Source organism: Streptomyces sp. NPDC127197, assembly GCF_042672405.1.
GTDB classification, from domain to species: Bacteria; Actinomycetota; Actinomycetes; order Streptomycetales; family Streptomycetaceae; genus Streptomyces; species Streptomyces flavusporus.
Map to the genome: position 1 here is coordinate 1 of NZ_JBHXVG010000041.1, position 55,474 is coordinate 55,474.

Here is a 55,474-nt window from a genome sequence, read left to right on the forward strand (position 1 = left end):
ATCAAGTATGCGACCGCGATCCGTACGCGGACCGCGTCGACCGAGGCGATCCTGCGCCGCTTCACCCGCAACGCCTCCCACCCCACCTACGCGGCCATGCTGGAGATCGAGGAGGGCCTGAACATGATGGAGTCCTCCAGCGGCGCCAACTCCGTGATCGTGTACGGCAAGGGCGGGGAGTCGCCTCGAACCGGCGCGACGAGCAGGAGATGTTCGTCCTGTGCCTGCGGATTCTGCAGTCCGCCCTGGTCTTCGTGAACACCCTGATGCTCCAGGACATCCTCCGCAAGCCGGAGTGGGCCGACCTCCTCACGCCCGCCGACCGGCGTGCCCTGACCCCGCTGTTCTGGTTCCACGTGCGTTCGTACGAGGAGGTCAACCTTGACATGGGCGCCCGCTTGAAGCTCGCCGCGGTCACCGTACCCAGCCCCCGCGCGTCAGCAGACGCCGAGGACGGCACGGCATCCCGAACGTGAGCAGGGCGAAGCTGAGAAGGCATGACAACGTACGGCTGGTCACTGCGTACGCTTCCTGGCATGGGCGACGTGGGCGGGCTGCGTGAGCGCAAGAAGCGGCAGATGTATCAGCGGTTGTCGGATACGGCCATCGGGCTCTTCCTGGAGAAGGGCTATGAGCAGGTGACCGTCGCTGATGTCGCGGCAGCTGTCGACATCTCCAAGCCGACGCTCTTCCGGTACTTCCCGGCCAAGGAGGACCTGGTTCTGCATCGGCTGGCCGACCACGAGCGGGAGGCCGGCAGGGTGGTCGCACGGCGCCCGGCCGGGTGCTCTCCGCTGGAGGCGCTGCGGTGCCACTTCCTGGACGGGCTCGCCCGGCGCGATCCGGTGACCGGCCTGAACGATGACGCCGAGGTGCTCGCCTTCCACCGGCTGCTGTACGGGACGCCGTCACTGATGGCGCGCCTGCACTCTCATGTGGAACGGGACGAAGCTGCTCTTGCCGACGTCCTTGGCAGCGAAACCGACGGTGGCGTCCAGGCGCGTCTGGCCGCCGGGCAGATTGTTGCCGTCCAGCGCGTCCTCGCGCAGGAGAACTGGCGCCAAATCACCGCAGGCCGCAGCGCGGACGCGCTCTATCCCGAGGCCGTGGCAGTAGCCCGGTCAGCATTCGCGCAACTCGAGGCTGGACTGCCTCACCTTGCCTGACCTCACGCCGCAACCAGGTAAAAAACGTTACTCGGTTGCATTATCGTGGGGGGATGCCACGCTTCGACTCCGTACTCAGTGATGCCCTGACCCGGGAACGCGCCTACCACGACTCATGCCGAGCGGCGCTGAAGGCCATGATCGACGGCGCGCAAGAGCAGGTAGTCGTCGGTGAGGACGCCTCCGCATCCGGCGCCGACGCCGAAGTACTCGGCTACCAGTTGCGCAGCCAGGCCAAGGAACTTCGGGAACTGCCCGAGGGCCCGCTGTTCCTCGGGGACCTCGCCCAAGGCACCACCCCCTGGGCCGCACGCGACTGGCCCCAGTTCCTCACCCACCTGGGGAAGCCAGACGCCATCGTCACCCCACTCACCACAGGATTCCGCGTCCCTGGCGCCGTCGCCGAACTCGCCAACCGCCTTCTGAACCACCTCGACGCGGACGTACCACCCGCCCGATCCTTGCGCCGCGACGGAGAGGCGAGCATCGAGGCGACCCACGACACGACCGCCGCGACAGTCGCGGCCGTGAACACAGCGCTGGAGCACGCGGGCTCCATCGGTGTCATCGCAGCCGACACCGAAGCACAAGAGCTCCACCGCGCTCTCATCACGGCCGGGATCCCGGCATCCGGACCAGACATTCTTGGAGCCCGCGTCACCGTGGTGCCGGCCTCCACCGCCAAGGGACTGGAGTACGACCACGTCGTGGTGGTCGAGCCCTCAGCCATCGTCCAAGCCGAGCCCCGCGGCATGAACCGCTTGTACGTGGCGCTCACCCGAGCGGTCTCCCGCCTCCACGTCGTGCACTCTCTATCTCTGCCGCTCGCGATCCGGCCCTTGGAGTCACAGCACATCGAACCCCCGACGTCCTGAACACCCAGCACGCCCAAGACTTCCGGCGTTCATCTATCGACCGATTCCTGAACAAGACCAGCAAGCGGCGGTCCGTAGCCGGATCGGCGCCGGATCATGCGCGAGAAACAGTGTCAAAAAGTCGGCTTGCTCAAGAACTTGGACCCCACCGTTTTCTGTACGATCACGCGGGTGCAGCCACCGCAGGACGACACCGCCGATCTCCTCGCCCCCGTCCCCCGTCATGCGGGGCGTGCTCGTCGGGTACGCCCGCGTATCGACGAAGGGCCAGTTGCTCGACCGGCAGATCCACGCCCTCACCGAAGCGGGCTGCGTCCGGATCTTCGCGGACAAGAAGTCCGGCAAGAACGCCGAGCGCGAGGAACTCTGGAAGGCCCTCGACTACCTCCGCGAAGGCGACACCTTCGTCGTCCCCTCACTTGACCGGCTCGGCCGCTCCATCCAGGACCTCATCGCGATCGTTTCCGGCCTGCGCAAGCGCGGCATCGGCTGCACCTCGCTGCACGAGGCGCTCGACACCACCACGCCCGGCGGGCGCCTGGTCTTCCACGTCTTCGCCGCGCTCGCGGAGTTCATCCGCGAGCTCATCGTGCAGGGCACCAACGAGGGTCTGGACGCCGCCCGCGCCCGCGGTGCCCGCCTCGGCCGCCCGCCGCCATGACCGAGGAACAGGTGCGTCACGCCCAGGACCTGCTCACCCGCCCGGAGAACACCGGCACGTCCATCGCGAAGCTTCTCGGCGTCAGTAGGAACACGATCTACAAGTCCGTGCCCGAGCTGAAGGGTGGTCGGATCGCGCTCGCCAAGAGAGAACACGGCGGAATCGGCCGTTGCCTCGTATGTCATGTCCCCAGCACACTGACCCCCATGGAGAACCAGGGGGAGACGTCGCCGTACGAGGCGCAGGACGCTGTCGGCTTCATCACATCGATGCGGCAGCTCAAGGAGCGTTCTGGGCTGACCTATCGCGAACTGGAGGAGCGGGCAGCCCGGAACGGCGACGTGCTCGCGCGCAGCACGCTCTCCGACGTCCTGCGACGGACGAACCTGCCACGGCCGGAGATGCTGGCCGCGTTCGTGCGCGCCTGCGGGGAGGGACAGCGGGTCGATCTCTGGCTGGACGCCAGGGACCAGATTGCCGCACGCACCCCCGACGTGCCCGCAACGGCACCCGCGGGCAGCACGAGTGGTCAGTCGGACGAGGACCGGCCGCCGCACCTCGAGCGCCGGCCTCAACCGCAGAACGCAGAAGTCGCGGGTATTCAGCCACGCCGGTTCAAGGGCCGCACAGTCGCGCTCGCGTCCACACTCATCGTCCCACTGCTCGCCGTACTGGCCTGGGGGTTGATCCCCGACAACTCCGACACCCAGGGATCTCCCGCCGGCGGCTGGGTCACCATCCGCCCCGCCCGTACGCCCGACCTCTGCCTGACCGACGGACGCGACCGCGACGGCGCCTACGACCACGCCGTCGCGGTCCAGCTTCCCTGCGCCCAGATCACCGTGCCGCGCACCTACCTAGAACCGGCCGGCGAGAGTCTGTACCGAATCCAGTGGCACCACCCTCAGGAGGGCAAGGGGTGCCTGACGGTCATGAGCACTGGTCAAGTCAAGGGAATGCTCGAGCCTCGGAACGACTGTGCCCACGCCACCCTGTTCCGCCTGGAACCCGTCAGCGCTGATAAGACCGAGGGATTCCGGATCCGCCCGGCCAACAGCAGCCGCTGCCTCGGCCTGGTCGACGACGACACCGTCGAGGGGGCCGAGGCGATCGAGGAGCCCTGTACGGGCGCGGACGATCAGCGCTTCCTGGTCCGGACGGGCTGACCACCCTCACTGCAGCGGAAGGGAGCGCTCCAGGCCTGACGTGGTGGCGCCCCTGAGCTTGACGTTCAACGTCTGCTTCCTTCGTCGTTCAACGAACATGCCGGGATATCCGTTCGCCGTGGCACGCGACCACTGGCTAGCGTCTCGGCGTGGACATCACGGATCCCAAAGACGTTGTCCGCGCGGGTACGACGCCGTGTCCCTGCGCTACGACGAGGCGTACGGTGCCGAGACGGAGTACCAGTCACTGCTTGATGACCTGTGCCGGCGGATCCCGGCCGGTGGCACGGTGCTGGACCTGGGCTGCGGAAGCGGGGTGCCGGTCGCACGTACTTTGGCTGCCGCCGGATACCGGGTCACCGGCATCGACATCAGCGAGGTGCAGATCCGCCGGGCCCGGGAACAAGTTCCTCAGGCGGAGTTCATCCACGCCGATGCCACGGCGGCAGTCTTCGATGCCGCGTCCTTCGACGCGGTCGTCTCTTTCTTCGCCCTGATACACATTCCGCTGTCCGAGCAGCCGCCTCTGTTGCGGAGGATCGCCGGGTGGCTGCGCCCGGGAGGCTGGTTCGTGGCCACCACGGGACACGGCGCGTGGACCGGAACCGAGGAGAACTGGCTCGGCGGCGGCGCCCCGATGTGGTGGAGTCACGCGGACGCCGCCACCAACCGTCAGTGGATCGACGAGGCCGGCCTGACAGTCGAGCGTGAGGAGTTCATCCCGGAGGGCGACGGCGGGCATGCCCTGTTCTGGGCACGCCGACCCTGACGCTCCACGTGGACACGATGCGCCGTCCGGACTCGCATCTCACCCTGCCATGAGCTCCCCGCAGCATCCCGGCCGGACAGGCGCGGGCTTGCGGGTCAGCGCCGATAGAGCTGCCACATGGCAAGTTCGCCATCGTGCGCGCGAAGGCGTTCGACGGCCTCCATGGGGGTGCGCTGCTCGGTGAGTTCGTAGAAGAAGAACAACGGGGCGAATACGCTCGCATAGCCGAACGGGGCGCCACGCGGGGCGATATACATGTCGGCGCCGGCGTCGAGGAAGGCGTCGGCGAGTGCCGGCTCCCCGGTGTCGCAACCGGTGACGAGGGTGACGCTGCCCGGCAGGTGGAAATGTTCGCGTACTCGGTCCGGGCCGACGGCACCGTTGAACGGCTGGAATCTGGCCAGTTCCTCGGCGACATCGTCCATCAGGATGCGTCCCTCGTCGCCGTGGCAGGACACGATCACATACGGTGCGATCGGTCGGCTGCCGTCCAGTGCCGCCACCAGATGGCGGGGCTGGCCGACCCGGAGATAGTTCACCTGGACGCCGAAGACTTCCAGCCCGTCACGCAACGGATGCGCGAACCCGCCCTCGATGTCGATGAGGTCGACCTCGGTCCAGGCGAGGCGACCTGCCTGGACCTCACGCACGCGCGACGGACGCTGAGTCGCCAGCCACTCCTGTTCGTCTCTGCGCATCACTCGCCCAAGATGCCACGGCCACAGCCGTCGACCCCGCTGATTGCTCAATTCCAGTGCGGGCAGCGAAACGTGGCCGGCCGGCCCACCGGTACGGTCATGCCGGGGGAGGCCGCTGCGAGCAGGCCGTGGTCTCGGTGCACAGTGTGAGGGAGGGCCCGGGTGAAGGTAGTTCTGGCGGGGGGAACCGGTCAGGTGGGCGGCATCCTGAACCGTGCCCTGACCACCGAGGGTCACGAGGTCGTGGTTCTGACCAGACGGCCGGTGCAGGACCGTGACGTCCGGTGGGACGGCAGAACGCTCGGCCCCTGGACGGAGACGATCGACGGCAGTGACGTCGTGATCAATCTGGCCGGCCGCAGCGTGAGCTGTCGCTACACCGAGGAGAACCTCCGCGAGATGATGGACTCGCGCGTGGATTCCGCGCGTGTTGTGGGCGAGGCGATCGCGGCTGCCCGGCGGCCTCCCCGGGTCTGGCTGCAGATGAGCACCGCCACCATCTACGCCCACCGCTTCAACGAGCCCCACGACGAGGCGACCGGGGTGATCGGTGGCACCGAACCCGGAGTTCCCGGCTACTGGGCCTTCAGCGTCGAGATCGCGAAGAAATGGGAGCAGGAGCAGGCCAGGACGCCGCATACCCGCAGGGTGGCCCTGCGCTCGGCGATGGTCATGAGCCCCGATCGTGGTGGCGTCTTCGACTACCTGCTGTGGCTGGCGCGCCTCGGCCTCGGCGGGGCGGTCGCGGGCGGCGCGCAGTACGTGTCCTGGATTCACGATCGGGACTTCGTCCGTGCGGTGGAGTTTCTGATCGACCGGGAGGATGTCGCTGGACCGGTCAATCTCGCGGCTCCCAGCCCCCTGCCGCAGCGGGAGTTCATGGGCGCGCTGCGCAGGGCCTGGGGTATCCCTGTGGGCCTGCCGGCGGCGAAGTGGATGGCCGAGATCGGCGCCTTCGTGCTGCGCTCCGACACCGAGCTCCTGCTCAAGAGCCGGCGGGTGGTGCCGGGTCGGCTGCTCGAAGCGGGATTCGCGTTCGACCACCCCGAGTGGCCGCAGGCCGCGGCCGACCTCGTGCGGCGGGTGCGTCAGGAGCGATCCCGCACCTGAGCGGTCCGGGGAGTCGGCCGGCACCGGCACACGCAGCCAGGAGCCCGTCCGCGCCCGGCGCTACGGCGACAGCGTTCCGGCGCCAAGCCGCAGACCAGCTCCCAACCGCCGGGACAGCGCGACGACGGCACCCGGCTCCTCGCGGAACTGTTCTCAAACCCTCCGTAATCAGACAGCCGGCCTCCGGAGCTCTCCTGGGAAGGCGGCAGGCTGACGGCCACCTCGCAGCCTGTGGAGCAGGGCAACCCCCTGAAGCCGGTGGTGGTTTTGCCGAGTTGTCCTGAAAGTGCTGGGGCTGACGCCGAGGTGATCGGCGGAGAGTGCGGAGCGGGCTGACAGCCCGAGCCTGCACGGGGGTGGTGGCCGGGCCGTTGATGCTGGTCCGCAGGCCGCAGGGGATCGCGTCCGCGATATCGGCGCTCGCTGCTAGCAGGGCTCTACTTCACTGCCGCGGAATCAGGTGATGCAGTCCGTTCTCCAGCAGCGTGAACGCGTGCTTGGCGTCTTCCACGGCACCCGCATAGCGCTCGTCGGCGGGTTCCCCGTACGCCAGGCGTTCGGCGTTGTCCTGTGCCAGCGCCCACTGCACCGCGACGATTTGGACGGCAGCAAGCCGCGCGGTGAGTTCCGGAGTGTCTGCCGTTTCCTGCAATGCATGGGCGAGTGCGCGTTCGGCGCCGGTCTTGAACCCTTCCATCCGGGCCACCAGCGAGGGCGCGTCGAGGATCATCCGGTGGACCCTGCGCACCTGGGGATGGTCGTTGAGCCCGGTGATCGGGTCCCGCTCGCGCAACCCGGTGAGGAAGTGCTCGCGCAGTGCGGTCAGCGGGGCGGTGCCAGGCAGGCGGGCCCGCACCACCCGGGCGGCCTCGGTCTCGTGGTCGGCGAGGCGATGCACCACGAGGTCTTCCTTGGTCGGGAAGTACGCGAAGAGTGTGCGTTTGGATACTTCTGCAGCCTCGGCCACCTGGGCCACCGAGACCTGGTTGAAGCCGTGTTCGAGGAACAGCGTGATCGCCGCCTCGGAGATCGCTGCGCGGGTCCGCTGCTTCTTGAGTTCCCGTAGTCCTGGCTTGCCGTCCACGATACCCACGGTAGCAAGAAGTTACCCCGAGGTTATTTCTGCACCTGGTATATATTTACTCCCAGGTGAGAAATGAGACGGAGCGAAGGTGTTGACGGAGATCGAGGCCGAGGTCGTCGTCGTGGGCGCCGGCCCGGCCGGGCTGATGCTGGCGTGCGAACTGGCTCTGGCCGGGGTCGAGACCTTGGTGGTGGAGAAGCTGCCCCAGCGCATCGAGCAGGTGAAGGGCGGCGCGATCCAGCCCCGCACCGCCGAACTGCTTCAGATGCGCGGGCTGTTGGAGCCGTTGCTGCAGCGGGCCGTGCCGACTGAACCGGTAGGCGGGCACTTCGCGGCCCTGCCGGTGCCCTTGGACTGCACCCCGTGGCAGACCAGGCACCCTTTTCCGATCGCGATTGCCCAGTGGGGGATCGAGGAGGTACTCGAGGAGCGGGCGACCGCCGACGGCGCGCGGGTTCTGCGCGGCACTGCGGTCTCAGCAGTCGAGTCGGACAACGACGGTGTGACCGTGACAGCGGACGGCCTGCGGGTGCGGGCGCGCTATCTGGCGGCGTGCGACGGCGGCCACAGTACGGTGCGCAAACTGCTCGGGCTCCCGTTCCCCGGCAGGCCCGGGACCCATCAGGCGGTGCTGGCGGACGTCCGTCTGTCCGCCGTTTCGTCGCTGGTGCCGCAGCAGCTGGGGCACATGAGCACCCTGACCCGTCAGGGTGGCGGCTACTGGGCCATGCTGGCCCCGCTCGGCGGTGACCGGTACCGGTTCACTTTCGGGCGCGCGGACCGAGCGGACACCGACCGCGACACCCCCGTCACCCACGAGGAGATCACCGCCGCGCTGCAGGCGGTGTACGGCGAGGAGACCACCCTGGGCGCGGTGGACAACTCTTCGCGGTTCTCCGACGCCACGCGACAACTGGAGCACTACCGCACGGGCCGCGTCCTGTTCGCCGGGGACGCCGCACACATCCACCCGCCGCTGGGCGGCCAGGGCCTGAACCTCGGCATCCAGGACGCGTTCAACCTCGGCTGGAAACTGGCGGCGGCCGTCCAGGACCGGGCGCCGAGCGGCCTCCTGGACAGCTACCACACGGAACGGCATCCGGTCGGCGCCCAGGTGCTGCAGCACACATCGGCACAGCGGGTCCTGGCCGACCCGCACCCGAGCGAGGACGTGGCCGCCCTGCGCGACATCTTCATCGACCTGATGCGCCTGCCCGACACCAACCGTCACCTCGCAGGACTGCTGTCCGGCCTGTCGCTGCGCTACGAGCTGCCAGGCGAGCATCCGCTCACCGGACAGCGGATCCCAGGCATCGACCTGGTCACCCCAGCCGGTCCCACCCGGCTGTCGGCGCTGTTCGGCTCGGGGCACGCCGTACTGCTCGATCCGGCCGGAGTCGTCCCGGCCGATCTCCGACTCCCGGAACGAGTCGACCTCGTCCGTGCCACCTGCACCGACGGTGTGGGCGCTGCCGCCCTGCTCTTCCGTCCCGACGGCTACGTCTGCTGGGCTGCGGACGACTCCGCCGCCTGCAGCAAAACCCTGCTCTCGGCGATCGCCGGCAACCTGACGGAAGCGCGCTGAGCTCCCTGGCCACTATGGCCTGACTGCACTCACGCGATCGGTGGCCGATCCGCACGTCCTGGCCTGCGGCGGCAACCCGAACCCCCGACGAGGCCACCACCCGGTTCGCTGCAGAGGCTGATGGTCGCCCGAACGGACACGGTGGGACACCATCCTGGAAAAGCCGACCAACCGGGTTGGCACAGGCAGACGTCACCCTTGCCCGTGGGGGAGTTCACGAGTTCCCCCACGGGGATCTGGGCTGTGGCTTTCAGTAGCCGATGGTGAAGCGACGCTGGACGAAACGAGGCAGCTCCGCTTCGTCGATCAGGGCCACAGCCGCATCCTCCACCGAGATGCGGCTGCGGCCATCAGCGTCCAGAACGGGCTGGTCACCGCCGACCCTGAAACGCCCAGTGCGCTCGCCGGGGGCGATCTCCTCCGCAGGGCTGAAGTAGGTCCACAGCCGGTTCGAGGTCCGCAAGACGTCGAGGGCGTCCCGGTGGCCGCGCACCGCTGCGGCGTATTCGCGGGGCAGTCCGAGCTGGTCGAGGGCGGCGTGCAGCAGCTCGTCGGAGTCGGCGCGCACCACTCCCGGTTCGATCTCCAGACTGCCGGCGCCGCCGATCACGATGAGCCGGGTCCGCGGGTGGCTCTCCAAAGCCTTCAGCAGGGCCCGCGCCGCCGTCGCGTAGCCGGTCGGGTCGGCGATCGAGCGCCGCACGGTGTCCGCGAAGTCCTTGGCGGCATTGCCCGGCTGGAACCCACTGATCAGGACGTCGAGGCCGGGCAGGACGCCGGCGATGCTCTTAGGGTCCAGAACATCGACGCTCGCCCACGTGATGTTGTCCCGACGCTCCTCGCGCTGCGCCTGAGCGGCGTCACGGCTGAACGCCCTGACTTGGTGGCCGCGGTCGAGGGCCTCGATGACGATCCGGCTGCCGATGGTTCCCGTGGCTCCGATGACTCCGATGTGCATGGTTCTCCCCTGTGCATGCAGACGTGGGACGCCACGGAGGTGACGCCGTGTAGAAACTATACGCCGTGAACTTTCAGTACAGGGCTAACTAGACGCTGTAGAGTGTCTGTTGTGACAGTCACGGGCAGCAGGGGAAGGCGCGAGCGGCTTCGGGCCGAGACCACGGCCGAGATCAAGAACGTGGCACTGGCCTTGATGGCATCGGGCGGGCCGGACGCCATCACGCTGCGGGCCATCGCCCGCGAGATGGGCATGACCGCCAACGCCATCTACGGTTACTTCCCGACCCGGGACGACCTGGTCACCACGCTCATCAACGACGTGTACACCGCCTTGGCCGACACCGTGGACACTGCCTGGGAAACCACCCCCGCCACGGATCCCGCCGCCCGGATCGAGGCATGGGCCAACGCCTTCCGGACCTGGGCCCTGGTGAACCCCCAGGGCTTCCGGCTCATCTACGGCGACCCCGTCCCCGGCTACCAGGCTCCCGAAGGAGGCCCCGCCCCGGATGCCGCACGCCGGGTCTGCACCGGACTCACCGCACTCGCGGCAGCCGCATGGCCCCACGCCCAGCACCTCTACCAGGACAGCGCCTTCGACTGGTCCGACTTCGACCCCGGGCTCCTCGACAAGGTGCGCCCCGCCTTCCCCGACTTGCCGCCCGCAGCCGTCGCCCTCGCCCTGCGGGTCTGGGGGCACCTGCACGGCCTCGTCTCACTGGAGGTCTACGGCCACATGCACACCCAGACCACCAGCCCGGAGAAGCTCTTCCAGGAGGAACTCGCCCAGCTCATAAGGACGTTGGCCATCCCGCGCCGGCGCTGAACGCCCGAAGCGCCGACAGGCTCCCCGAAGTCCGGCGCGTGCTCCGCACCGGCGGACGGCTCGTCAGGGGCGAACAGGACTGGAACACCCTGACTGTCGCGCGCGCCCGCCCGGCCGCCCCTGACCTCCGACGCCTACGCCGAGTGGCTCGATGACGTGCTGGACAGGCTCGGCATCACGCAGGCCGCGCTGGTCGGGGCATCGCTGGGCGCGTGGATGGCGCTCGACTATGCCCTGCGCCGACTGCAGCGGGTCACGCGGCTCGCCTTGCTCGTACCCGGTGGCATAGGGCGCCAGAAATACGGCGCGCTCATAGCGTCGCTGTTTCTCATGCCCTTCGGCAGGCGGGCCGGCGTGCGGCTGTCCGGTTCGTGCTCGGACCCGGCCGCCCACCGGCGTCCGGCCCGCAGGCGGCCACCCGGCGCGCCTTCGATGACTACCTGCTGCTCATCCACAGGAGCTACACACCGCGGCGTGACCGGCTGCCGGTCTTCACCGACGATCAACTGCGCCGTCTCGATGTGCCGTTACTGGTCGTCGCGGGAGCGCGGGACCGGATGCTGGACTCCCACGACACCACCCGCCGAGTGCACCACCTGGTCCCTGACGCGGTGGTCACCCTGCTGCCCGACACCGGCCACATCCCCACCGGATACCTCGAGCCGGTCCAGCGGTTCCTGTCCGACGCACGGCCGGGAATGAACAGCAGTCCCGAGGCCCAGCCGACCGAAGACGCCCGGGTTCTGCGCTCGATGCTTCGTACGGATCTCGTCGCCGCGATGAAGGCACGCCGGCCCGATGCCGTCGCCGCGCTGCGCACCGCCCTCGCCGTCATCGACAACGCCGAAGCTGTAGCGGCACCCGACCGAGCAGCACACGCCGCGAGCGAACACGTCGCCGGTGCCCGGAGCGGGGCCGGCTCCACAGAAGCAGAACGCCGCGTCCTGTCCGTCGGTGAGGTTCGCGCTCTCCTGCAGGCGCAGATCGGAGACCGCGCCAACGAAGCCGATCGATACGACACATACGGCCGGCACGACGCTGCACGTCAACTCCGACGCGAGGCTGATGTGCTCAGGAAGTACCTGGCAACCTAGCCGACCGTGCAGACCGCAGATCCGGATCGCGCGTGCGCGGGAGTTCCGTTTCCTTGGGCAATTCGTCCCGCGTGGTTCGCGTCCGTCCAGCGGAGGGGACCGGGCCGTCCGGTCCGAGCTGGTCGGTCCGGCCCCGGCCGTAGAGCCACCAGCCCGGCCGGTTGGGCCTTCCCGCTTACTGACCCGACGGCGCCCGGTGTTCCTCCGGGCGCCGCAGGCAGGCGAGTGGGCGACCTGCTGGGTGAGTGGTTACGGGATTGCGATCAGGCGGTGGTGCGGAACGGCCCGGTGACCTCGTAGGTGATGCCACCGGACGAGCTGCCGGACGTACCGCGCTGGCTGGAGAAGTACAGCCGCCTGCCGTCGGGGGAGAAGGCCGGGCCGCAGATCTCCGAGCTGGACTGGCCGGTGATCCGCAGGAAGGGGGCGACGATGTCGTCGGGGGTGATGATGCAGATCTCCATGTTGCCGCCGTCCTCGGCGACGAACAGGTCGCCCGAGGAGCTGCCGGTGACGTTGTCGACGCCGGTCAGCGGTGCGGTGCCGTTGGTGACCAGGTTGTCGTCGTAGGCCAGTTCGTAGGTGCTGTTGAGCAGGTTGAGCTGCCAGACGCGGTTGTCGCCCTTGGTGGTGAACCAGACGGTGTCGCTCGCATAGTGGCAGCCCTCGCCACCGTTGAAGATCTTGGCACCGGCGACCTGGTCCCGGGTGTAGGTGGGGGAGCCGTCCGGGTCGGGCACGTTCGTCCAGGTGAAGGAGCCGGAGGTGCCGGTGCCGGCCTTCAGTACCTGGAGTGTGCCGGAGGACAGGTCGCCCCAGGTGGTGGGGATGAACCGGTAGAGGCAGCCGTCCGACTCGTCCTCGGTCAGGTAGATCACCTTGCGCACCGGGTCGGCGGCGGCCGCCTCGTGCTTGAAGCGGCCCATCGCGTCGCGCCGGACAGCGGCCTTCACGCCCCACGGGTCGGTCTCGTAGACGTAGCCGCGGCTCACTTCCTCGCAGGAGAGCCAGGTGTTCCACGGGGTGGCGCCGCCCGCGCAGTTGTTCCGGGTGTTGGACAGGATGCGGTAGGCGCCCGTGATGGTGCCCGAGGAGTTGAACTTGACGGCGCCCGCGCCGCCACCGGTGCCGAGCTCGGAGTTGGAGACGTAGATCCAGCCCGTGCCGTCGGCGAAGCATGCGCCGCCGTCGGGGGCGCCGTGCCAGGTGTAGGAGGTGCCGGGGACGGTCTGGCTGGAGCGGGCGATGACTCTGCTGGTGAAGCCGCTGGGCAGCATGATCCCGTTGGCGTCGGCGGCCAGCAGGCCACCGTACGGGCTGGGGCCGTTCTGGGCCGGGGCCGCGTAGGCGGCACCGTGCATGAGGGTGCCGCCGAAGACGGCGGCCGAGGTGCCGATCACTGCACCGCGCAGAAAGTTGCGACGTTCCACAGGTACTCCTTCGTCAAAGAAGGGCGAACGATGTCTGGTTGAGCGCCGCCGACTGGTCACCGGGACCCTAGGGCCCCTGGCAGGGGACGGTAAGGATCCCTCGGGCCAACTCCTCTCGGCCAACCGGTGAGTAGATTTGGCGCAGAAACGATCAGCCCGTCATCAAATGAACCATCAGGGAATTCCTCCGGACCAGCTGGTGCAGATTCCTTGATGGGAAGCAGGCCAAGAAGCCCGGGTCGTTGGCGATTCCCGCTCATCGATGCTGTGGGGCGTCGTTACTGGCGCCCCGGCCTCCGGAAGCGCTCCGGGCGTGCCCGGCGCTCGAGGGACGGCGATCGCCTGCCGGTGCCTGCCTCGCGTACAGACCGCCACGATCTGGCTGCCGGGCAGCAGGTCCACCTTCTTCACATATGCGGGCGAGCGCGAGAACACCCTGGGGGCGACCGCAGAGGACGGGAAACCTCGGAGCGGTTTGCCCGGAACGGCCATGGCCCTGCGGGCCGCGTCGCTGTCGACGAGACGGCAGGCGTCGCTGGCGGCGTCCCCGCAGTGCGCGGGCGGGCCGACGTGGACGCTCGCCCCCAGCGGAATGGCAGGACGGACGCTGATCTGCTGACCGAGTTGGACGGCGTCGTGCCGCCGTGGCGCGCGGCGTCGCCGCCCCGGAGAAACCGAAGCGGCTATGTGGACCACCAGCCCACGCGGCAAGAGTCGGGAGCAGCAACAGGCCGACCAGCAGCGGTTCGCTGAGCAGGTCGAGTCCGCCCACGCGGGACTGGAACATGTCAGGCGTCGCTCGCTCGCCTGAACGAACTGGAACGCCGCACGTTCGGCCGGTCGTCATGACCAAGCCCCGGCCGGAGCCACGACGGTGGGGGCGGGAGATGCCCGCCGGCCACGCTGGCCGGTGCCCGGCCGCGGACAGACACACGGGGGACATGTCCCGCTGCGGACCGGACACTGCTGCGAGTTGTCCGGTGCTGTCCCGTCCGCTGTCCGGGGTGGCTGTCTGGCCCGTAGTCCCGAGGCTGGACAAGTGGTCCCGCCAGTCCGGCGCGGCTGTCAGCCCGGAGCGCTGCCTCCTTTCAGCCGGTGTCAGCCCGTTGTCAGTGTGGCGGGTGGGGTGTGTCAGAGGATGTCAGTCAGCGGCTGACGCGGCCTCTGGCCTCAGGGCCTGTCTCCTGGATCTTGTCGGCTGGAAAACCGCTCTATCAGCGCCGCGCAGATGCGAAGGTGTGAGGGTTCGTATTTGCTCAAGGGAAGAGATCCTCTGGCATGGCCGTCATCCACCACACCGTCCTCAAGCCGACCAAGCTGGAACTGCTCACCTCCTGGCTGCCCTCCCGCCCGTGGTACCGCGGTGGCGCGGGCGAACCGAAGTTGGCGAAGGCCGGCGGCTTCCGGCTGGACGACCCGCAAGGCGAGGTCGGCATCGAGTTCATCGTGGTCACCGACGCCTCCGGCCCTCACCCGATCACCTACCTGGTGCCGCTCACCTATCGCGGCGCCCCGCTCGACGGGGCGGAACACGCCCTCGTCGGCACCATGGAACACGGCGTGCTGGGGCAGCGCTGGGCCTACGACGGCTGCCACGACCCCGTGCTGGTCGCCCAGTTGCTGGCCCTGATCGAGGGGCGGGCGCAGGCCCAGGACCAGAACATCAGCGACGTCCCCGACCGGGAGGTCATCGTCTCCTACACCGGTGAAGGCTCCACCTCCACGGACGTCACCGCCACCGACGATCAAGAAGGCACCGGACTGACTACGCCGCACGGCACGACCCTCCGCGTGCACCGGGTCCTGCAGCCCGCCCCGGACGGCCTGTTTGCTCCTCCACGGGGAGCGACCGGCCACGTCAGCGGCTCCTGGCAGATGCCGGATGGCTCCCGCGCCCGGGGGGTGTTCGCCGTCTTGCACACCGGCACCCGGGCGTAGCCGCGACATCTTCGCTCACGACCGGAGCCAGATGAGGAGCGCGGCGGCGGTCACTGTGCCGAGGTGGATGTATCCGCGTCTGAGTCCGTGGAGGAGCCGGCCGGTGGTGCGATGCCGTCGGCCGCGTCGGACGAGCAGCTCGTCGTGATGCGGGTTGACCGAGCCCGGAGCGAGGGCCTGCACCTGACCGGCGGAGAAGCGGTCAGTGCACGCGTTCCCCGCACTCTGCCGGAAACAGGGTGGCGCCGGGCGGCAGTTCGCCCGGATGCCGTCCGATCACCCGCAGGCTTGCCTCGTGGGAGCCCTCTGCGGGCGGATATTCGAGGGCAACCTCGTCCAGCACGGTGATCTCATCCGGGAGGTGCAGTTCCGCCGCATGCTCGCCCGGCGCGGCCAGCTCGCACACATCCAGAGCCTGGAAGCCGGGATCGAGACGATCGAGCACCGCCTGTCCCTGCCCGTGGGCGCGAAGGGCACCAAGCAGGTGCCGGGCGGCTACCGCAGCAGGCAGGAGTGGTTCGCCAAGTCCCGCCGCCTGCGCCTGCTCGAAGACCGGCACCGGGCGGCGCGGGCGGACCGTGAGGCCGGCGTCGTGCGCGTGGTGCGCGGCGGCAAACGGCTGCTGAACACCCGCCACCACCTGCAGGCTGCCCGGCTCACCGAGGCCGAGTGGCACGCCCGGTGGGCGGCCGGGCGCCGGTTCCTTGCCGCGGACGGCGAGTCCGGCAAGCGGTACGGCAACGAGACCCTCCGCGTCACCGACGGCGGCGAAGCCTCCCTCAAGCTCCCGGCCCCGCTGGCGCACCTGGCAAACGCGCCGCACGGCCGTTACGTGCTCAACGCCCGCGCGAGTTTTCCGCACCGGGGCGAGCAGTGGCGCGACCGGATCACCGCCAACCGGGCCGTTGCCTACCGCATCCACGAAGACGTGGAGCGGGGCCGCTGGTACCTGACCGCGTCGTGGACGCTCCCGCCGGTCAGGACCGTGTCGGTGGACGCGGCCCGCGCGAACGGCCTGATCGGCGTGGACACCAATGCGGACCACCTCGCTGCCTGGCGCCTGGACGAACACGGCAACCCCACTGGCGAACCACTCCGGTTCGGCTACGACCTGTCCGGCACCGCCGACCACCGCGATGCGCAAGTCCGCCATGCCCTGATCCGCCTGCTGCACTGGGCCAAGCGCCACGGCCTCGCGATCGCGATCGAAGACCTCGACTTCCAAGCGGAGAAGACCCGCGAGAGGCACGGCCGCCGCAAACGCTTCCGCAAGCTCATCTCCGGCATGCCCACCTCCCGGCTGCGGGCCCGGCTCGCGTCCATGGCGGCCGAACTCGGCATCACCATCGTCGCCGTCGACCCGGCCTACACCTCAAAGCGGGGCGCCCGGCACTGGCAGAAGCCGCTCACCACCAAGACCAGGAAGACCAGGAAGACCACTCGCCACGACGCTGCCGCCGTGGCGATCGGCAGGCGCGCCCTGGGGCACCCGATCCGGCTGGGGGTACCTCCCAGGCCCTTAAGGCACTGGGGGAGGACGGCACCGCCCCGCACCCACCGGAGCGATCGTGCGGGCATCGGACCGCCCAGGCCCGACCGGGCACCCCGGGGCGTGAGGGAAACCGCCCCCGCCTCCCCGGACCACGGACACGATCCGTCGGCGCCGGACGCGGCGCGAACGCGGTCGACCAGAACGCCCAACACCGTTCGGGACGTTCGGCTGAGCATGGGTCCTGGCAACAGGACTCACTCCCGCTCAGTTTTCAGGAACGGTGCGTTGAGCACGTTGGACACCGTCTGGCGGGAGACCCCGGCCGCCTGAGCGACATCCGAGATCGTGGCGGAGCCTCCCGCGGCAGGGCGCCCGCGCCCGGAGTCGAGTGCCACGCTCACTCCCTGGATGGTCTCGGCCGAACGGTGAACCGTGCACGGGGGACGGACGGTCAGCCGCGTCCTCGGGCCCCCGGTGCCCCAAGTCGGTCGACTTTATCGTTCAAGCCGCCGTTGTCGATCCCCTCCTCGGTGCGGCATCCGTGCGGCGGCGACGGGTACCGGGGGAGGGCCCGAACGGGGTCACCGGCTCCTTCGGCCCGCCCGCCGCCTCCGACCGCGGACAGGCACTCGGCTGCGCCCTGTATGCCCGGCCGCGGTGGTGAGCGCTACGCGGCGATGACCGCGGCGCCCGTGCGGCCGCCGTCGACGTCCACCACGGTTCCGTGTACGAAGGCGGACTCGTCACTGGCCAGCCAGACGGCCGCGTGTGCGACGGCGTCCGGGGTGCCGACGCCGCCGGCCGGGGTCCCGTTCATCATGACCTGGCCCGGATGGGGTTCGCTTCCCTCCGGCGCCGCGGGCAGGATCACACCCGGCGAGATGGCGTTCACTCGCACGCCCATGGGCCCGAACTCGGCGGCCCATGCCCGGGTGAGCGTCTCCACGGCTCCCTTGGTGGAGCTGTAGAGCGCGCCGACCGGGACGCCGAGGCGTGCGATCCAGGAGCCGAGGTTGATGATCACCCCGCCACCGGACTCGGTCATGGCGGGGACGACGGCAGCGGTCAGGAAGAAGGGTGCCTTCACGTTCACCGCGTAGACCTGGTCGAACGTCTCCTCGTCGGTCGTGGTGGTCACGGCGGCCGGGTAGATGCCGGCGTTGTTCACCAGGATGTCGATCCGTCCGCTCAAGGTCTCGCGGGCCCGTTCGGCGAGGTTCTGGGAGGCTTGCGCGCTGCCGTCGAGGTCCGCCACCAGGAAGTCGGCCCGCCCACCGGACGCCCGGATGCCCTCGACCACCTTCGCGCCTCGTTCCCGGTTGCGCCCGGACACGATGACGTGCGCCCCCTCGGCGGCGAACGCCTCGGCGATCGCCTGCCCGATATTGCTGGTCGACCCCGTGACCAGCGCCGACTTGTTCCGCAGTCTTTCACCCATGTGTGATCCCTTGTCTGGCACTGCGCGGTCGGGCCAGCCGACCGGCTTCGGACGGCGGCCCGTGCCCGAGCCGCGGGACCCACTGTGCGTCGCCAAAAATGGACCAGCAAGTCCCGAAATGCGCGAGTCGGTCGGGTCTCGGTCTGTAAAGTGGACTCGCCAGTCCACTGACGTAGGGGGCATGACGCCGGACGCGCCGACCGCCAAGGGCCGGGCCACTCGGGCCCGCATCGTCGAGGGCGCGGCCGAGGTGCTGCGAGAGCAAGGCGTCGTCTTCGCGGCGCTCGACGACATCCGCGGCCGTACCGGCACGAGCAAGAGTCAGCTCTTCCACTACTTCCCCGACGGCAAGGACGAACTGCTGCTGGCGGTGGCCCAGTTCGAGGCGGATCGCGTCCTGGCGGATCAGCAGCCGCACCTGGGGAGTCTCGACTCGTGGGAGTCCTGGTACCGGTGGCGTGACGCCGTGGTGCAACGCTATGAACGGCAGGGGGATCAATGCCCCCTGGGGCCCTGTTCCTGCAGGTCGGGCGGTCCCGCCCTGGTTCGCGGGCCATCGTGACGGAGCTGATGCGCCAGTGGCAGGAGCAACTCGCCCGCGGTATGCGTGCCCTTCAGGCGGGCGGCCAGGTGTCGCCGGCCTTCGATGTGGATCGGGCGGCCGCGGCGTTGCTGGCCGGAATCCAGGGAGGCGTGGCGATCATGATGTCCACGGGTGACACGACCCACCTCGAGGCGGCGCTGGACAACGCCATCGAGAACCTACGGACATCGGCGACCGGGCACACCGGCAAGTGACGGCATCAGCTGTCGCCGCGCAGGACCGGCGCCACCACATCACCGAAATCGACCTCGGCTTCCATGTCCGGCTGGTGGCTCTGCTGGTGACGTGGAGTGCATGGTGGGTGCGGCTCCGTGCATGGAGCCTCGGCTGCCGGAGGAGTGCGACACGCACGGGGCCGCAGTGACGTCGGTGTGCCTGTGCCGTGCCTGCCAGGCCGTGGCTCCGGCGTCCTGACGGCGCTGGAGGCGCAACCGGTCCCAGCCCTCGGTTGCCGCCCGGCGCGAAGAGCGGTTGCGGCTCGTGGGCCGTCGCCTGGGCGCGTTGGGGACAGTTCAAGGCGGCTGACCGCCGCGCATGAGGCCTGTTGTATCACAGCCGATGCGCATTTCATCCCGATAAGATGCATTTTGTGATCAGGTCGGGACGGCTTCGGCGCCGCCACCCACCCCGCGGTGGCCAGGGGAAAGCAGTACTGATGTCACCGGTGATTGTTACCGTCGTCATCAGCGGCCTGGCCGTCTCCACCCCGAGGGAGATCGCCTTCAGTCGTCTGCTGCCCGCGGCACCCGCCCTCGCCGCCGCGATGTGGCCCGTACTCCCGACGGTCCTGCTGGGGGCGTTCTGCCTACTGGTCATGATCGGGCTCAGCTTTGTCTACTCCGATCTGGGGACGCCGTACACGGCTGCTGCGATCGTTGCCGTCACCTTGGCGGCCGCGTATGCAAGCCATCTCCGACTCCAACGAGAGGAGACACTCTTCCAACTCCGGCTCGTCGCGGACGCAGCCCAGAAAGTGCTGCTGCGCCCGCTGCAGCGCCGGATCCACGACGTCGAAATCGAGTCACTGTATCTGGCAGCCCAGGAGCAGGCCCGGATCGGAGGCGACTTCTATGAGGCGGTCGACACACCGTACGGGGTTCGGCTGCTCATCGGCGACGTGCGCGGCAAAGGCCTGTCGGCGGTCGGGGCGGCCTCGGTGGTGATCAACTGCTTCAGGGAGAACGCGTACGACCAGCCCGAACTGAAGGGCATCATCCGTCGCCTGGAGGCCAGCATCGCCCGCTACAGCATGGCGACCCCCGCCCACGATCAGCCGGAGCACTTCGCCACCGCTCTGATCGCCGAGATCCCGTACGGCGGCGGGCACATCAGAGTTCTCAACTGCGGGCACCCGCCACCGCTGCTGGTGCAGCGCGGGGAGGTGCACGTCCTCGAGCCGACCGTCTCCTCGGCCCCCCTCAATCTCGCAGCGCTCGTCGGAGACGACTACTGCGTCGACACCATCGCCTTCGTCCCGGGTGACCAAATGCTGCTCTACACCGACGGGGTCTCGGAGACCAGGGACCGCACCGGCGAGTTCTTCCCACTGTCGGACTGGATGCGGCAGCACAGCTCGGCGCCGCCCCGTGAGCTGCTGGACCGGCTTCACCGGGACCTGCTCCACTACAGCGGCGGAAGACTCGACGACGACATCGCCGCGCTCGCCGTCCGGTGCCGGCCCACAGGGGCTCCGGAGCGCTCCACGTAGGTGGCTGGAAGCCGTGCGGGGACTCGCCGCCGAGCCTGGGCATCCCCCGGCGGTCCTACTCCTGATCGTCGGGAGATCTGGGCCCGGTGCCCAGTGGCACGGGCGCGGTTCTGCTCCGGCATGTCCGGCAGGGCCAAGGCCCGCAAACGGTGTCGGTTGCGTCGGTCCCGGCCCGCACGGCGGTGATATGAAAGGTATATGCGGGCATCGATCAGGCGATACCTGACTCCGCCGCGTCATCCGCCCACCGGACGTTCGCACGACCGTCGCGCTTCTCTGCTGAACCCGCACAGCGCAGCCGGGCAGGTGTTCCTTCTCCAGGTCGCGATCGTGGTGCTGTTGGTCGTGACTGCGGTGGCCGCCCTGCTGCTGCAGGCGGCAAACGACGCTCTGCAGCAGGGGCGCAGGGAGTCGGTCGTCGCGGCCCAGGCGTTCGCGAGTGCCCCCGATGTTGTCCAGGCGTTCCGCAGCCGGGACCCGACCGCGGTGCTGCAGCCGCGAGCCGAAGCGGCACGGAAGCGAGCGGGCGTGGATTTCATCGTTGCCGTGAGCACAGAGGGAATTCGTTATACGTACCCCTACCCGGAGGAGATCGGGAAGAAGTTCGTCGGCACCTTCGAACCGGCGCTGGAAGGGCGCACCGTCATCGAGCAGGCCGGCGGCCCGCCGCTACCCGCAGGCAAGGGCACGGCCGTGCAGGCTGTGGTGCCGGTGACCGACTCCCGCGGCACGGTCGTCGGCTTGGTCTCCGCAGGGATCACGGTCAAGAACGTGGCGAGACTGTGGATGCCACAGCTGCCGATCATTCTCGGTGCCGGCGCGGCGGCGCTCGTGCTGGCCACGACCGGTACGACCCTTGTGTCCCGGCGGCTGCGGCGGCAGACGCACGGTCTGGCGCCGGCGGAACTGGCGCAGATGTACGAACACCACGACGCCGTCCTGCACGCTGTGCGGGAAGGGGTGCTGATCACTGACGCCGACGGTCGACTGGTGCTGGCCAACGACGAGGCGCAACGACTGCTGGGCCTTCCGGCGGCGGCGCAGGGGCGCCATGTGCGGGAGCTGGGGCTGCCGGAGCACCTCGGGCGCCTGATCATGTCGCCCGAGGTGGTGACCGATGAGGTGCATCTCGCGGAGGACCGCTTGCTGGCGGTGAACAAGCGGCTCACGTTCCCGCACGCTGTCCAGGACGGCAGCGTGGTGACGTTGCGGGACACAACCGAGCTGGCTGCAGTCTCGGGGCGGGCCGAGGTGGCGCGGGAGCGACTGAAGCTGCTGTACGGGGCCGGGGTGCGGATCGGGACGACGCTGGATGTAACGCGTACGGCCCAGGAGCTGGCCGAAGTGGCCGCGCCGCAGTTCGCAGATGTCGTCACGGTGGATCTGCTGGATTCGGTGTTGCAGGGATCAGAGCCGACGGCCGAGGGATGGCGGCATCTTCGGCGGGTGGCGACCAGCGGCGAGCACCGGATGATGCCGGTGTTTCGTGTCGGCGAAGTGATCACGTACCTGCCGGGGACCCCACAGATGCGGACGCTGCCGGAGGGGCGGGGCGTACTGGAGGCGGATCTGCGGCAGGCTCACGGTTGGCAGGCGCAGGATCCGGATCGCGCCCGAGAGGCTCTGGAGCGCGGGTTGCACGCGCTGGTCACCGTGCCGCTGCGGGCGCGGGGAGTGCCGTTGGGCGTGGCGAACTTCTACCGGGCGGGTGACTCCCCGCCGTTCGAGCCGGAGGACGTGTCCTTCGCGGAGGAGCTGGCCGCGCGAGCCGCGGTGGCCCTCGACAACGCCCGGAGGTTCACCCGGGAACACGCGATGGCGGTAACGCTGCAGCGCAGTCTGCTGCCACGGGGGCAGCCGGACCAGGACGCGCTGGAGGTGGCCTGGCGATATCTGCCGGCGGAGGCGGGGGTGGGTGGTGACTGGTTCGACGTCATCCCGCTGCCGGGCGCACGAGTGGCGCTGGTGATGGGCGACGTCGTCGGTCACGGGCTGCACGCCGCGGCGACGATGGGACGACTGCGCACCGCGGTGCACAACTTCTCCACGCTCGACCTCCCCGTGGAGGAGGTGCTCGGGCACCTGGACGACCTCGTCGTACGCATGGACAACGAGGAGAGCACCGGCAATGCCACGGAGGGACACGACGGTGAGGGCGTGACGGGTGCGACATGTCTGTACGCGATCTACGACCCGACAGCGGGGGAATGCACGATGGCCCGTGCAGGACACCCCGACCCGGTGGTGGTGAGTCCGGACGGGACCGTCACCTTTTCCGACGCGCCGGCATCGGTCCCGCTCGGGCTGGGAGGCCACCCCTTCGAAACCGCCGAGTTGTACCTGCCCGAGGGTTCACAACTGGTCCTGTACACCAACGGCTTGGTGGAGGACCGCACCCGCGACCCGGACGTCGGGCTGGATACGCTGCGTCGGGCGTTGGACGGGGCCGCGGGGCGTACTGCGGAGGAGACGTGTCAGGCGGTGATCGATGCGTTGAAGCCGGCGCATTCCTCCGACGACATCGCGCTGCTCGTGGCACGTACCCGGCTGTTCCCGCCCTCGTGCGTGGCCCAGTGGGACGTGCCGTCGGACCCTGCGGTGGTGCCCTCGGTGCGGGCACACTGCACGGAGAAGTTGCGGGAGTGGGGTCTGGAGGACATCGGATTCACCACGGAGCTGATCGTCAGCGAGTTGCTCACGAACGCGATCCGGTACGGATCGCCGCCCGTCAGGGTGCGGCTTCTGTACGGGCACTGTCTGATCTGCGAAGTGTCGGACGGCAGCAGCACCTCGCCGCGCCTGCGGCGGGCGACGACCATGGACGAAGGCGGGCGGGGGCTGTTCCTCGTGGCGCAGTTCGCACAGCACTGGGGAACGCGGTACACACCCCGGGGCAAGGTCATCTGGGCGGAACAGAGCGCTCACGACGGCGCATCCGCCATCACGGGCCACACACCTGTCGACGTTCTGCTCGAGCAGTTCGGGGATCCTGCCCTGTGACTTGGACAGCCCTCTCGCCGGGGTGCGCGCACTGCCGCTCGCACCAGTTCTTTCCGCCGAGCCGGTCAAGCCTGCAGCAGCCGAAGAGAGGCGGGGAGGCGGGCCGAGCGCAAGTGTTGACCTGCTCCCTGGACCTCAGGCCAGGGAGCACGGCAAAGAAGCTCCCGCACCGGCCGTGCTGACACGCCTGAGCGGGCCCTCGTGTCACTTTCGCCAGAACAGGTGGTGCGTCACGCCGCTCGGGCTGGGCACGACATCCAGGTGGAACCGGTCGAGCAGCTCATCGGGTGACTCCCAGAGCCGTAGTCCGGAGCCGAGCTTCACCGGCGAGACCGCCACATGCATGGTGTCGACGAGGTCGGCGGCCAGGAACTGCCGGATCGTGGTCACCCCGCCGCCGAGTCTGACGTCCTTGCCCTGCGCCGCCTCCCGCGCCTGCTCGAGGACCGTGGCCGGGTCGCCGTCGACGAAGTGGAACGTGGTGTCGGAGAGCGTGAACGAAGGACGCTTGTGGTGGGTCATGACGAAGACCGGAGTGCGGAACGGGGGCTCGTCACCCCACCAGCCGCGCCACTCATGGTCGTGCCAGGGCCCGCGCTGGGGCCCGAACTTGTTGCGGCCCATGATCTCGGCGCCGATGTTGCGTGCGTAATCCCGCGTGAAGTAGTCGTCGAGGCCCCGGCTCCCCCCGGGGTCGGTGCGCATGGGCCAGCTCGCCGTGGCGCCGGCCCAGGCGAACAGCCTCTCGGGGGCGGCGTGGCCGAACGGACTCTCGAAGCTCTGGTCCTCGCCGGCACCGATCCCGTCACTCGAGACGTTGAAGTTCTGGACTCTCAGTAGCTGAGCCACGTGTTCCTCCTGTGTTGCCGATAACGGGGGTGAGACCCTCCGGGCCGGGAAAACTCATCGCCGCGCTCGTGACCGGCGAGAAATTGGGCTGCCCAAAGCTGTCCCGTGAGCGATCTCTGGTCCAGTCGGCAACGGGTGGCGGCCACGTCGCCCGTCGCCCATCCGGCGAGCATGAGGTTGTGCATCCGGGCGATTCCGCTCATCGCGTGATGGACACCGTCGTCGCGTAGCGGCGACCATCTGCGGGAAGTGACCTGCGACGACGCCCTCGCCTACATCAAGACACTGCACGGCCGCCAGCGACATGACCAACTCGCCGCCCTGCGCTCGCTGTTCGCCCTCGCGGCGGTCCACGCCGCCCGGGTCGCCCAGCTCGCCGTCCCGCTGATCAACAACCAGACCGCCAACACGACCGGCAGGGCCGGCAACCACTGGATCAGCGCCGCGATGCGCTGCGCGGACTCCGCACGGGCCCTGCTGGAGCGGCCCCTCAAGATCTCCTCGACAGCCTCCGCTTTCGCGAACTCTCGGAGGGGAGGGGATTCAGCGGGTGAGTGGGACGAACTCGGGCTGGTCGAGCAGGCGGAGCCAGCTTCCTTCAGGCCGGCGCCGGACGACCTGCGCCCGGCGCCGACCCGTCCTTCGGCGGGGTCGAGGTGAGGGCGATGTCGCCGCTGATCAGCGTCGGCAGCGGTTGTTCCGGCTCGAAGCGGGGACGGCTGGCCCGCGCCGGTTCTGCTACAGCCGGGGTCCGTCCGCAACAGTGAATGCTTCCACTGTGGTCAGGGCGTTGAACGCGGTACTGCCCGCGCCGCCGAGGGCATGGACGCAGGTTCTCGTCAGCCCGCGTGTGTTCTTGGGGCAGGGCGCGGTCGCCGATGCCAGGCCGTTGGCAGGGGTCGACAGCCGGGGCGGTGCCAGCCAGACACCCTGGGCGTTTGCGAGTGTGGTCGTCAGGGCAAGCAGGGGTGCCAACAACACGACGAGCAGCCAGCGCGAGATCTTCACGTGCCCGTTTGAGGCAGCAGCGCGACCTCACGGCGATGCGGGCGACCCGCTCGGAGGATCCCGCCACCCGCACGGGGTGACGGACTCAGCCACGCAGATGCCTGAGCGCCAGTCCGGGATCCGAGACCGCCGACCGGCGCCATGGGCCGGTGCACGACGGCATCGGCCACCTCCGGCCGACGAGCCGCGCGGACTTGCCCAGGCCATCACCTCTGCCGGGTGGGATCAACGGCCTTGAGCCGCTCGATCACCTGAGCCAGGGAGACGGTGAAGTCATCGAGCTGCCCCGGAGGCATGTCCGCGAACAGTACGGCGGCCAGGTCGTCGCGTCCCCCGCGGAGCCCGGTGGTGACCTCGCGCCCCCTGTCCGTGAGGGAGACGAGGGTCGCGCGCCGGTCGGTCGGGTGGGCCTCACGGACCACCAGTCCGTCCTCCTGCAGCGCGTCCAGAAGCCCGGTGACGTTGCGGGGCGTGACCCCCCGCCGACCGGCCAGCTTCCGCTGAGTCATCGGCCCCTCGTGGAACAGGGCCCACAGCACACCGGCGCGTGCCGTGGTCAGGCCGTGCTCGGCCACCCCGCGCTGCATCATGGCGCCCAGCACCTCGGCCAGCTCGAAGAGCCGGTCCAGTGAGACTCTGGCGGAAGAAGGTCGTATCGGCATATCGTGAAGTGACTTCACTATGTAGCACCTCCGCATATGAGAGTAGCCCCAGCGACGTCGCAGGATGCTGCCGCAGAGGGAGACGGTCACCATGACCCAGCGCATCAAGCACCCGGCCTTCGCCCGCTTCTACGCCAAGCCGGCCGGCCTGTCCGGCGAGGTCATCGAGGTCGGCGCAGGCAACGGACTGAACTTCCCCCACTACCCGCCCGAGGTGAAAGGGTCGTCGCCGTCGAACCGGAACCCCGTCTGCGCACTCTGGCCGAACAACAGGCCCCACCGCCCCCGTCCCGGTGGAGACACACGACGGCCGAGCCGAGCAACTGCCCTTCTCTGACGCCTCCTTCGACGCGGCGGTCGTCAGCATGACCTTCTGCTCCGTGGCCGATCCGCACACCACTCTCGCCGAACTCCACCGGGTTCTGCGGCCGGGCGGCCGGCTGCGGTTCTTCGAACACGTCCAGGCCGAATCGCCCGCAATGCGGTGCGTCCAGCGCGGGCTCGACGCCGCCGTCCGGCCCCGGCTGATGGGCGGCTGCCACACCGGCCGTGACACCCAGACGGCCATCACCGCCGCCGGCTTCACCGTTACCGCTGTCGACCGGTTCCCCTTTCCTGCCACCCGGAAGCCCTCACCGGCCGGCACCCACCTCCTCGGCACCGCCGAACGCCCCTACCCGGAAGGCACTCGATGACCACCTCGGACGACACGGCACAGTCCGTCCCGCTGGCGGACATGACCGCAGCCCACGCCTCGGTCACCCTCCTGGAACGCCTGGCCGACAAGCTCGGCGGCCGGGCCTCGGTGACAGCCGTCTACGGCGAGCCCGTGCTCAGCGAAGGCATCACCGTCATCCCGGTCGCCGAGGTCGGCTTCGGCTTCGGCGGCGGCGCGGGACGCGAAGTCGGCAAGGACAAGACCGGCGAGGGCGGAGGAGGCGGCGGTGGAGCGGGGGCCTGGCCCATCGGGTTCATCGAAATCAGGGACGGCACCGCGACGTACAAGCCTCTCCGGGATCCATGGGCGGATGTCGTCCTCCCACTCGCCGCCCTCCTGGTAGGCACAGCCCTCCCGCGTCTCGCCCGCCGCCTCGCCAAGCGCCGCATTCGCTGAGCTCGTCCTGCCTTTCGAGCGTGGGTCCGAGACGGTCATTCGTAAGATCGTCGGGCCCAGGGGTTCCGGGTATGGCTGTGAGCTTGTCGCTGTCCGATGGCTCAAAAGACTTGGCCGCCCGTGGCCCCGCGACGACTTGACCGCTGATGGGGACACGCGACTCGATCGCTGTTGCAGGACAACGTCGGCGAGGTCGTCTGCGGGACTGCGTGCTCATCGGTCTTCTGCTCAGCGACAACCAGCCGATGGTCCACCTCACCGGCATTGCCGTCCATCGGTCATCGGCCGCCTACCGGGGCCAGGGCAAACGGACGCGAAGGATGCCTTCGTCATCGTGGATCAGGCCCGCATGCGCAAGGACCTCGGCATGCTCCGGCCCGAGCGCAGTCCGCGCGCAGGGCGACGCCGAGGGCCAGGGCGGCGGGGGAGGAGCGCAGCGTGCGGAGGGACTCGCGCAGGACGGTGGTGGCGTCCGCCGCCTGGCGCCGGAGACGGTCCAGCCGTGCCCGCGGGTCGGGATCGGCGCTTGCGGCGTCGGCGAGATCGGCCATGCCGGCCCCGATGGCGAACAGCAGCGCCCACGCTGTCGTGGAGGTCGGCCGCGAGCGCTGCCGCTCCTCGTGGACCGCGATTTCCCGGGTGATCTCGGCGCCGGCGAGGTAGTCGTCGACCCATTCAGCCCGACCCGACTGGTGCACCTTGCCGGTCAGTCCCGTGCCGGGCGGCACCCGCAGCGCCCGGAGGATTCCCGTCCGCCGACCGATGAGCTGCTCGATGCTCAGCTCCTCCGTAGAGCCGGCCGAGCCGCCCACGCCACCTCCGAATCGCCCGCGAGGAGCGCGAGGGCGCGGCGCAGGGCCTCCCCGCGGTCCAGTCATGGCCCGCCGGCGGGTCACGGACCAGCGACTCGCCGCAGCGGGCTACCTCCGGGCCTTCTGCTCCCTGCCAGCCGCACCAGCATTCCGGCAGCGGAAGCTTCTGGCCTGAGGACGGCCGCGTGAGGCATTCAGTCCGTCAGGGGACGCAGCCGGCCACTCCAACGCTCGTCGTCGACCTCCCCGGGCTTCGCCAACTGGATACCAAAAGCGTTCTCCACCAGCCCCGGGACGCTGTGAAGAGGAGCGACGTGGCCAGGAACGAGCCCCAGCGGCCTCATGAACTCCTCAAGCCTCATCGGATCCTGCCCGGCCGGCTCGATCGCCTGGAGAGTGTGGAAGTCGACGATGACGTCGCTACGGACCGCGTATTTGAACCAGTGCATCGGCTTCTCGTTGTAGTGCAGCACGACAGCCTCGGTCCCAGCGGAGACGGCGCCCAGGATTCGCTCGTCCAGTCCGTGCATGCCGCCCTGCTCCCACGCCCACGTCCAGGAACCGTCGATGCCTGTGGTGACGACCGGTTCCTCATCGTCGAAAAGGTCATCGCCCAGGTCGTCCGACAGATCCATGGCATCACGAAGTGCCAGGGTCGACGGATCTACCCCCATGCGCGTGAGCAGCTCAACGGGCGGCAGACTCCGTACGAAGGTCAGCGTGTAGAAGGGAAAGTCGCCTTTCCGGAACAGGTCCAGGCCGCGGCCCATATCTGTACTCGTCATGCGGCGGATGCTGTCACACAGCACTGACACACAAGTCCGTGTCGGCTTACGGCTTGATGTCGTACAGAACGTTGAAAGGGTCGTCCGCCGTGGAGCGGGCCACGTCGCTGAAGCCTGCCTCGGCGCACATACTGCGTACGACCGCCTCGGGCATACCGCACGTTCCGAGGGCGGCTCCGCCGCTCGCGAGGGACGTGGTCATGCAGTAGAACATGCTGAACCCGTAGAACATCGTTGCGACGGGGCCCACGTTGTCCTCGGGACGGTCCCGGCAGTTGATCTCGAGCATCAGGTAGTCGCCGTCGTCCTTGACCGCAGCCCTGATGGCGGAAAGAAGCTGTTTCGGTTCAGCCGCGTCGTGGATGACGTCAAAGGTGGTGATCAGGTCGTAGCGCCCGGGAAGCCCCTGAGCGACATCCATCGTCTCGAAGGTCACCCGGTCGGCCACGCCGGCCTTCTCCGCGTTCTGCCGGGCACGTTCCACCTGGCCCGGGAAGTTGTCGAAGCTCGTGAAACGCGAGCGGGGAAACGCCTTGGCAAGCACGATCAGGGCGCGGCCCGCGCCACATCCCACGTCCGCGACGTCGATGCCCCGTTCCAGCCCCTCGACGACGTGGGGGAAGGTGCTCAGCCAGTCGTCGACCATCACGCTCTCGAACCAGCTGCCGGTGAAACGGCTCATGCCGTCCCACAGGATGTCCGGGTAGTCGCTCTGTGGTACGCCGCCTCCACTCCGGAACATCTCGCACAGCCGTTCGTACGGTGTCAGGGTGGCGGGGATCATCTGGTAGACGCCACCGAGGAACATGGGCCCTGATTCGTCGGCCAGGGCGGGGGCGTGTTCGGCGGGAAGGGCGAAGCGCCCGGGCTCCGGTTCCTCCAGATAGCCCGCGGCGGTGAGCCCACGCAGCCACTCGCGTACGTAACGCTCGTTCAGGTCCAGACGGTCCGCAAGCTCCTGGCTGCCGGCGGGGCCGCTGGTGGCGAGCTCCTTGAACAGGCCCAGCCGGTCGCCCAGGTGGCACAGACCGATCGTCATCGCTCCGCTGAGGTCCCCGAGCGCCTTCTCCATGAAGGCTTCGACCTTTGCCTCGTTCAACTCGCGCGGTGCCGCCATGATGTCCCTCCTGGCAAGTCGAGCACGATCGCGGAGAGCGACCGGCCCGGCAAGCCAAACACCGGGCTGCGCCCGTGTCCGCCCGCCACGGCGGGCCGCCGGCGAACTCCACTCCCCGGGCGGCGTCGGCGAGCGGCACGCGCGTACATACGAAGGCGCGGCAACCGCACGGTCATCCCCGCCCAGCCGACCAGCAGGCGTGTCAACTGCGGCGCAGCAGTCAGGGGCGGAGCCGCTGGGTCCTCGGTGGGGGAGCCTCACCCGGGCAGAGGGCGGCCCGCCGGGCAGGTGTCCCCAGCGCGAGCACCCCGCCACCCGGGTTCACAGTCGGTACAGGCGTCACACATATCCGAGTTGCCCGTCGGCGGACGGAGCCTGGTCGTCCGCTTGCGCGTGCGTCGGTTCTTCTGCGATCAGAGGCAGTGTCCACGTCGGACGCCGGGGTGCCGAGATGGTGGCCGGACGACCACGGGTTGTCTCATCCATGGCCGCCTCGCCGGCGAACCCCGGCCGCGCCGCACGCTCCTGAGTACGCCTACTCATGTCGACCCGAACCGGGCCGGGGACGATGGGCTGTGTCGACGTACGAAAGGCGGGGGCATGGGCAGATTTCTGGGGGCGGTGGTAGCGGTCGTGGCGGTGGCCGCAGCACTGGTCTTCGCATACGTTGCGGGGGCACCGCCCGCGGTGGTGTTCGCCGTCGGAGCGGGCGTGCTGAGCCTTCTATGGCTGCTGCTCCTGCTCACGCTGCCCTGGAACCTGTACTTCCGCGCGCATGCGGTGCTCGCCGAGATCGCGGTCAGCCGTGAGAAGGGCATGGAGGTCTCCCCGGCCCGGGATGCCGAGGCCGCGCACATCGTCCGCACGATGCTCCGGGCGGCGGTCGCGGGTCATGTCCTGACGGCGGCGGTTGTCGTCGCGGTCACCTGGGCGACGGGCGAGTTCACGGGGTACTGGTTCGCCGCGTTCTTCCTGCTGAGCACCTTCTTCCGTCCGGCCGGCGCTTACTTCGGCCAGCTCCGGCGGCGCCTGGGCACCCTCCTGAAGGACGTCACGTATCCGCGAGACGACGTCGTTGAGCTGCACGCCCGGCTGAACCGCGCCGAGGCCGGGACGCGGGTCCTGGAAGAGAAGGCGGAGGAACAGTACCGAGCCCTCGCCGAACTGCGCCGCACCGTGGACGCGCTGGCCATGAGCACGTACGAGCGGACCGAGGAGGCGGACCGCAGGATCGCCGCGCTGGGCAGGGAGTTCGAGTCCACGGTGAACCGCCTCACCGACAACCAGGAAATCATCGCGGGCGTGAAGGCGTTCCTGCGCCTGCTGCGCTCCACCGACGCGGCCGACGGCGCCCCGGCCTCCGGGTGACCGGGCCTCATAGCTCGATGCGCGGCCACGCCGCGTCATCCGCCCCCCTCGGTCTGGGGTAACCGATCGGTAACTGCTGAGGTGAGGTGAACCGGGGAGCCCGTGGCCACGTATAAGCGACTGAAGGTGATCACAGCGCCCGGAGTGGCCAGGTCACCCAACAGCTGTCTCTGTGGAGCTCAGGAGCAACGGTGGACACCTCGAAGCTGACCAGTCACCAACCTCTGGCCCTCGGGCTGTTTCGTGTCGTGATCGGATTTCTCTTCGCCTGTCAAGGGGCGGCGACCGTGTTCGGCTTGCTGGGCCGCAAGGCGACCGACGCGGGTGAGTGGCCCTACTGGTATGCCGGGCTGATCGAGCTGGTCTGTGGGGTGCTCGTCATGGTCGGCCTGGGTACGCGTTCCGCTGCCTTCCTGAGCTCGGGCGCCATGGCCTACGCCTACTTCACCGTCCACCAGAAGGATGGACTGTTCCCGTTGCAGAACGGCGGCGAGAGCCCGGCTCTGTACTGCTGGGCCTTTCTTTTGCTCGTCTTCACAGGGCCTGGAGCCCTGTCGGTGAGCGGTCTGCTCCGCGCACGTCGCCCCGCAGATGCTCCACAGCCCAGCCCTTCGTCCGTCTGACTCTGCGTTCATGCGGGAGTGCCCCCATTGGGCCGCCCCGCCGCGACGCGAAGGCTCACACGGGCGGTCCGCCGCAACCGACGCATGTTCCTCCACGTCCCACAGGACGTGACTGCCACCTCAGCCGACTCGACCACACAGGTGTGGCCGTACTGCGCGCACGGCTCCGGGGCGGACGGCGCGTCGGCTGTCGTGGCCGCATCGTCGAGCCGTACACCGTCTGCCTGGCCCATCTCACCGACGGCGACCGCTCCGCCTACCTCGCCGGGTTGCAGCCCGGCGTCGATCTCGATCACCGTGGTACGTCGTTCACCGAAGAACTGCTGAGCGAACTGCTCGCCGCACTCACAGGCCCTGGGCCTCCCGCAGGACGACCCGAAACCGCAGAGCACCGGCACTCTCACCGGCCGCACCATCGCCATGACCACAGACACCCCCGATCCGGCCAATCCCCATGGGCCGTATGCACAGCGGATGTCGACCGGGTGGTTCGAGAAGTCCATGCGGGTGGTGATCAACTCGGTGGTCTTCCGCTCCTCCGGCCAGGACCTGATCACGGCGGGCACGTACACGGAGATGGCCTCCCCTCTGGTGAGCCGACCCTGCTCGGCCTCGCCGTCCTTGCTGTGCGCGGCAGGGTGAAACGGTAGTCGGCGACCGCTGCACCGACTGGGCGCCGGGTCCCGGCACCACAACGGCCTTCCGCCTCGGGGAGAACTCCCGGCGGACGGCTCCGGGCCACCGTGGCCGGTGTCACCTGGCGAGACGGGGCGCTCACGATGCAAGAAGGTGCATGGCGCGTTCATACCTCGTCCCCCTGGCAACGAATACCTGGCAAGCAGGACGGTCGGTCGCCGCCAGCCCAGGGAGTGCGTATGACGGGACACCAGCTCGAGGTGATGGGCACCGCGGCCGTCCCTGGTACGGAGGAGACGCTCGCCCGGCTGCTCGCGGACGTCGCGAAGCTCGACGAGGTACCTCTCGACAGTCATTTCTTCAACGATCTGGGGGCCGACTCCCTGGTCATGGCGCACTTCTGCGCGCGTGTCAGGAAGCGGCCCGATCTGCCGTCGGTGTCGATGCGCGACATCTACCGGTACCCCACCATCAGCGCGCTGGCCGCGGCGATGGTGGACGGCGCACCTCAGGGCACGGCTCCGGGTACGCCGCCGGTTCCCGCCCCCGACACACGGCCACGGCCGCCGGCGGAACCGACAGGCCGTCCCCACTACGTGCTCTGCGGCGTCATGCAAGTGCTGTGCTACCTCGGCTACGCCTGCCTCCTCGCCGTCGTCACCGCCCGCGGCTATGACTGGATCTCGGGCGCGAGCGGCCTGCTGCAGGCCTACCTGCGGTCCGTTGTGTTCGGCGCCACGCTGCTGGTGGTCCTGTGCGCTCTGCCCGTGATCGTGAAGTGGCTGCTGATCGGCCGGTGGAAACCGCAGCGGATTCGCGTCTGGAGTCTGGTCTACGTCCGCTTCTGGCTGGTCAAGACGCTGGTCCGGTCGAGTCCGGTCCTGCTGTTCGCCGGGTCGCCGCTGTACCCGCTCTACCTCAGGGCGCTGGGTGCCCGGATCGGAAGGGGGGTGACCTTCCTCTCGCGCAGTATGCCTGTCTGCACCGACCTGCTGACGATCGGCGACGGCACGGTGGTCCGCAAGGACTCGCTGATCAGCTGCTACCGCGCACACGACGGTGTGATCGAGACGGGTCCGGTCACCCTGGGCCGGGACGCGGTCGTCAGTGAGGCGACGGTGCTGGACATCGGCACCTGTCTCGGCGACGGATCCCAGCTGGGCCACGCGTCCTCGCTGCACACCGGTCAGGAGGTCCCGGACGGCCGGCGCTGGCACGGGTCGCCGGCCCGGCCCACGGACGCCGACTTCCAGCCGGTCGAGCCCGCCCGCTGCGGCACCCTGCGGCGAGCGGTCCACGCAGTCCTGCTGATGCTCACCGCGATGCTGGTGTACGTGCCGCTGGCGGTGGGCTGTCTGGACGTGCTGCTCTCCCGCATCCTGGAGGGAAACACGGCGCTGGAGCAGGCGCAGACGTCCCCGGCCGGCTGGGTTTTCTACGTGGACGTGCTGGTGGTCACGGCCGTGATCTTTGCCTGCGCCGTGCCCGCCGCCCTCGCCGTCATGGCCACCGTCCCGCGGCTGCTCGGCCGGTTCGTCACCCCGGGCCGGACGTACCCGCTGTTCGGCTTCCACCATGCCGTGCACCGGGCGATCCTCCTGATGACCAACAGCAGGTTCCTCACCCGCCTGTTCGGCGACAGCACGTGCATCGTGCACTACCTGCGCTGGATCGGGTACGACCTCTGCCGCGTGGAGCAGACCGGGTCGAACTTCGGCACCCGGGTCAAGCACGAGAGCCCCTTCATGAGCAGGGTCGGCACGGGCACCATGGTCGCCGACGGCCTCTCCCTGATGAACGCCGACTACTCCAGCACGTCCTTCCGTCTGTCGCGGACCGCGATCGGAGCGCACAACTTCCTGGGGAACCGGGTCGCCTACCCCTCGCGCGGCAGGACCGGTGACAACTGCCTCCTGGCGACCAAGGTGATGGTCCCCGTCGACGGCCCGGTCCGGCACGACGTGGGACTGCTGGGGTCTCCCAGCTTCGAGATCCCACGGTCGGTGATGCGGGACAGCACCTTCGACGAGCTGACGAACGGGAACGGGCTGCGCCGCCGCCTGGCGGCCAAGAACCGGCACAACGCCGTCACAATGGCGTGCTTCCTGTTCGCGGGATGGCTGTACTTCTTCTGCATCACCCTGCTCTTCGCGTGCGCCGCGAGCCTCTACCCGCAGTGGGGTACGGCAGCCATCGCGCTCGCCAACGCCCTCGTACTGCCGTTCACCGTCCTGTACTTCATCCTGGTCGAACGGGCCGTGACGGCACTGCACCCTCCGGGACCGCTGTTCTGCTCGATCTACGACCGCCGCTTCTGGCAGCGTGAGCGGTACTGGAAAGTTCCCTCCGAGACGTATGTGCAGGTCCTCAACGGCACGCCGTTCAAGGGATTCGCGTGGCGCCTGCTCGGTGCAAGCGTCGGCACCAGGCTGTTCGACGACGGACTCAGCATCACCGAACGCGGGATGGTCACGATCGGGGACAGCTGCACGTTCAACGCGGGAAGCGTCGTCCAGCTCCACTCGCAGGAGGACGCCACGTTCAAGTCGGACCGCAGCGTGATCGGCTCCGGCTGCACCCTCGGCGTCGGAGCGTTCGTGCACTACGGCGTGCGGATCGGTGACGGTGCCGTGCTGGCGGCGGACTCCTTCCTGATGAAGGGCGAGACGGTCCCCGAGCGTGCTCGCTGGGCGGGGAATCCGGCTCGTCCCGCACCCGACGGCGGCGGAGGTGAAGGGTGATGGCGAGGGCGACGGCACCGACCGATGGCCGAACCCACGGCGGCGACGCACGGTCCGGCAGGGGACCCACGGCCGACGCCGCCGCGCAGGCCGGGGACGCCGCGCCCGCCGTCGGCGGCACACCGGCCGAGGGCGGTTTCACAGCCGTACCGCGGTGGACCCGTGCCCCGGTGCCCGGCACCGCCGAGCATGTCACTCCCGTCCCCGCAGCGGTGACGACGGCCCTGCACCGGCGGGCCCGGGAGCTGGGCGTGCCGCTCACGGCGGTGTTCCTGGCCGCGCACGCCAAGGTGCTCGCCACACTCTCCGGCGACCCCGTCGTCCGCACCGGCTACCTGTCCACGGCGGGCACCACGCCCCTCCCCATCCAGTTGGCCGTCGGGCCCGGTACCTGGCGCCAACTGCTGCTGGCATCCCACCGGGCCGAATCAAGGCTGCTGCCGTCCCGGACCAGCTCGTCGGCCGACGCGCCGCCGCGCACCGGCGGGACCGCACCCCGCCCCGAGGCCGTGTTCGACCCGACCGGACGCGGGCCCGCGGGCGAGAACGGCACCGTTCTCATGGTGACGGCGGCGGAGCAGGACGGCCGACGTGTTGTGCGCCTGCGCTACCGGACCGACCTGCTGGACGCGGACTGCGCGGCCCGGATCGCCGGATACCACCTCGCCGCTCTCGAACAGATCGCCGCCGACCCGGACGCCCCGCACCACCGGTGCAGTCTGCTGTCGGCCGAGGAGATCCGGTTCCAGATCGATGGACTCGCCGGTCCGCGCCGGGATCTGCCCGACCGGCGCTGCCACGAACTGTTCGAAGAGCACGTGCGCAGCCATCCGGGCGCCGTCGCCGCCGTGCACCGCGACCGGCAGTGGACGTACGGGGAACTGAACGTGCGGGCCAACCGGCTGGCCCGTGCCCTGCTGGCGCAGGGGCTGCGCCCCGAGGACACGGTCGCGGTGGTGACCGGGCGCGACCTGAACTGGCTGGCCGGCGTGCTCGCCGTCTTCAAGGCAGGCGGCGCGTACCTCCCCATCGACCCGCACTACCCGCCCGGGCGCATGACCACCATGCTCACCCGCGCCGCTTGCGGGTTCGTGCTCACCGAGCCGGGCGCCACCACGCACCTGGACCGGGCGCTGGACGTACTGCCCGGCACCCGTACGCTGCTCGTCCCGGACATCACCGAGCGGGCCACCGACGGAACCGACCCGGGGGTCGAGGTGCCGGCCGACCGGCTTGCGTACGTGTTCTTCACCTCCGGCTCGACCGGTGAGCCCAAGGGCGCGATGTGCGAGCACGCGGGCCTGCTCAACCACCTGTACGCCAAGATCGACGACCTGGACATCGGTGCGGGCACGGTCGTGGCGCAGACCGCCTCGCAGTGCTTCGACATCTCGCTGTGGCAGCTGCTCGCAGGCCTGCTGACCGGGGGCCGGACCCTGCTGGTCGAACAGGACGCGATCCTCGACGCCGACCGGTTCCTCGACACGATCGTCAAGGGCCGGGTCGGCGTACTCCAGGTCGTGCCCTCGTACCTCGACGTCATCTTGTCCGCCCTCGAACGCGCCCCGCGCGACCTGCCGGACCTGCGGTGCGTGTCGGTCACGGGGGAGGCGCTCAAGAGTGAGCTGGCCCAGCGGTGGTTCACCACCGGGCCCGGGATCCGTCTGGTCAACGCCTACGGACTGACCGAGACGTCCGACGACACCAACCACGAGGTGATGGACCGCGCGCCCACCGCCGACCGGGTCCCGCTCGGCCGGCCCGTCAACAACGTCCGCGTGTACGTCGTCGACGACAACCTGATGCTGGTCCCGCTCGGCGCCCCCGGTGCCATCGTCTTTTCCGGTGTCTGCGTCGGCCGCGGGTACGTCAACGACCCCGAGCGGACCCGGCTCGCCTATCTGGCCGATCCGTACCGTCCGGGGCAACGGCTCTACCGGGGAGGCGACTTCGGCCGCTGGCTGCCCGACGGGAAGCTCGAATACCTCGGCCGCAGGGACGCGCAGGTGAAGATCCGCGGGTTCCGCGTCGAGATCGGCGAGATCGAGAACACGCTGCTCCGGGTCCCCGGCGTCCGCGACGGCGCGGTGGTGGTGACGGGGGAGGGGCACGGCAGGCAACTGGCCGCCTTCTACACGAGCAGGAAGACCCTGACCGCCGAGGACGTCCGCGAGCGGCTCGGCGACCTGCTTCCCGAATACCTGGTCCCGGCCTCCTTCCACCAGGTGGCGCGCCTGCCGCTCACGGCCAACGGCAAGACCGACACGAAGGCGCTGGCGGCGCTGGCGGAGGAACTCGACACGTCCGGCGACGCCTACCAGGCACCCAGGACGCCGACCGAACAGCGGCTGGCGGAGAAGTTCGCGACAGTCCTCGGCATGCCGACCGATCGCATCGGCCGGGGCGACAACTTCTTCGACCTGGGCGGCACCTCCCTGTCGGCCGTCCGGCTCGCGGTATCCCTCGACCGCCTGATCTCTCTGCGTGACCTCACCCGCCATCCGGTGCTGGCCGAGCTGGCCGGTCTCATCGACACCCGGACATCGGGCCCGCCCGGAACGGGCGCCGAGGCACGGCGGGTCCTTCGGCCACTGCTGCCCTCGAACGGCCCCGCGCGGGCCGCCCTGGTCTGCTTTCCCGACACCGGTGGGACCGGCGCGGAATTCCTGCCGCTGGCCGAAGTACTGCGCGGCAGCGCCAACGGCAGTGGACCGACGGTCCACATCGCCGCGCAGCCGGACGCGGCACGGGTCGCCGCGGAGACCGGCCGGCTCGGCGCGCCCGGCATCCTGCTGTGGGGCGACGGCTCGGGCGCGTCGCCGGCCGTGGAGGCGGCCCGGATGCTGCAGCAGCACGGGGTCCCGGTCCTTGGCGTGTTCCTTTCCGTGCGGTCCCCCTTCGGCCTGCCGCATGACGCGGAGCAGCTGACAGCCCCCGTCACCGTGCTGGTCGCCGCCGACACGCCCGGTGACGCCGTAGCCGGCAGCGAGGCAGGCGAGGCGGCGATGGCCCGCCGGGCACCCGGCGACTGGCGTTTCCTGGCCGAGCACGTCGACGTGCGGGACGTACCCGGCGGCGGCCGCCACTTCCTGCGCACCCGCCCCGCGGAGGCCGCCGAGACCCTGGTCCGAGCCGCCTTCCCGCAGGCCGAGCCGTGAATCCGCGCATCCCGAGGAGAACCCCATGCTGTCCGCACTGTTCCGCAAGCACCCGGCCCCCGTCGCGCCGCCTCCGCCCGCCGGGAGCACCACGCCTCGGGCCCCTGGCGAGCCGCCGGTTCTCCAGGCCGAGGCCGCCTCGGACGCGGCGGCCTGGGTGGCCGTCCGGCGCGACACGCTGCGCGACCTCGTCGCCGAGCACGGCGCTGTGACGGTCCGGGGCCTCGGTCTGCGCACTCCGGCCGACGTCGAGCCGGTCCTCCACCAGGTGGCCGACCGTCCGGCGACCGAGCGGGAGGCGTTCGCCGCCCGCGACCGCCACGCGGAGGGCGTCTACTCGTCGTCGGCGTGGCCGCCCAACCAGCCCATGTGCATGCACCACGAGCTCAGTTACGCGCTGGAGTTCCCCGGCCTGATGCTGTTCGCGTGCCTTCAGCCGCCCACCGCGGGCGGTGCCACCGCCGTGGCCGACTCGGCCGCCGTGCTGCAGGCGCTGCCGGCCGAACTCGTCGACCGGTTCGAGCGGGAAGGCTGGCTGCTCACCCGCACCTACACCAACGAGATCGGTGCCACGCTGAGCCAGTCCTTCGGCACCGAGGACCGCGACGCCATCGAGGCGTACTGCCGTGCCAACGCCGTCGACTGGTCCTGGCAGCCGGACGGCTCGCTGCGCACCCGGCAGCACCGACGCGCCGTGGTGCGGCACCCGGTCTCCGGCCGGCGCTGCTGGTTCAACCAGATCGCGTTTCTCAACGAGTGGACGATGGCGCCCGAAGTACGGGAGTTCCTCATCGAGGAGTACGGCCCCGACGACCTTCCCTTCAACACCCGCTACGGCAACGGCGACCCCGTGCTCCGGGACGTCGTCGAGCAGATCAACAACGCCTACGACGCGCACACCGTACGCCGGGCCTGGCACTCCGGAGACCTGATGCTCGTGGACAACATCCGCACCGCGCACAGCCGGGACGCGTACGAAGGGCCGCGGAACGTGGTGGTCGCCATGGCGGACCCGGTGCGTCAGGACCACCCCGCGGCGTCGACCGGGAGGGCAGCGGCATGATCACGGTGCGTCCCGCCCCCGAGAAAGCGGCCCGGGCCGAGGTACCGGCCGTACCGTCCTTCGCCGTCATCCCCGGGACCCAGGTCAAGAGCGTCCTCGACGGACGTGAGAAGGCTGTGGTGGAGGTGGTCGAGGCGACGTACCGCCTGCACGGGGCAGGCCGTACGGTCAACCCGCCGTCCTCCTTCCTGCGCTTCCCCGACCGGCCGTCGTCGCGAATCATCGCCCTGCCCGCCTCGCTCGGCGGCGAGAGCCGGGTGGACGGCCTGAAGTGGATCTCCAGCTTCCCCGCCAATGTCGAGTCGGGCATCCCCAGGGCGTCGGCGGTGCTCATCCTCAACGACCCGGTCACGGGCTACCCCTTCGCGTGCCTGGAGAGCTCGATCATCAGCGCCGCCAGGACCGCCGCGTCCGCCGCTTCGGCGGCCGACCGGCTCAGCAGGGGACGACCGCGCCCCGCCCGCCTGGGGTTCGTCGGGGCCGGTCTGATCGCCCGGTACATCCACACGTACCTGGAGGGCACCGGCTGGTCCTTCGACGCCATCGGTGTGCACGACGTGTCCGCCGACAGCGCGGCGGGGTTCCGGACGTACCTGGAGCAGTCAGGAGCGGTCGGACGCGTCACTGTGCACGGCAGCGCGCGGGAGCTGATCCGCCACAGCGACCTGATCGTCTTCGCCACCGTCGCCGACCGGCCGCACATCGACGAGCCGTCGTGGTTCCGCCACAACCCGGTGGTGCTGCACGTGTCACTGCGCGACCTCGCGCCGCAGGTGCTGCTGTCGGCCACCAATGTCGTCGACGACATCGACCACTGCCTCAGGGCCGCCACCTCACCGCACCTCACGGAAAGCCTCACCGGCAACCGCCACTTCCTGCTCGGCACGCTGGACGACGTGATGGCCGGCCGGGTGACAGTGCCGGCCGACCGGCCGGTGGTGTTCTCGCCGTTCGGCCTCGGCGTGCTCGACCTCGCGGTCGGCAAGTTCGTCTACGAGGAGGTGGCACGCTCCGGCGAACTGCGGATCATCGACAACTTCTTCCATGAACTGCGCCGGTACGGCTGAGGACGGCTCACCACCCGCCGTCCGGCCGGTGTTCCGGTCACGGACTCGGAGGCCATCGTGCCCGTCATATCCGTTCCCCAGGCCTTCAACGAGGAGGATCTGTACATCGACCTGGAGCCGATGTTCGGCCACCGGCTGTTCCTCAAGTGCGAGGGGTTCAACTTCGCCGGTTCGATCAAGCTGAAAGCCGCGACCGAGATGGTGGAGTCCGCCGAGCGGAGCGGCATCCTGACCCGGGACTCGATCCTGGTGGAGTCCTCGTCGGGCAATCTCGGTGTGGCCCTGAGCGTGATCGCGGCGAGCAAGGGCTACCGGTTCATCTGTGTGACGGACTCCCGCTGCAATCTCGCCACCCGACAGATGATGGAAGCCCTCGGCAGCCAGGTGCACGTCGTCTCCCACGAACACGCCACCGGCGGCCTCCTGGGAGCGCGGCTGGAGTACGTACGCGGCCTGTGCGCCGCGGACGACCGCTATGTGTGGCTGAGCCAGTACACCAACCCCGACAACTGGAAGGCGCACTACCTCAGGACGGCGCCGGCCATCGCCCGCATCTTCCCGCAGCTGGACGTGCTGTTCATCGGGGTCGGCACCACCGGCACCCTGATGGGGTGCGCACGCTGGTTCCGGTCCTGGAACCGGCCGGTGCGGATCGTCGCCGTGGACAGCGTCGGCTCCGCCATCTTCGGCGACCCGCCAGGCCGCCGTATGATCCCCGGCCTGGGTATGAGCGTCCGGCCGCCGTTGCTCGACGAGGCGTACGTGGACGAGGCGGTGCGCGTCGAGGAGGCCGACACCATCCGTACCTGCCGGAACCTGGCGAAGCGGGGCTTCCTCTTCGGCGGGTCGACCGGCACGGTGGTCAGCGGGGCGATGAGCTGGCTGGCCCAGCACGAGACCCGAAGCCTCACGCCGGTGGCGATCGCCCCGGACCTCGGCGAGCGCTACCTCGACACGGTCTACCAGACCAACTGGGTGCAAGCCCTCTACGGTGACGAGGCCCTCGTCCCGAAGGCGCCACCCGACCACGGTGTCGCGGCCCGCGAGCCGAGCACGGCGAATGACCGGCCTCGCTGAACAGATATCCGCTCACCTGCGTGAAAGACGTGCGACGAAAGACGGCCGACCCCATGCTCCCCAGGCACCCGGCCGCTGACACCACCCCGCTCCGGTCGGCCGCCGCGACTGTGGCTGGCGCGGGTGGAGGCCTTGCGCGACGTCGTCGCCCCGCTTGCCGAATCGGTGCTGGACAGCGGCGAAAGGGCGAGAGCGGCGGCGCTCCGGTCGGCGGCGGACCGGGACGGTTACCGGGTCGCGCACATCGGGCTGCGGCTGCTCGGCGCCTGTCTCGGCGTCGAGCCCCGCGAACGTGCCGCTGGTGCGACAGCCGTGCCCCATGTGCCGGGCCCCGCACGGCCGGCCCGCCGTGCCCGGCGCCGACCTCTGCTTCTCCCTCTCCCGGAGCGGCGGGCTCTGCCTCCTCGCCTTCGCGGCCACCGCGGTCGGCGCGGACATCGAGCAGCTGCCCGCTTCCGACGTCGTCGACGATGTCGGTGCCATGCGGCATCGCCGGGAGGCCGCCGAGCTCGCCGCCTGTCCGCCGGAGCGGCGTCCCGCTGCCTTCGCCCGTGCATGGACCCGGAAGGAGGCCTACCTGAAAGGTCTCGGCACCGGACTGGGACGCGACCTCCGCCTCGACCACCTCAGCACGTCACCGCACGCACCCAGCCGTGTGCCGGGGTGGGTGATCCACGACGTCGCGGCCGGTCCGGATCACGCGGCTGCCGTCGCGGTCGCTGAGGCACCGCCGGCGGAGCGACCACGGTGACGCCTCCTCACCCCCTCACTCGGGCACCGGGATGATGGCGAACAGGTCGGAGGTCGGCTGGGGCGAGCCACCCGCGGGTTCGACGGTCACACAGACGGCGGTGGCCTCACCGAGCCGCCCTTCGAGAACCTGTGCCTGAGGGCCGCCCGCGGAGGACAGCAGGCCGGCGGGCCGGTACCGCCCCTCGTACGCGTACCAGAGTTCGTAGACCCGGTCGTCGGGGAGGGGCGGCAGGCCCGAGGCGACGAACGCGGTCCGGCTCTGGGCCCGGGAGGCGATCACGCTCGCCGTCGCGCCGCGCGGCAGCCGTTCGGTGCTGATCGTGGCGTCCGCGGCGGCCAGGACATCGGCGAGCGCCTCGCTGCCGCCACGGACGTCGGCGACCTGCTCGCGGGCGGTGTCGGCCTCGGAGTGCTGCCACCAGGCGACACCCCCCAGAGCCGCGGCTGCCGCCACGGACGCCGCCAGCGCCAGCGCGAGGCCCTGTTGCCGTCGGCGATGTCGCCGCGAGGCCACGGACCGCTCCTGACGTACGGTCGCGATCCGTTCGAGGACACCGCGGCGCAGGTCGGCGGAGGGAGTCCGAACCTCGGCAGCGCTCAGCCAGGCGGCGGTCTGCGTCCCCTCGTCGGCCTCGCGCCGGCACGCCGCGCAGCTCGCCAGGTGGTTCTCGAAGGCGGCTTCCTCGCCGGGAGGCAGAGCGTGCAGTGCGTACGCGCCGACCTTGCTGCAAGGGTCGTCGGAGTCGCTCATGATCCGCCCTCCAGACACTCACGCAAGCGCTGCAGTCCCTGACGCATCCGCGACTTGATGGTTCCGACGGGAGTGGCCAGGGAATCGGCCACCTCCGCGTAGGTCAGCCCTTCGTAGTAGGCCAGTACCAGGGGCAGCCGCAGGTGCCCGGCCAGCTCGGACAGGCAGCGGAAGACGATCCGGTAGTCCTCGCGAACCTCGACCTCCTCGGCCACCACGTCGAAGGGCCGCTCGTGCTCCAGGGCCCCGGTGCGCAGCTCGCGGGCCCTGCCTGCGGCGACGGACCGCACCCGGTCCACCGCCCTGCGGTGGGCGAGGGTGAGCACCCAGGTGCGGGCGGGGCCCCGCTCCGCGCGGAAGCGGGCGGCGGTACGCCACACCTCCACCATCACGTCCTGGGTCACCTCCTCCGCCTGTGCCTCGTTCCTCAGCACCCGGTAGACCAGTCCCATCACCGGCGGTGCCAGCGCGTCGTACACGCCGACGAATGCCTGCTCGTCGCCGTCGGCGGCACGGATGAGCAGCTCGTCCACCCGGGCATCGTCCGATGACCGTGTCCGCCGGACCGGCGCGTCGCTTTCCACGTCCGCGTCGTTTCCACGCTTCATGACCGCTCCTCAGCTCTGCTCGACAGTGGCCCCTCCGCGAGGAAGACGCACCTCGTCCGGAGCCGTCCGCCTGACATATTCACCTTCCTGCCGGAGGCGACCGGGAGCACGGCCGTACAACGGATGAAGAGGGGCGAACGAAGCCCTTACAGGTTGTTCGGAGCTGTCGCCTCCACGGATCGACGCAAGGCCTGCCAGTCGCATGCGAAGACCTGCTCGAAGCCATCTGACGGCGCACACGAGCCCGACACATCCTTCGGCGTCCGCCCACCGGGCGCGGAGGGAAGACAGACGATGCGATCCGCACAGCGTGAGTTGTACGAGGCGCTCGTCGCGCTGCTCGGCCCCCACATGTGGGGAAGACATGAGCGGAGTGCTTGCCGTACGGCACACCCAGGAACGACCCCCACATGCGTGGGGATGATGCACGTTGTCTGCCCGCGTGTTCGTGCGTGGAGGAGAGTGGGCTTGATCCGCCGTGCACGCCGGAGTTCAAGGCCGAGATCGTCGAGCTGTGCCGACGCGGTGACCGCTCCGGTCGGCCAGGTCACCAAGGACTTCGACCTGAGCGAGACCGCAATGCGTGACTGGGGCAGGCAGGCCGAAGTCGATGCCGGCGAGCGCGACGGTCCGACCAGCAGCGAACGCGAGAAACTGGCCCAACTGCGGCGGGAGAACCGCCGCCTGCGTGAGGACGTGGAGATCCTCAAGCGGGCCACGGCCCCCGCATCCACGCCGTCCTCAAGCGCGAGGCACAGCCTGCGGCCGCAGACGCATCGCCCCGCTGATGCGGGCCGCCGGGCTCACCTGCCGCAGCCGCGGCCAGGGTGTGCACGCGCGGCCCGCCCGGCCGCCACTCACCCACCGCACCATCACATCCCCTCGTCTGTCCGCCGCAGCGCTCACGGCCGCTGCCGTCCTGGGCACCACGGCACTGCCGGCATCGGCCGCCGGCCACCCCCGCCCGGATGGCACCAAGGTGGAGATCTCGGCCGTGCAGTACGACTCCCCGGGCTACGACGACGGCTCCGACCACTCGCTGAACAGGGAATGGGTGGAGATCACCAACAACAGCCGCCGCGACGTCGACCTGGACGGCTGGACCCTGCAGAGCGAAGACGGTGACACCTACACCTTCGACCGCTACCGCCTCGAAGGCCGGACAGCCGACCCAAAGGCTGTCGGCAACGGGGCAGACCGTGGCAACGCGGTCTGCCCCACCCCTCTCTGTCAGGTAAGGAATCATCGCCTCGGCGACCGCCATCAAGCCCGATTCGGCTGTGATTACGCGTGATGAACCGGCGTCAGAGCGTGCGGAAGCCGCGGTACAGGGCGTAGCGACTGCAGCCGGAGAAGGGCGCCGGACCCTCGGCAGCGTGCTCGGTCGGCTCAGGCGTTGGGGCGCTTGCCGTGGTTGGCCTTCTTCTTCTTACGGCCGCGTCGTTTGTTGCCTCGCTTGGCCATGGTGCATATCTCCCCAATCTGGACTTTTCACGCCTTGCTCAGTCTAGATTCGGTCCGTGGGATCCGCATCGGCGGTGCGGCACCCACACGCACAAGCCGCAGCTCCTCCCGCCTCACGGCTCTGCGGAGCACGCCAGAAGCGATCAAGCCAGGGATGTCCCGGCCCCTTGATGGCGTGCGGCATCAGACGCCAACACCGCTCCGCAGCAGGTCGGCAGGCAACGACGGGTTCGTATGTCAACGCTGCGGTGACGACGGTCCGACGGTGAGCGAGCGAGGCCGCATCAGTCTCATGGCCCTGCTTTACGAACGCTGTTGGAAGGCGTACGCCGATGAGATTGCCCTCCAGGAGGACGCCACAGACACGCCCAGGCCCGAACCCGATCCGGATGACGTGACTCCGTACGAGCCACCTCGCTGCCCGCACTGCAAGGCTGAGGTCAGCCCCTACCTGACCAACTACGACCGGTGGGTTCATCTCGCTACCAGGGACTACCCGGCAAAGGACGCACCTCCTCGCTATCGCTGGCGTCTTGTGGCCGTCCTGGCTCGCCACTCCAGCGTCCCTACTGGTTCTGTGGCCGTGCGGTCCGCGGTATCGAACCACTTCCCGGCGACCTGGTACGCCCCCCATCGGGCCGTGTGCCTCAGCCCGGACGCCGTGGACGAAGTCGAGCAGGAGCCGGTCTCGGACCTGTAGTGCGTCGTCGGCCGGACTGACATCGCCGAGGGTCTGCAACTGACCGGCGAGGGTGGGCTGGTGCAGCAGCTGACGAAGCGACTGCTGCCGTTTCGCCTTCCGTGTGAGGTCCCTCCTTCTGGAGAACCGACCGCGGGCTACTGGTCGTGCGCATGCGGGACGGCGATGACCGGGCAATGTGCGTGGTGCAGTACGCCCTGACTGACGGAGCCCAGCAGCATGCCGGTGAAGCCGCCGTGCCCGCGTGTGCCCACGACCAGGCCGAGGGCGTCTTCGGACACCTTGGTGAGGACCTGTACCGGGTGGCCTCTCACGACCTCGTGGTGCAGTTCCACCTCCGGATGGGCCGCGGTACGCACCGTAACCGTCTCCGAGAGCAGCCTGTGGCATTCCTGGACGGCCGCGTCCTCGTCGAGGACTCCGAGCCGTGGAGGGTGCCACACGTACAGGGCCCGCAGGGCCGCGCCGCGCAGGGCGGCCTCCTCGAAGGCGAAGTCGACGGCGGCCGCGGACTGAGGGCTGCCGTCGACCCCGACCACGAAGTACGGCTGCGGCTGGACGTTGTGCTCCGGCTCCGGTACGACCACCACGGGGCAGGGCGCGTGGGCGATGAGCGGGAGGGCGACGGCGGCGGAGGTGAAGAGCTCCCGGACAGCGCTCAGGTGCCAGGAACCGAGCACGACCTCTGTGGCGTTCTGCGCCTGCTCGCGCAGCACCCACTCCGGATGCCCCTCCGCCAGCAGCCCGGTCACCCGCACCTGCGGATGCCGGGACTCGACGAAGGCGACCGCCGCCTTCAGTACCCGATCCCCCGTCGCGTGCAGCGCCTCGTTCCACTCCTCCCAGGACGGCCGCCCGCCCGTCGGCCGGTACCCGGGGGTCGGCACGTTCTGCGCGAGGACCAGCAGCAGGGGCAGGCGGCGCCGGTTCGCCTCGTCGGCGGCCCAGGCGAGCGCCGTGCGTTTGCCGGGATCGGGATCGACGCCGGCCACGATGGGTTTACGTCCTTGTGCATGCGTCATCGCCGACTCCGGTGGTTTCTTGTCGGCACGTCGACCCCGGTACCGGCCGGTGCGGGCGCCGGTCACCGTGGCCGACTCTGTCTTCTCCGGCGCGACGGTGCGTCTACAGGCCCTGGGAGAGCAGGAGTTCGTGGGCGAGCCGTGCGCCGTGTGCCACTTCCTCGGGCGGAACGTCGACGAGGTGATGACGGGCCGGGCCGTTGCTCGGCGGGGCGATCAGGCTGTAGGGCACCTCGCGTCACGCCGGTGAGGTGCCCCACGGCGGCGTAACGAAGTTGCCGCCCTGAGTGACTGTCAGGTCCCGGCCCCCGCCGCGCCGGGGCGTCGCCATGCCGGTACCCAGCTCGTGCGTAGAGCTCGGTCAGGCAGTCGGCTGGAGGAGGAGTGCGCGGATGTCGTGCGGAAGTTGCTCCAGTGCCGCCTCCAGTTGCCCGGGCGAGACGTGTTCGCGTACGACGGCGGTGACCGCGGGAACGATCCGGGGCACGTCCTCGGCAGCGACCTTCGCTTCCTGGACGAAGCGGTTCACGTAGCCCTCGCGGTCGTACTTGATCGGTACGGCGCTGGGGTCCCAGCCGTCGTAGTAGGCGCCCCGCAGCAGGTCGGGGAGCTGCGCGGCGAAGTGGGCGGCCACGTCGATGGTGACCCGGTCGCGGAGCGTGTGCAGCCACGTGCGCAGCACCCGGTGGGCGAGGTGGCGGTCCTCGGTTCCCAGGGCCTCGGACACCGCTTTCAGCCAGATGTTGGCGGTGTGGATGGCGTGCTCGAAGTCGGGTGGATGTGTGGGAGGCATCGGTCTTGCCCTTCCGGTCTTCCGTGGCGCCCATGCGCTTCCGGGATTGCCGCGCCTCCGGGCGGGCGGTGTTCGGCACGGGGAACGGTCGGCTCAAACGGAAGCGGCGAGGGCGCGGGGTGGCACCTGCCCGGTGACGTACCGCATGCGCATCACGAGGTGCACGCGGTGGCTTCTCTTTCCTGCCCTGGGTTCCATGCTAGGGCGGACGGAACCGGTTGGCAGCCGCGCCGCAGCACGGCGTCACGTGGTGTGGCAGACGGGACCGGGCAACGTTTGTCGACGGCTTTGGGCAGCACTTGGTGATCAAGCGGCTTGAGCCAGGCGTCGGGTTCCCGGTGTTTGGGCAGCGGTGGGGCCGGCCTGCCTGGTCGATCGGCGCCTGGGCAGAGGAAGACGGACACGGTAGCTGTGGGGTCAGCGCAGCTCAGGGTGTCGTGGGCCTGGATGGCCACCATCACCGTGAGGCTGAGGATCAGCATGCGGCGGCTTGCCGTACAGGTCGCCGAGACGGCCCATGATCGGTGTGGCCGCGGCGCCTGACAGAAGCACCGAGGTCAAGACCCAGGTGGCGTCGCCGGACGAGGTGTCCAACAGCGTCGGCAGGTCCTTGATGACCGGGACGATCGCGGTGCGCTGGTGTTGAGTCGTGTGGGTCATTACGTGGGGCCTCCACGCCGGAAAGGGCGAAGCGGGGTATGGCTGCCTGTCTTGCTTGGCCGGTTCGCTCGACGTGCAGGAGGACCGGGTGGTGGTCGTCCGCGCACGCGATGGGCACCGTAGGCGGCGTGGCCACCTGGGAGGATCTGCGGCCGCTCATGTGCGGGGCCGCCTACGCCGCCACCGTCCCCGCCGACGACCAGGAGACCCGCCTCGAGTCCGGCCACCGCTACCTGGGCCGGTGGCCGCCGTGAGTGGGGAAGGCTGCCGTGCCTTGTCCTGTCCTTTTGAGCTTCCCCTCTTGCCTGACCCCGGTGCTCGGAAGGCTGCAGGGCTGGGGGAAAATTGGCGGCTACCGGCTCGACGAAGGACCACGATGACAACTGACGTACCTCTGCCCGGGGCGGAGGAGGACCGTTTCTGGCAGGAACGACGGATCTGCTTCCTTGCCACCCACCGCCCGGACGGCAGTCCGCATCTCGTCCCCGTGGGTGTCACCTTCGATCCCGAGGCCGGCATCGCACGCATCATCAGCAGCGCCGGCAGCAAGAAGGTCCGCAACGTCCGGGCGGCCGGACCCGGCGCGACGGTCGCGGTCAGCCAGGTCGAGGGGCGCCGCTGGTGCACCCTGGAAGGCACCGCGCTGGTCAAGGACGATGCGGAGTCCGTCGCCGAGGCCGAACGGCGCTACGCCGAGCGCTACCGGCCGCCCCGCCCCAACGCCGAGCGCGTGGTCATCGAGATCACCGTGACCCGTGTGATGGGCACAGCGCGGCCGCCCGGTTGGTGATGTGCCTCGTCGGTGACGCTCGCCCTGTCGGGCGCGACCACGGCCACCCGGTGGCCGTCATCGCCGGCAGTCTGGCGGAGTCAGCCGGCGCGAACGGTACTCGGCCGGGTCGGCAATCTGCGCGTCACCACCACTGCCCGACGAGGCCAACGGTCGGGCTGGACTGGGGAGCGAGCAGGGCCCGGGCGTCAGGGGTGAAGGATCAACTTGCCGCGTGGGTGGCCGGCTTCGCTCAGTTCCTGGGCATTGGCGGCGTCCGCGAGCGGTAGGCTCCGGTCGATACGGACGTGCAGTCGGCCGTCGGCGGCGGGGCGGGCGCAGTCGGCGAGCGCCGGCCCGAACCGGCTGCTGTCGCCGGCGGCGAAGGTGACGCCCAGCTCGGCGGCCCTCCTGTCCGCGATGGTGACGGTGGAGTTCGCGGTGGCGGCCTTCCTCAACCCGATCTTCGACCGGCTGCCCAACGACGGCGGCCTCGCGGCCCGCAGCGACGCAGCCCGGATCCTCGGCAAGGTGATGCCGATCGCCCTGCTCGTCCCGATCAACTCCCGCGTCGCCCGGTGGACCCACGACAGCGTCCCGGCGGACTGGAAGCAGCAGATCGGCCGGTGGGACCGGTTCCCTCATGTGCGCGTCGGCCGTGGTCGTGACCGGCCGCGGGCGCGGTGCCTGCCCCGCGCCCGCGGCCGGGGAACTACGACTCCACGAATGCCAGGAGGTCGGGGTTGAGGACGTCCGGATGGGTCGACAACATGCCATGCGGGAACCCGTCGTACGACTTCAGGGTGCCGTACTTCAGGAGTTTGACCGACAGCGGCGCTGAATCCGCGTAGGGCACGACCTGATCGTCCGTGCCGTGCGCGACGAGGACCGGGACGTCGATCTTCTTGAGGTCCTCGGTGAAGTCGGTCTCGGAGAATGCCTTGATGCACTCGTAGTGGGCGTTGGCCGCGCCCATCATTCCCTGTCGCCACCAGTTGTCGATCAGGCCCTGGGACACTTGCGCGCCGTCCCGGTTGAATCCGTAGAACGGACCCGACGGCACGTCGATGTAGAACTGCGCGCGATTGGCGGCGAGAGCGGTGCGGAATTCGTCGAAGACCTCGATCGGCAAACCGCCGGGATTGGTCTCGGACTTGACCATGACCGGCGGAACCGCGCCGACGAGCACGGCCTTTCGGACACGGCCCGGCTTGGCGCGCGCGACATAGCGCGCGACCTCGCCGCCGCCGGTCGAGTGCCCGATGTGCACGGCGCCCTGCAGATCGAGCGCGTCGGTCAGCGCCGCGACATCGGCGGCGTAGGTATCCATCTCGTGGCCCGTCGAGGGCTGGCTGGAACGCCCGTGCCCACGCCGGTCGTGGGCTATCACGCGATAACCATGGGAGAGGAAGAACAACATCTGGTTGTCCCAGTCGTCGGCGCTGAGCGGCCAGCCGTGGTGGAAGACGATCGGTTGGCCGTCGCGCGGACCCCAGTCCTTGTAGAAGATGGTCGTGCCGTCGGAGGTGGTGACCGTGCCCATGGCTGATCCTTCCGCGTGAATGGCTGAAGCAGCTGGGTCGTGCGGCAATCGCTGATCCACAGCAGGGGCGGACAGAACCCAGCCATATGAAATCGCTGGATCCGGAGGCCGCGGCCGGATCCATGGCAGCCACCTTACGCTCAAGTCCGGTATGCCTCATTTTCTGTCTTTTCACCGGTCAGTGGTTCACCCCGCACTGCGCTCGTAAAGCACCTGGAATGACAGCCGATTGCGTTGGCGCAGGCAGCCTTCATGTCAGGCATGCTTCGATGTAGCCGGCGCGTTCTGTCTCCAGCACCTGCAGGTCGTTGCCGCTGGAACGCAGGACCGGACCGGGAACACAGAGCGTGGTGCCGTGCAGCCCCTCGTACGGCAGGCCGAACCCGGCGGTGGCCGGGATGCCCTCACCTGCCAGGAGGTTGCCGATGTTCGACGGCCCCGCCGTATATGGATTGAGGCGAGCCGGCCCTCGGAGGACCAGCTCTCCCGCCTTTGTCCTGCACGGTGGTTGAAACGCAAGGTGAGTGCCTGTTCCTGATCCTCGCCGGAGGCAGCGTCGTGAGCCTGTCGGGAGGCTGCGCAGAGTTACAGGCGGATGATGACGAGGGCGATGTCGTCAGGGGCGCCACCGGCGACGTCGAGGCGGGCCAGCAGTGTGTCGGCCAGCTGGTGGGGGGCGAGGGTGCTGTGCTGGGCCAGGGCTGTGGTCAGCCGTGCCAGGCTGGCGTCGATGTCCTCGTCGCGGCGCTCGATGAGGCCGTCGGTGTACAGCACGAGGGTGTCCCCCCGGGTGTAGGACAGGCCGGCCTGGGGGCGGGGGACATGGTGCGGTCGGGCGCCGAGCGGCGGATCGGTCGCCTGGTCCAGCAGCTCGCAGGTTCCGTCCGGGTGGAGCAGGACGGGTGGTGGGTGTCCGGCGTTGCTGTAGATGATCAGCCTGCTGCGGGTGTCGATGAGTACCTTGACCGCGGTTGCGGCCGTTGCGCCTTCCATGGAGCGGGCGTACAGGCCGAGGACTTCCAGGGCCTGGGCGGGGCTGGGGATGGCGCGGATGGCTGCGCTCAGGGCGCTGCGGAGCATGCCCATGACGGCCGCGGCCTGCAGGCCGTGGCCGACGACGTCTCCGACCGCCGCGGAATAGCGGTCGGGTGGCAGGTCGACGATGTCGTACCAGTCGCCGCACACGTTGAGTGAGGTGGTCGCGGGCAGGTAGCGCACGGCGATGTTGTCGTGGTGCTGGTCGAGGTCGGGGGCGTGGAGCATGGCTTCCTGCAGGGTGACGGCGACCTGGCGTTCGCGGGCGTGGGCCTGGCGCAGTTCCACGTTCAGCCGGTGCAGCTCGCGGGCCCGCGCGTACAGCTCGGCTGCCATGCCGCTCTCCCGCTCGGTGAACTCGCTGGTGAGCTCGCGCGCCCGGCGTGAGCGGACGAAAGCGGTGACGTCCTCGGCCCGCTGGACGATCCACTTCACTGTGCCGTCCGGCCCGGGAAGCGGGGTGTGGATCTCGGACCACCATCGCTCCTCGAACCCGCCCGGCTGGTCGGGGGCGGGGATGTCGTAGCGCTGCAGCACCAGGGTGTCCGGCTTCCCGGTGTCCAGTACCCGGCGCAGCGACGCTTTCAGGTTCCGTTGTGTGCTGTCGGGGGCGGCGGGGTTTTCCGGCAGGGCGTCGAAGAAGTGCTTCCCGGTCAGGTCTTCCCTGGTCCGCCCGGTGCTCTGCAGGTATGCCGGGTTGACATAGCGGATCACCAGGTCCGTGTCCAGCACCAGGTACGGGCTTGGTGTGGCGTCGAAGAAGGCCGTGAAGCCGATGTCCGCTGTCATCACGCGCTCTCCGTGGCCCGCGAGCGCGACTGCCTGCACTTCCAATCTACGGGCAATCCAGCGTCCGGGCTCATCGGACGGGGATCAAAACGCCGGTGCAGGGCCACGGCTTCGCCGGTGTCTGCGCAGGTCAAGCAGCGGCCCGCCGGCGACGATCGCTCCGGTGGGTCTCCGGGTGGGCCGGTCTGCGGTCGTGTGGGTCATTGCGTGGGGCCTCCAGGCCGGGAGGGACGAAGCAGAGGCACGGCTGTCTGCCCTTGCCGGTTTGCTCGACGCACAGGAGGAGCGGGGGGTGGCCGCCTGCACATGCGGCTGCGGCCACCATCCGCGGCTGTGTCACCTGGGTCGGCTTGTGCCCCTGCCTGGTCAGAGCAGGAAGTCCAGCAGTGCCTTTGTCAGGGGCTGCGGAACTTCTTCGGCCAGGAAGTGACCGGAGCCGGGAATGACCAGTCCGGTGACGTCGGTGGCGACCTTGCGCATGTCCTCCTCCGGGGCGGTGCCGGTGCTGTGCTCGCCGCCGATCGCCAGCACCGGGATGCTCAGCGGTCCCTCGTCGTGCCAGCGCAGGATCTGCTGGGTGGACTCGTCGAGGCGGCGGTAGAACTCGAAGTTGGCGCGCAGGGCGGCCGGGTCGCGCAGCACGTCGACGTAGACGTCGACGGCGCGCTGGGGGATGGCGTCGGGCCTGGCGGCCTTGGAGGCGAACTGGTGGCCGATGTAGATCTCCTCGCGGCCGGCGACCATGCGTTCGTTGATGTCCTGCAGCCGGTTGAAGGCGAAGTGCCACAGGAACTCGTTGGTGGCCGGGTCCGACATCAGCGGCGGGGACGGGGAGAAGCCGGGGAGGATGGCCTCGCCGACGACGAGGCGGGTGACGCGGTCGCGGTGGCCTGCGGCGAGGGCGTAGCCGACGAGCAGGCCGAGGTCGTAGCCGACGACGGCGAAGCGGTCGTGGCCCAGGTGGGTCATCAGGGCGGCCATGTCGTCGGCGAGCGTGGCGGCGTCGTAGCCGGTGGCGGGCTTGTCGCTGGCGCCGGTGCCGCGGACGTCGGCGGCGACGACGGTGAAGTGCTCGGCCAGGGCGGGCATGACCAGGCGCCAGTTGTACCAGAACTGGGGCCAGGCGGGCAGCAGCAGCAGCGGCGGGCCGTCGCCGCCGACCACGGCATGCAGGGTCAGATCGCCGGTCTTGACGGTGTGGCTGGTGAACGTGTCGGTGAACCCGGCGGGCAGGTCCGGCACGTCGGTGACGGTGAACGGCACGGTGGAGCCTCCTTGTGACACAGGGGTGCCACGTCGAAACGGATAACGTATCCATTTGACCGTAACATAACCGGATGGCCTATCCGGTTATGCTGTGCGTATGACCACTGCACCGATGCGCAAGGACGCTGCCCGCAACTGGCAGCGCATCGTCGAGGTGGGCCGGCAGCTCGTGGACGACGGCGCCCCGCTGCAGCTCAATGACGTCGCCCGCCTCGCCAATGTGGGGGTGGCCACCGTCTACCGGCACTTCCCGACCCCCGAGGCCCTGATGGAGACCGTGGCTGCCCCCGGCCTGGAAGCACTGGTCGCCCGCGCCGAACAGGCGCTGACCGAGGACGACCCCTGGCAGGCCCTGACGGACTTCCTCAACACCACCCTGGAGGCGCAGCTGACCGACCCGTCGATCTCCATCGTGCGCGCCGCGCCGGACCACGTCCTGTCCCGCACCACGGAGATCACCACCACGCTGGACTCCCTCGCCGGCCAACTCCTCGAGCGCGCGCACGCGGCGGGGACCGTGCGCGGTGTGGTCACCTGGGACGACCTGCGGCCGCTCATGTGCGGGGCCGCCTACGCCGCCACCATCCACGCCGACGACCAGGAGACCCGGCTCGAGTCCGGCCGCCGCTACCTGGGCGTGATGCTGCACGGGCTGCACACCTGAGCCACCGGCGGGCCTTGTCCACGCGCACACAGGGCACTCGCACGGCCATGAGTCCGCGTCGAGTGCCGAGTGTGGTTGACGACCGCTGAGCAACCCTCGGGCAGCGGCTGCTCAACGGCGGTCGCGGGTGGACTCTGCTGCCGGGCACGGGATGCCCTCACTCGCCTGGTGGACCGGGCGGAAGCATTCGAGGCCGTCCACGCCGGCCTCTCGCTCGCGGCAGTGCCGGCCGAGACACCGACACCCACGCCCGCCTCCTGCGCGAGCGAGCGGGTGAACTCGACCAGCTCGCAGCTTCGGCCCCCGCCCCGGTCGGCCGACGACTCACAGCGAATGCCGCCCGGCTCCGCGACACGGCAGACACTCACGACGCCACCGCCCAATCCGCCAAGGCCATCGCATGACCCCGCAGCCCCGTCACGAGGACGAGCGGACCCGCATTCGAAAGGCCATGGACCAGCTCCTGGCCGGGAAGGCCACCGCCTCGGACGGCAGTCTCACCGTCAAGGCCCTCGCTGCCGAGGCCGGCGTCCACCGCATGGCCCTCATGAAACGGCACTCGGACCTGAAGAACCTCTTTTACGAACGGGTCCGGAACGAGACCCTCCAGATCCCTGAATCGGAACGCAAGTTGCGGGAGACCCTCACCCGCCAGTGGCAAACGATCAAGGATTAGCAGGCCGAGATCGAAGAACTCCGTCAGCGGGTCACCCAACTGACCCTCGCCGCCGCTGTCCTCACCCAAAGGGAGGACACGCCACCGCCCCGCGGCCGGTCCCTGGCAACGTCATCCTGCTTCGGCCCGTCACCTGACCCCAGCCGTCCGGCCCCGGCGGACGGGGGCCGGACGGCTACGCAGAGGCATTCCTAGCCCAAGATATGGACCTTCTCGGCCTGCGGCCCCTTCTCGCCCTGCACGACTTCGAAGGAGACGTGCTGTCCCTTGTTCAAGGAACAACTGCTCTCTTGTTCG

The 55,474-nt window shown here is 69.6% G+C and carries 52 protein-coding genes and 8 pseudogenes (1 of these 60 cut by a window edge); 34 read left to right on the plus strand and 26 right to left on the minus strand.

What is annotated here, in order from left to right:
- The 6 genes and pseudogenes from ACFVJQ_RS37640 to ACFVJQ_RS37665 all read left to right on the plus strand — a co-directional run.
- A partial coding sequence (locus ACFVJQ_RS37640) for a Tn3 family transposase (protein WP_385790194.1) occupies positions 1-476 on the plus strand: 476 nt, incomplete at its 5' end.
- A gap of 60 nt (positions 477-536) precedes the next feature.
- Positions 537-1,166: a TetR/AcrR family transcriptional regulator gene (locus tag ACFVJQ_RS37645; protein ID WP_385790196.1), complete on the plus strand. Its 630-nt coding sequence runs from the start codon at positions 537-539 to the stop codon at positions 1,164-1,166.
- 272 nt (positions 1,167-1,438) lie between these two features.
- Positions 1,439-2,041: pseudogene (locus ACFVJQ_RS37650) on the plus strand (ATP-binding domain-containing protein); the annotation flags it as partial.
- A gap of 223 nt (positions 2,042-2,264) precedes the next feature.
- Complete coding sequence (locus tag ACFVJQ_RS37655; protein WP_385512108.1) at positions 2,265-2,702, plus strand: recombinase family protein; 438 nt, start codon at positions 2,265-2,267, stop codon at positions 2,700-2,702.
- On the plus strand, positions 2,699-3,868 hold the full coding sequence (locus ACFVJQ_RS37660; protein ID WP_385512110.1) for a helix-turn-helix domain-containing protein: 1,170 nt from the start codon (positions 2,699-2,701) through the stop codon (positions 3,866-3,868). Before ACFVJQ_RS37655 ends, ACFVJQ_RS37660 begins: the two co-directional genes overlap by 4 nt.
- Positions 3,869-4,064: 196 nt before the next feature.
- Complete coding sequence (locus tag ACFVJQ_RS37665) at positions 4,065-4,637, plus strand: class I SAM-dependent methyltransferase (protein ID WP_385790199.1); 573 nt, start codon at positions 4,065-4,067, stop codon at positions 4,635-4,637.
- A 95-nt stretch (positions 4,638-4,732) separates the two neighbouring features.
- Here the strand turns inward: ACFVJQ_RS37665 and ACFVJQ_RS37670 are convergent, their stop codons facing one another.
- Entirely contained in the window at positions 4,733-5,287 is a 555-nt protein-coding gene (locus ACFVJQ_RS37670) for a hypothetical protein (protein WP_385790201.1), read from the minus strand.
- A 210-nt stretch (positions 5,288-5,497) separates the two neighbouring features.
- Between ACFVJQ_RS37670 and ACFVJQ_RS37675 the strand changes: the two genes are divergently transcribed.
- The gene (locus ACFVJQ_RS37675) at positions 5,498-6,445 is read left to right on the plus strand and encodes a TIGR01777 family oxidoreductase (protein ID WP_385512115.1); all 948 of its coding nucleotides are present in this window, start codon (positions 5,498-5,500) and stop codon (positions 6,443-6,445) included.
- A gap of 442 nt (positions 6,446-6,887) precedes the next feature.
- Here ACFVJQ_RS37675 and ACFVJQ_RS37680 read toward each other — a convergent pair whose 3' ends face one another.
- Positions 6,888-7,529, minus strand: coding sequence for a TetR/AcrR family transcriptional regulator (locus tag ACFVJQ_RS37680; protein ID WP_385790203.1), 642 nt, complete (start codon positions 7,527-7,529; stop codon positions 6,888-6,890).
- Positions 7,530-7,617: 88 nt separating this feature from the next.
- Here ACFVJQ_RS37680 and ACFVJQ_RS37685 point away from each other — a divergent pair, with 88 nt between their 5' ends.
- Positions 7,618-9,114: an FAD-dependent monooxygenase gene (locus ACFVJQ_RS37685; RefSeq protein ID WP_385790205.1), complete on the plus strand. Its 1,497-nt coding sequence runs from the start codon at positions 7,618-7,620 to the stop codon at positions 9,112-9,114.
- Between the two features lie 250 nt (positions 9,115-9,364).
- On the opposite strand, the gene ACFVJQ_RS37690 is transcribed toward ACFVJQ_RS37685, so the two are convergent.
- Positions 9,365-10,072: an NAD(P)-dependent oxidoreductase gene (locus ACFVJQ_RS37690; RefSeq protein ID WP_385790207.1), complete on the minus strand. Its 708-nt coding sequence runs from the start codon at positions 10,070-10,072 to the stop codon at positions 9,365-9,367.
- Positions 10,073-10,183: 111 nt separating this feature from the next.
- Between ACFVJQ_RS37690 and ACFVJQ_RS37695 the strand changes: the two genes are divergently transcribed.
- The 3 genes and pseudogenes from ACFVJQ_RS37695 (at position 10,184) to ACFVJQ_RS37705 (ending at position 11,994) form a co-directional block, all read left to right on the plus strand.
- Positions 10,184-10,900, plus strand: coding sequence for a TetR/AcrR family transcriptional regulator (locus tag ACFVJQ_RS37695; protein WP_385512123.1), 717 nt, complete (start codon positions 10,184-10,186; stop codon positions 10,898-10,900).
- A 120-nt stretch (positions 10,901-11,020) separates the two neighbouring features.
- A pseudogene (locus ACFVJQ_RS37700) lies at positions 11,021-11,227 on the plus strand (alpha/beta fold hydrolase); the annotation flags it as partial.
- A 44-nt stretch (positions 11,228-11,271) separates the two neighbouring features.
- A complete protein-coding gene (locus ACFVJQ_RS37705; RefSeq protein WP_385790209.1) occupies positions 11,272-11,994 on the plus strand; it encodes a hypothetical protein in 723 nt (240 codons plus the stop codon).
- Between the two features lie 263 nt (positions 11,995-12,257).
- Here the strand turns inward: ACFVJQ_RS37705 and ACFVJQ_RS37710 are convergent, their stop codons facing one another.
- Positions 12,258-13,424, minus strand: a complete 1,167-nt coding sequence (locus ACFVJQ_RS37710) for an alkaline phosphatase PhoX (protein WP_385512127.1) — start codon at positions 13,422-13,424, stop codon at positions 12,258-12,260.
- 1,278 nt (positions 13,425-14,702) lie between these two features.
- Here ACFVJQ_RS37710 and ACFVJQ_RS37715 point away from each other — a divergent pair.
- Together ACFVJQ_RS37715 and ACFVJQ_RS37720 are read left to right on the plus strand one after the other, a co-directional pair.
- Positions 14,703-15,362 carry a 1,4-alpha-glucan branching protein gene (locus ACFVJQ_RS37715; protein WP_385790212.1) on the plus strand — a complete coding sequence of 220 codons (660 nt, stop codon included), beginning with the start codon at positions 14,703-14,705 and terminating at the stop codon, positions 15,360-15,362.
- Between the two features lie 376 nt (positions 15,363-15,738).
- Positions 15,739-17,126: pseudogene (locus ACFVJQ_RS37720) on the plus strand (IS200/IS605 family accessory protein TnpB-related protein); the annotation flags it as partial.
- Here ACFVJQ_RS37720 and ACFVJQ_RS37725 read toward each other — a convergent pair.
- Positions 17,109-17,255, minus strand: coding sequence for a LacI family DNA-binding transcriptional regulator (locus tag ACFVJQ_RS37725; RefSeq protein WP_385512133.1), 147 nt, complete (start codon positions 17,253-17,255; stop codon positions 17,109-17,111). The pseudogene ACFVJQ_RS37720 and the gene ACFVJQ_RS37725 sit on opposite strands and share 18 nt — an antisense overlap.
- Before the next feature lie 266 nt (positions 17,256-17,521).
- Complete coding sequence (locus tag ACFVJQ_RS37730; protein WP_385512135.1) at positions 17,522-18,292, minus strand: SDR family NAD(P)-dependent oxidoreductase; 771 nt, start codon at positions 18,290-18,292, stop codon at positions 17,522-17,524.
- 181 nt (positions 18,293-18,473) lie between these two features.
- Between ACFVJQ_RS37730 and ACFVJQ_RS37735 the strand changes: the two are divergent.
- The 3 genes and pseudogenes from ACFVJQ_RS37735 (at position 18,474) to ACFVJQ_RS37745 (ending at position 23,604) form a co-directional block, all read left to right on the plus strand.
- Positions 18,474-19,090 (plus strand): annotated as a pseudogene (locus tag ACFVJQ_RS37735) (TetR/AcrR family transcriptional regulator).
- Positions 19,091-19,551: 461 nt separating this feature from the next.
- Positions 19,552-20,604, plus strand: a complete 1,053-nt coding sequence (locus ACFVJQ_RS37740; protein ID WP_385512136.1) for a PP2C family protein-serine/threonine phosphatase — start codon at positions 19,552-19,554, stop codon at positions 20,602-20,604.
- A 198-nt stretch (positions 20,605-20,802) separates the two neighbouring features.
- Entirely contained in the window at positions 20,803-23,604 is a 2,802-nt protein-coding gene (locus ACFVJQ_RS37745) for a SpoIIE family protein phosphatase (RefSeq protein WP_385790215.1), read from the plus strand.
- Between the two features lie 204 nt (positions 23,605-23,808).
- Here ACFVJQ_RS37745 and ACFVJQ_RS37750 read toward each other — a convergent pair whose 3' ends face one another.
- The 5 genes and pseudogenes from ACFVJQ_RS37750 to ACFVJQ_RS37770 form a co-directional block, all read right to left on the minus strand.
- Positions 23,809-24,453 carry a dihydrofolate reductase family protein gene (locus ACFVJQ_RS37750; protein WP_385512139.1) on the minus strand — a complete coding sequence of 215 codons (645 nt, stop codon included), beginning with the start codon at positions 24,451-24,453 and terminating at the stop codon, positions 23,809-23,811.
- A 161-nt stretch (positions 24,454-24,614) separates the two neighbouring features.
- Positions 24,615-24,698, minus strand: a pseudogene (locus ACFVJQ_RS37755) (IS5/IS1182 family transposase); the annotation flags it as partial.
- A 298-nt stretch (positions 24,699-24,996) separates the two neighbouring features.
- Positions 24,997-25,180 (minus strand): annotated as a pseudogene (locus ACFVJQ_RS37760) (DUF4440 domain-containing protein); the annotation flags it as partial.
- An 11-nt stretch (positions 25,181-25,191) separates the two neighbouring features.
- Positions 25,192-25,461, minus strand: coding sequence for a hypothetical protein (locus ACFVJQ_RS37765; protein WP_385790265.1), 270 nt, complete (start codon positions 25,459-25,461; stop codon positions 25,192-25,194).
- A gap of 206 nt (positions 25,462-25,667) precedes the next feature.
- Complete coding sequence (locus ACFVJQ_RS37770; RefSeq protein WP_385790217.1) at positions 25,668-26,123, minus strand: MarR family winged helix-turn-helix transcriptional regulator; 456 nt, start codon at positions 26,121-26,123, stop codon at positions 25,668-25,670.
- 91 nt (positions 26,124-26,214) lie between these two features.
- Between ACFVJQ_RS37770 and ACFVJQ_RS37775 the strand changes: the two genes are divergently transcribed.
- Genes ACFVJQ_RS37775 through ACFVJQ_RS37785 form a run of 3 tightly spaced genes read left to right on the plus strand, consistent with a single transcriptional unit; the run spans position 26,215 to position 27,237 of the window.
- Entirely contained in the window at positions 26,215-26,460 is a 246-nt protein-coding gene (locus ACFVJQ_RS37775) for a hypothetical protein (protein ID WP_385512143.1), read from the plus strand.
- Positions 26,417-26,818: a class I SAM-dependent methyltransferase gene (locus ACFVJQ_RS37780; protein WP_385790219.1), complete on the plus strand. Its 402-nt coding sequence runs from the start codon at positions 26,417-26,419 to the stop codon at positions 26,816-26,818. The genes ACFVJQ_RS37775 and ACFVJQ_RS37780 overlap by 44 nt, the downstream gene beginning before the upstream one ends.
- Positions 26,815-27,237 carry a spore germination protein GerW family protein gene (locus tag ACFVJQ_RS37785; RefSeq protein WP_385790221.1) on the plus strand — a complete coding sequence of 141 codons (423 nt, stop codon included), beginning with the start codon at positions 26,815-26,817 and terminating at the stop codon, positions 27,235-27,237. The genes ACFVJQ_RS37780 and ACFVJQ_RS37785 overlap by 4 nt, the downstream gene beginning before the upstream one ends.
- 329 nt (positions 27,238-27,566) lie before the next feature.
- Here ACFVJQ_RS37785 and ACFVJQ_RS37790 read toward each other — a convergent pair whose 3' ends face one another.
- From ACFVJQ_RS37790 to ACFVJQ_RS37800, 3 genes are all read right to left on the minus strand, one after another.
- Positions 27,567-28,049 carry a hypothetical protein gene (locus ACFVJQ_RS37790; protein ID WP_385790223.1) on the minus strand — a complete coding sequence of 161 codons (483 nt, stop codon included), beginning with the start codon at positions 28,047-28,049 and terminating at the stop codon, positions 27,567-27,569.
- Between the two features lie 194 nt (positions 28,050-28,243).
- Positions 28,244-28,819 (minus strand): DUF6461 domain-containing protein, encoded by a 576-nt coding sequence (locus ACFVJQ_RS37795; protein WP_385790225.1) that lies wholly within the window; start codon positions 28,817-28,819, stop codon positions 28,244-28,246.
- Positions 28,820-28,880: 61 nt separating this feature from the next.
- Positions 28,881-29,951 (minus strand): methyltransferase domain-containing protein, encoded by a 1,071-nt coding sequence (locus ACFVJQ_RS37800; RefSeq protein ID WP_385790227.1) that lies wholly within the window; start codon positions 29,949-29,951, stop codon positions 28,881-28,883.
- Between the two features lie 600 nt (positions 29,952-30,551).
- Here ACFVJQ_RS37800 and ACFVJQ_RS37805 point away from each other — a divergent pair.
- The 9 genes and pseudogenes from ACFVJQ_RS37805 to ACFVJQ_RS37845 all read left to right on the plus strand — a co-directional run bounded on the left by ACFVJQ_RS37805 (position 30,552) and on the right by ACFVJQ_RS37845 (position 42,435).
- The gene (locus ACFVJQ_RS37805) at positions 30,552-31,319 is read left to right on the plus strand and encodes a hypothetical protein (protein ID WP_385790229.1); all 768 of its coding nucleotides are present in this window, start codon (positions 30,552-30,554) and stop codon (positions 31,317-31,319) included.
- 191 nt (positions 31,320-31,510) lie between these two features.
- Positions 31,511-31,942, plus strand: a complete 432-nt coding sequence (locus tag ACFVJQ_RS37810) for a DoxX family protein (protein ID WP_385512153.1) — start codon at positions 31,511-31,513, stop codon at positions 31,940-31,942.
- A gap of 357 nt (positions 31,943-32,299) precedes the next feature.
- Positions 32,300-32,592, plus strand: a pseudogene (locus ACFVJQ_RS37815) (pentapeptide repeat-containing protein); the annotation flags it as partial.
- A 225-nt stretch (positions 32,593-32,817) separates the two neighbouring features.
- Positions 32,818-35,319 carry a Pls/PosA family non-ribosomal peptide synthetase gene (locus tag ACFVJQ_RS37820; RefSeq protein WP_385790231.1) on the plus strand — a complete coding sequence of 834 codons (2,502 nt, stop codon included), beginning with the start codon at positions 32,818-32,820 and terminating at the stop codon, positions 35,317-35,319.
- Complete coding sequence (locus ACFVJQ_RS37825; RefSeq protein ID WP_385790233.1) at positions 35,319-38,477, plus strand: amino acid adenylation domain-containing protein; 3,159 nt, start codon at positions 35,319-35,321, stop codon at positions 38,475-38,477. The genes ACFVJQ_RS37820 and ACFVJQ_RS37825 overlap by 1 nt, the downstream gene beginning before the upstream one ends.
- 25 nt (positions 38,478-38,502) lie before the next feature.
- Positions 38,503-39,540: a TauD/TfdA family dioxygenase gene (locus tag ACFVJQ_RS37830; RefSeq protein WP_385790235.1), complete on the plus strand. Its 1,038-nt coding sequence runs from the start codon at positions 38,503-38,505 to the stop codon at positions 39,538-39,540.
- Entirely contained in the window at positions 39,537-40,607 is a 1,071-nt protein-coding gene (sbnB, locus tag ACFVJQ_RS37835) for a 2,3-diaminopropionate biosynthesis protein SbnB (RefSeq protein ID WP_224735833.1), read from the plus strand. Before ACFVJQ_RS37830 ends, sbnB begins: the two co-directional genes overlap by 4 nt.
- Positions 40,608-40,664: 57 nt before the next feature.
- The gene (gene sbnA, locus ACFVJQ_RS37840; RefSeq protein ID WP_385512160.1) at positions 40,665-41,684 is read left to right on the plus strand and encodes a 2,3-diaminopropionate biosynthesis protein SbnA; all 1,020 of its coding nucleotides are present in this window, start codon (positions 40,665-40,667) and stop codon (positions 41,682-41,684) included.
- A gap of 301 nt (positions 41,685-41,985) precedes the next feature.
- Positions 41,986-42,435 carry a 4'-phosphopantetheinyl transferase family protein gene (locus tag ACFVJQ_RS37845; protein ID WP_385790237.1) on the plus strand — a complete coding sequence of 150 codons (450 nt, stop codon included), beginning with the start codon at positions 41,986-41,988 and terminating at the stop codon, positions 42,433-42,435.
- Positions 42,436-42,450: 15 nt separating this feature from the next.
- On the opposite strand, the gene ACFVJQ_RS37850 is transcribed toward ACFVJQ_RS37845, so the two are convergent.
- Positions 42,451-43,188 carry an anti-sigma factor domain-containing protein gene (locus ACFVJQ_RS37850; RefSeq protein ID WP_385790239.1) on the minus strand — a complete coding sequence of 246 codons (738 nt, stop codon included), beginning with the start codon at positions 43,186-43,188 and terminating at the stop codon, positions 42,451-42,453.
- Complete coding sequence (gene sigK / locus ACFVJQ_RS37855; RefSeq protein ID WP_385790241.1) at positions 43,185-43,796, minus strand: ECF RNA polymerase sigma factor SigK; 612 nt, start codon at positions 43,794-43,796, stop codon at positions 43,185-43,187. Before sigK ends, ACFVJQ_RS37850 begins: the two co-directional genes overlap by 4 nt.
- Positions 43,797-44,583: 787 nt before the next feature.
- On the opposite strand from sigK, the gene ACFVJQ_RS37860 reads away from it, so the two are divergent.
- The gene (locus ACFVJQ_RS37860; protein WP_385790243.1) at positions 44,584-45,090 is read left to right on the plus strand and encodes a lamin tail domain-containing protein; all 507 of its coding nucleotides are present in this window, start codon (positions 44,584-44,586) and stop codon (positions 45,088-45,090) included.
- Positions 45,091-45,185: 95 nt separating this feature from the next.
- Here ACFVJQ_RS37860 and ACFVJQ_RS37865 read toward each other — a convergent pair whose 3' ends face one another.
- From ACFVJQ_RS37865 to ACFVJQ_RS37885, 5 genes and pseudogenes are all read right to left on the minus strand, one after another.
- Positions 45,186-45,260, minus strand: a complete 75-nt coding sequence (locus tag ACFVJQ_RS37865) for a 50S ribosomal protein bL37 (protein ID WP_099504217.1) — start codon at positions 45,258-45,260, stop codon at positions 45,186-45,188.
- An 837-nt stretch (positions 45,261-46,097) separates the two neighbouring features.
- A complete protein-coding gene (locus ACFVJQ_RS37870) occupies positions 46,098-46,982 on the minus strand; it encodes a universal stress protein (protein ID WP_385790245.1) in 885 nt (294 codons plus the stop codon).
- Between the two features lie 103 nt (positions 46,983-47,085).
- Positions 47,086-47,214 (minus strand): hypothetical protein, encoded by a 129-nt coding sequence (locus ACFVJQ_RS37875; protein WP_385790247.1) that lies wholly within the window; start codon positions 47,212-47,214, stop codon positions 47,086-47,088.
- Positions 47,215-47,343: 129 nt separating this feature from the next.
- A complete protein-coding gene (locus ACFVJQ_RS37880) occupies positions 47,344-47,775 on the minus strand; it encodes a DUF2267 domain-containing protein (RefSeq protein ID WP_385512171.1) in 432 nt (143 codons plus the stop codon).
- A 452-nt stretch (positions 47,776-48,227) separates the two neighbouring features.
- Positions 48,228-48,435: pseudogene (locus tag ACFVJQ_RS37885) on the minus strand (MFS transporter); the annotation flags it as partial.
- Between the two features lie 128 nt (positions 48,436-48,563).
- Between ACFVJQ_RS37885 and ACFVJQ_RS37890 the strand changes: the two are divergent.
- A complete protein-coding gene (locus ACFVJQ_RS37890; RefSeq protein ID WP_385790249.1) occupies positions 48,564-48,689 on the plus strand; it encodes a hypothetical protein in 126 nt (41 codons plus the stop codon).
- A 122-nt stretch (positions 48,690-48,811) separates the two neighbouring features.
- A complete protein-coding gene (locus tag ACFVJQ_RS37895) occupies positions 48,812-49,225 on the plus strand; it encodes a pyridoxamine 5'-phosphate oxidase family protein (protein WP_385512174.1) in 414 nt (137 codons plus the stop codon).
- Between the two features lie 188 nt (positions 49,226-49,413).
- On the opposite strand, the gene ACFVJQ_RS37900 is transcribed toward ACFVJQ_RS37895, so the two are convergent.
- The gene (locus ACFVJQ_RS37900; RefSeq protein ID WP_385512176.1) at positions 49,414-49,662 is read right to left on the minus strand and encodes a zinc-binding dehydrogenase; all 249 of its coding nucleotides are present in this window, start codon (positions 49,660-49,662) and stop codon (positions 49,414-49,416) included.
- Between ACFVJQ_RS37900 and ACFVJQ_RS37905 the strand changes: the two genes are divergently transcribed.
- Positions 49,646-49,951, plus strand: a complete 306-nt coding sequence (locus ACFVJQ_RS37905) for a hypothetical protein (RefSeq protein WP_385790252.1) — start codon at positions 49,646-49,648, stop codon at positions 49,949-49,951. The two genes, ACFVJQ_RS37900 and ACFVJQ_RS37905, sit on opposite strands and share 17 nt — an antisense overlap.
- Here ACFVJQ_RS37905 and ACFVJQ_RS37910 read toward each other — a convergent pair.
- From ACFVJQ_RS37910 to ACFVJQ_RS37920, 3 genes are all read right to left on the minus strand, one after another.
- Positions 49,917-50,747: an alpha/beta fold hydrolase gene (locus tag ACFVJQ_RS37910; RefSeq protein ID WP_385512180.1), complete on the minus strand. Its 831-nt coding sequence runs from the start codon at positions 50,745-50,747 to the stop codon at positions 49,917-49,919. The genes ACFVJQ_RS37905 and ACFVJQ_RS37910 overlap by 35 nt on opposite strands.
- A gap of 585 nt (positions 50,748-51,332) precedes the next feature.
- Positions 51,333-52,571 (minus strand): SpoIIE family protein phosphatase, encoded by a 1,239-nt coding sequence (locus ACFVJQ_RS37915; RefSeq protein WP_385512182.1) that lies wholly within the window; start codon positions 52,569-52,571, stop codon positions 51,333-51,335.
- Positions 52,572-52,937: 366 nt separating this feature from the next.
- Positions 52,938-53,834 carry an alpha/beta fold hydrolase gene (locus ACFVJQ_RS37920; RefSeq protein WP_385790255.1) on the minus strand — a complete coding sequence of 299 codons (897 nt, stop codon included), beginning with the start codon at positions 53,832-53,834 and terminating at the stop codon, positions 52,938-52,940.
- A gap of 100 nt (positions 53,835-53,934) precedes the next feature.
- Here ACFVJQ_RS37920 and ACFVJQ_RS37925 point away from each other — a divergent pair, with 100 nt between their 5' ends.
- Positions 53,935-54,501 (plus strand): TetR/AcrR family transcriptional regulator, encoded by a 567-nt coding sequence (locus ACFVJQ_RS37925; protein ID WP_385790257.1) that lies wholly within the window; start codon positions 53,935-53,937, stop codon positions 54,499-54,501.
- A 400-nt stretch (positions 54,502-54,901) separates the two neighbouring features.
- Positions 54,902-55,177 carry a hypothetical protein gene (locus tag ACFVJQ_RS37930; protein WP_385790259.1) on the plus strand — a complete coding sequence of 92 codons (276 nt, stop codon included), beginning with the start codon at positions 54,902-54,904 and terminating at the stop codon, positions 55,175-55,177.
- Between the two features lie 191 nt (positions 55,178-55,368).
- On the opposite strand, the gene ACFVJQ_RS37935 is transcribed toward ACFVJQ_RS37930, so the two are convergent.
- Positions 55,369-55,474: the final stretch of a cold-shock protein gene (locus tag ACFVJQ_RS37935; RefSeq protein ID WP_385512190.1), read on the minus strand. The gene runs 107 nt beyond the window's last position; only the last 106 of its 213 coding nucleotides appear in the window; its start codon lies beyond the right edge, outside the window — the gene reads right to left on this strand; it ends in the stop codon at positions 55,369-55,371.

What these genes read in the sequence shown, in the direction of transcription:
- ACFVJQ_RS37925 (WP_385790257.1), top strand. Translation starts at nt 53,935, where the DNA reads ATGACCACTGCACCGATGCGCAAGGACGCTGCCCGCAACTGGCAGCGC.
- ACFVJQ_RS37825 (WP_385790233.1), top strand. Translation starts at nt 35,319, where the DNA reads ATGGCGAGGGCGACGGCACCGACCGATGGCCGAACCCACGGCGGCGAC.
- ACFVJQ_RS37930 (WP_385790259.1), top strand. Translation starts at nt 54,902, where the DNA reads ATGACCCCGCAGCCCCGTCACGAGGACGAGCGGACCCGCATTCGAAAG.
- ACFVJQ_RS37690 (WP_385790207.1), bottom strand. Translation starts at nt 10,072, where the DNA reads ATGCACATCGGAGTCATCGGAGCCACGGGAACCATCGGCAGCCGGATC.
- ACFVJQ_RS37745 (WP_385790215.1), top strand. Translation starts at nt 20,803, where the DNA reads ATGCGGGCATCGATCAGGCGATACCTGACTCCGCCGCGTCATCCGCCC.
- sbnB (WP_224735833.1), top strand. Translation starts at nt 39,537, where the DNA reads ATGATCACGGTGCGTCCCGCCCCCGAGAAAGCGGCCCGGGCCGAGGTA.
- ACFVJQ_RS37775 (WP_385512143.1), top strand. Translation starts at nt 26,215, where the DNA reads ATGACCCAGCGCATCAAGCACCCGGCCTTCGCCCGCTTCTACGCCAAG.
- ACFVJQ_RS37740 (WP_385512136.1), top strand. Translation starts at nt 19,552, where the DNA reads ATGTCACCGGTGATTGTTACCGTCGTCATCAGCGGCCTGGCCGTCTCC.
- ACFVJQ_RS37870 (WP_385790245.1), bottom strand. Translation starts at nt 46,982, where the DNA reads ATGACGCATGCACAAGGACGTAAACCCATCGTGGCCGGCGTCGATCCC.
- ACFVJQ_RS37715 (WP_385790212.1), top strand. Translation starts at nt 14,703, where the DNA reads ATGGCCGTCATCCACCACACCGTCCTCAAGCCGACCAAGCTGGAACTG.
- ACFVJQ_RS37645 (WP_385790196.1), top strand. Translation starts at nt 537, where the DNA reads ATGGGCGACGTGGGCGGGCTGCGTGAGCGCAAGAAGCGGCAGATGTAT.
- ACFVJQ_RS37660 (WP_385512110.1), top strand. Translation starts at nt 2,699, where the DNA reads ATGACCGAGGAACAGGTGCGTCACGCCCAGGACCTGCTCACCCGCCCG.
- ACFVJQ_RS37915 (WP_385512182.1), bottom strand. Translation starts at nt 52,571, where the DNA reads ATGACAGCGGACATCGGCTTCACGGCCTTCTTCGACGCCACACCAAGC.
- ACFVJQ_RS37800 (WP_385790227.1), bottom strand. Translation starts at nt 29,951, where the DNA reads ATGGCGGCACCGCGCGAGTTGAACGAGGCAAAGGTCGAAGCCTTCATG.
- ACFVJQ_RS37895 (WP_385512174.1), top strand. Translation starts at nt 48,812, where the DNA reads ATGACAACTGACGTACCTCTGCCCGGGGCGGAGGAGGACCGTTTCTGG.
- ACFVJQ_RS37830 (WP_385790235.1), top strand. Translation starts at nt 38,503, where the DNA reads ATGCTGTCCGCACTGTTCCGCAAGCACCCGGCCCCCGTCGCGCCGCCT.
- ACFVJQ_RS37820 (WP_385790231.1), top strand. Translation starts at nt 32,818, where the DNA reads ATGACGGGACACCAGCTCGAGGTGATGGGCACCGCGGCCGTCCCTGGT.
- ACFVJQ_RS37860 (WP_385790243.1), top strand. Translation starts at nt 44,584, where the DNA reads ATGCGGGCCGCCGGGCTCACCTGCCGCAGCCGCGGCCAGGGTGTGCAC.
- ACFVJQ_RS37880 (WP_385512171.1), bottom strand. Translation starts at nt 47,775, where the DNA reads ATGCCTCCCACACATCCACCCGACTTCGAGCACGCCATCCACACCGCC.
- ACFVJQ_RS37805 (WP_385790229.1), top strand. Translation starts at nt 30,552, where the DNA reads ATGGGCAGATTTCTGGGGGCGGTGGTAGCGGTCGTGGCGGTGGCCGCA.
- ACFVJQ_RS37730 (WP_385512135.1), bottom strand. Translation starts at nt 18,292, where the DNA reads ATGGGTGAAAGACTGCGGAACAAGTCGGCGCTGGTCACGGGGTCGACC.
- ACFVJQ_RS37850 (WP_385790239.1), bottom strand. Translation starts at nt 43,188, where the DNA reads ATGAGCGACTCCGACGACCCTTGCAGCAAGGTCGGCGCGTACGCACTG.
- ACFVJQ_RS37910 (WP_385512180.1), bottom strand. Translation starts at nt 50,747, where the DNA reads ATGGGCACGGTCACCACCTCCGACGGCACGACCATCTTCTACAAGGAC.
- ACFVJQ_RS37655 (WP_385512108.1), top strand. Translation starts at nt 2,265, where the DNA reads ATGCGGGGCGTGCTCGTCGGGTACGCCCGCGTATCGACGAAGGGCCAG.
- sigK (WP_385790241.1), bottom strand. Translation starts at nt 43,796, where the DNA reads ATGAAGCGTGGAAACGACGCGGACGTGGAAAGCGACGCGCCGGTCCGG.
- ACFVJQ_RS37795 (WP_385790225.1), bottom strand. Translation starts at nt 28,819, where the DNA reads ATGGGCCGCGGCCTGGACCTGTTCCGGAAAGGCGACTTTCCCTTCTAC.
- ACFVJQ_RS37770 (WP_385790217.1), bottom strand. Translation starts at nt 26,123, where the DNA reads ATGCCGATACGACCTTCTTCCGCCAGAGTCTCACTGGACCGGCTCTTC.
- ACFVJQ_RS37785 (WP_385790221.1), top strand. Translation starts at nt 26,815, where the DNA reads ATGACCACCTCGGACGACACGGCACAGTCCGTCCCGCTGGCGGACATG.